Source organism: Flavobacterium helocola (assembly GCF_038289885.1).
GTDB lineage: Bacteria > Bacteroidota > Bacteroidia > Flavobacteriales > Flavobacteriaceae > Flavobacterium > Flavobacterium cheniae.
Genome location: NZ_JBBYHT010000002.1, coordinates 401308 through 442770 on the forward strand (window position 1 = coordinate 401308; position 41463 = coordinate 442770).

The 41463-nt window shown below is 32.1% G+C and carries 43 protein-coding genes and 1 tRNA gene (1 of these 44 only partly in view); 26 read left to right on the forward strand and 18 right to left on the reverse strand.

The features are described 5' to 3' along the window. The 9 genes from AAEO58_RS06915 to AAEO58_RS06955 form a co-directional block, all read left to right on the forward strand. On the forward strand, positions 1-82 hold the end of the coding sequence (locus tag AAEO58_RS06915) for a cupin domain-containing protein (protein ID WP_133607175.1). The gene continues 272 nt to the left of window position 1, outside the view; 82 of the gene's 354 nt are visible here — the last part of the coding sequence; its start codon lies beyond the left edge, outside the window; its stop codon occupies positions 80-82. Between the two features lie 43 nt (positions 83-125). After that, positions 126-698 carry a helix-turn-helix domain-containing protein gene (locus AAEO58_RS06920; RefSeq protein WP_341682785.1) on the forward strand — a complete coding sequence of 191 codons (573 nt, stop codon included), beginning with the start codon at positions 126-128 and terminating at the stop codon, positions 696-698. 117 nt (positions 699-815) lie between these two features. Further along, a complete protein-coding gene (locus AAEO58_RS06925; protein ID WP_341682786.1) occupies positions 816-1037 on the forward strand; it encodes a CsbD family protein in 222 nt (73 codons plus the stop codon). A 122-nt stretch (positions 1038-1159) separates the two neighbouring features. Next, positions 1160-2194 (forward strand): glycoside hydrolase family 130 protein, encoded by a 1035-nt coding sequence (locus tag AAEO58_RS06930; protein ID WP_341682787.1) that lies wholly within the window; start codon positions 1160-1162, stop codon positions 2192-2194. Next, positions 2184-4568 (forward strand): glycosyltransferase, encoded by a 2385-nt coding sequence (locus tag AAEO58_RS06935; RefSeq protein WP_341682788.1) that lies wholly within the window; start codon positions 2184-2186, stop codon positions 4566-4568. Before AAEO58_RS06930 ends, AAEO58_RS06935 begins: the two co-directional genes overlap by 11 nt. 131 nt (positions 4569-4699) lie before the next feature. Further along, positions 4700-5344: a porin family protein gene (locus tag AAEO58_RS06940; protein ID WP_341682789.1), complete on the forward strand. Its 645-nt coding sequence runs from the start codon at positions 4700-4702 to the stop codon at positions 5342-5344. Between the two features lie 19 nt (positions 5345-5363). Then, positions 5364-5678 carry a YtxH domain-containing protein gene (locus tag AAEO58_RS06945; RefSeq protein WP_341682790.1) on the forward strand — a complete coding sequence of 105 codons (315 nt, stop codon included), beginning with the start codon at positions 5364-5366 and terminating at the stop codon, positions 5676-5678. A gap of 158 nt (positions 5679-5836) precedes the next feature. After that, positions 5837-6292 carry a hypothetical protein gene (locus AAEO58_RS06950; protein ID WP_341682791.1) on the forward strand — a complete coding sequence of 152 codons (456 nt, stop codon included), beginning with the start codon at positions 5837-5839 and terminating at the stop codon, positions 6290-6292. A 5-nt stretch (positions 6293-6297) separates the two neighbouring features. After that, complete coding sequence (locus AAEO58_RS06955; protein ID WP_341682792.1) at positions 6298-6723, forward strand: hypothetical protein; 426 nt, start codon at positions 6298-6300, stop codon at positions 6721-6723. Positions 6724-6808: 85 nt separating this feature from the next. Here the strand turns inward: AAEO58_RS06955 and purL are convergent, their stop codons facing one another. From purL to AAEO58_RS06970, 3 genes are all read right to left on the reverse strand, one after another. Then, positions 6809-10474 carry a phosphoribosylformylglycinamidine synthase gene (gene purL, locus AAEO58_RS06960; RefSeq protein WP_423972055.1) on the reverse strand — a complete coding sequence of 1222 codons (3666 nt, stop codon included), beginning with the start codon at positions 10472-10474 and terminating at the stop codon, positions 6809-6811. Between the two features lie 130 nt (positions 10475-10604). Continuing rightward, positions 10605-11237: a DUF1579 domain-containing protein gene (locus tag AAEO58_RS06965; RefSeq protein ID WP_341682794.1), complete on the reverse strand. Its 633-nt coding sequence runs from the start codon at positions 11235-11237 to the stop codon at positions 10605-10607. A gap of 19 nt (positions 11238-11256) precedes the next feature. Then, positions 11257-12828, reverse strand: coding sequence for a hypothetical protein (locus AAEO58_RS06970; protein ID WP_341682795.1), 1572 nt, complete (start codon positions 12826-12828; stop codon positions 11257-11259). Between the two features lie 134 nt (positions 12829-12962). Here AAEO58_RS06970 and AAEO58_RS06975 point away from each other — a divergent pair, with 134 nt between their 5' ends. The 5 genes from AAEO58_RS06975 to AAEO58_RS06995 all read left to right on the forward strand — a co-directional run bounded on the left by AAEO58_RS06975 (position 12963) and on the right by AAEO58_RS06995 (position 16092). After that, positions 12963-13388 (forward strand): PaaI family thioesterase, encoded by a 426-nt coding sequence (locus tag AAEO58_RS06975; protein ID WP_133607151.1) that lies wholly within the window; start codon positions 12963-12965, stop codon positions 13386-13388. Then, entirely contained in the window at positions 13388-14416 is a 1029-nt protein-coding gene (locus tag AAEO58_RS06980; RefSeq protein WP_341682796.1) for a chorismate-binding protein, read from the forward strand. Before AAEO58_RS06975 ends, AAEO58_RS06980 begins: the two co-directional genes overlap by 1 nt. A 157-nt stretch (positions 14417-14573) precedes the next feature. Next, positions 14574-15290 (forward strand): bacillithiol biosynthesis deacetylase BshB1, encoded by a 717-nt coding sequence (gene bshB1 / locus AAEO58_RS06985; RefSeq protein ID WP_133607147.1) that lies wholly within the window; start codon positions 14574-14576, stop codon positions 15288-15290. A 74-nt stretch (positions 15291-15364) separates the two neighbouring features. Continuing rightward, positions 15365-15440 (forward strand) — tRNA-His (locus AAEO58_RS06990). Positions 15441-15552: 112 nt separating this feature from the next. Further along, a complete protein-coding gene (locus tag AAEO58_RS06995) occupies positions 15553-16092 on the forward strand; it encodes a hypothetical protein (RefSeq protein ID WP_341682797.1) in 540 nt (179 codons plus the stop codon). Positions 16093-16162: 70 nt separating this feature from the next. Here the strand turns inward: AAEO58_RS06995 and AAEO58_RS07000 are convergent, their stop codons facing one another. From AAEO58_RS07000 to AAEO58_RS07010, 3 genes are read right to left on the reverse strand one after another with little or no spacing between them, the layout of a single operon-like run. Further along, complete coding sequence (locus tag AAEO58_RS07000) at positions 16163-16729, reverse strand: YceI family protein (protein ID WP_341682798.1); 567 nt, start codon at positions 16727-16729, stop codon at positions 16163-16165. A gap of 32 nt (positions 16730-16761) precedes the next feature. Then, on the reverse strand, positions 16762-17394 hold the full coding sequence (locus AAEO58_RS07005) for an NAD(P)H-dependent oxidoreductase (RefSeq protein ID WP_341682799.1): 633 nt from the start codon (positions 17392-17394) through the stop codon (positions 16762-16764). Between the two features lie 16 nt (positions 17395-17410). Beyond that, positions 17411-17863 (reverse strand): MarR family winged helix-turn-helix transcriptional regulator, encoded by a 453-nt coding sequence (locus AAEO58_RS07010; RefSeq protein ID WP_133607139.1) that lies wholly within the window; start codon positions 17861-17863, stop codon positions 17411-17413. 127 nt (positions 17864-17990) lie between these two features. Between AAEO58_RS07010 and AAEO58_RS07015 the strand changes: the two genes are divergently transcribed. Next, complete coding sequence (locus tag AAEO58_RS07015) at positions 17991-18299, forward strand: rhodanese-like domain-containing protein (RefSeq protein ID WP_133607137.1); 309 nt, start codon at positions 17991-17993, stop codon at positions 18297-18299. Between the two features lie 45 nt (positions 18300-18344). On the opposite strand, the gene AAEO58_RS07020 is transcribed toward AAEO58_RS07015, so the two are convergent. Together AAEO58_RS07020 and AAEO58_RS07025 are read right to left on the reverse strand one after the other, a co-directional pair. Then, positions 18345-18629 carry a hypothetical protein gene (locus tag AAEO58_RS07020; RefSeq protein WP_341682800.1) on the reverse strand — a complete coding sequence of 95 codons (285 nt, stop codon included), beginning with the start codon at positions 18627-18629 and terminating at the stop codon, positions 18345-18347. A 189-nt stretch (positions 18630-18818) separates the two neighbouring features. After that, positions 18819-19496, reverse strand: a complete 678-nt coding sequence (locus AAEO58_RS07025) for a Crp/Fnr family transcriptional regulator (RefSeq protein WP_341682801.1) — start codon at positions 19494-19496, stop codon at positions 18819-18821. 109 nt (positions 19497-19605) lie between these two features. Here AAEO58_RS07025 and AAEO58_RS07030 point away from each other — a divergent pair, with 109 nt between their 5' ends. The 8 genes from AAEO58_RS07030 (at position 19606) to AAEO58_RS07065 (ending at position 28295) form a co-directional block, all read left to right on the forward strand. Beyond that, the gene (locus AAEO58_RS07030) at positions 19606-21981 is read left to right on the forward strand and encodes a heavy metal translocating P-type ATPase (RefSeq protein WP_341682802.1); all 2376 of its coding nucleotides are present in this window, start codon (positions 19606-19608) and stop codon (positions 21979-21981) included. Positions 21982-22063: 82 nt separating this feature from the next. Further along, complete coding sequence (ccoS, locus tag AAEO58_RS07035; protein ID WP_133607125.1) at positions 22064-22258, forward strand: cbb3-type cytochrome oxidase assembly protein CcoS; 195 nt, start codon at positions 22064-22066, stop codon at positions 22256-22258. Positions 22259-22262: 4 nt separating this feature from the next. Continuing rightward, positions 22263-24434 (forward strand): cytochrome-c oxidase, cbb3-type subunit I, encoded by a 2172-nt coding sequence (ccoN, locus tag AAEO58_RS07040; RefSeq protein WP_341682803.1) that lies wholly within the window; start codon positions 22263-22265, stop codon positions 24432-24434. A 5-nt stretch (positions 24435-24439) separates the two neighbouring features. Continuing rightward, positions 24440-24610 (forward strand): CcoQ/FixQ family Cbb3-type cytochrome c oxidase assembly chaperone, encoded by a 171-nt coding sequence (locus AAEO58_RS07045; protein ID WP_133607121.1) that lies wholly within the window; start codon positions 24440-24442, stop codon positions 24608-24610. 88 nt (positions 24611-24698) lie between these two features. Further along, positions 24699-25643, forward strand: a complete 945-nt coding sequence (locus AAEO58_RS07050; protein ID WP_341682804.1) for a cbb3-type cytochrome c oxidase N-terminal domain-containing protein — start codon at positions 24699-24701, stop codon at positions 25641-25643. Positions 25644-25708: 65 nt separating this feature from the next. Beyond that, a complete protein-coding gene (gene ccoG, locus AAEO58_RS07055) occupies positions 25709-27127 on the forward strand; it encodes a cytochrome c oxidase accessory protein CcoG (protein ID WP_341682805.1) in 1419 nt (472 codons plus the stop codon). Positions 27128-27147: 20 nt separating this feature from the next. Further along, positions 27148-27594, forward strand: coding sequence for a FixH family protein (locus tag AAEO58_RS07060; RefSeq protein ID WP_341682806.1), 447 nt, complete (start codon positions 27148-27150; stop codon positions 27592-27594). Beyond that, entirely contained in the window at positions 27594-28295 is a 702-nt protein-coding gene (locus AAEO58_RS07065; RefSeq protein WP_341682807.1) for a sulfite exporter TauE/SafE family protein, read from the forward strand. The genes AAEO58_RS07060 and AAEO58_RS07065 overlap by 1 nt, the downstream gene beginning before the upstream one ends. Before the next feature lie 118 nt (positions 28296-28413). On the opposite strand, the gene AAEO58_RS07070 is transcribed toward AAEO58_RS07065, so the two are convergent. From AAEO58_RS07070 to AAEO58_RS07080, 3 genes are all read right to left on the reverse strand, one after another. Continuing rightward, positions 28414-29523, reverse strand: coding sequence for an endonuclease (locus AAEO58_RS07070; protein WP_341682808.1), 1110 nt, complete (start codon positions 29521-29523; stop codon positions 28414-28416). Positions 29524-29526: 3 nt separating this feature from the next. Next, a complete protein-coding gene (locus tag AAEO58_RS07075) occupies positions 29527-30744 on the reverse strand; it encodes an RsmB/NOP family class I SAM-dependent RNA methyltransferase (RefSeq protein ID WP_341682809.1) in 1218 nt (405 codons plus the stop codon). 73 nt (positions 30745-30817) lie between these two features. Beyond that, positions 30818-31981, reverse strand: a complete 1164-nt coding sequence (locus AAEO58_RS07080) for a hypothetical protein (RefSeq protein WP_341682810.1) — start codon at positions 31979-31981, stop codon at positions 30818-30820. Positions 31982-32137: 156 nt separating this feature from the next. Here AAEO58_RS07080 and AAEO58_RS07085 point away from each other — a divergent pair, with 156 nt between their 5' ends. Then, entirely contained in the window at positions 32138-33160 is a 1023-nt protein-coding gene (locus tag AAEO58_RS07085; protein WP_341682811.1) for a WD40/YVTN/BNR-like repeat-containing protein, read from the forward strand. Positions 33161-33204: 44 nt separating this feature from the next. Here AAEO58_RS07085 and AAEO58_RS07090 read toward each other — a convergent pair whose 3' ends face one another. From AAEO58_RS07090 to AAEO58_RS07100, 3 genes are read right to left on the reverse strand one after another with little or no spacing between them, the layout of a single operon-like run. Further along, on the reverse strand, positions 33205-33654 hold the full coding sequence (locus AAEO58_RS07090) for a sensor of ECF-type sigma factor (protein WP_133607107.1): 450 nt from the start codon (positions 33652-33654) through the stop codon (positions 33205-33207). 12 nt (positions 33655-33666) lie between these two features. Further along, positions 33667-34089 carry a hypothetical protein gene (locus AAEO58_RS07095; protein ID WP_341682812.1) on the reverse strand — a complete coding sequence of 141 codons (423 nt, stop codon included), beginning with the start codon at positions 34087-34089 and terminating at the stop codon, positions 33667-33669. Positions 34090-34119: 30 nt separating this feature from the next. Continuing rightward, positions 34120-34662, reverse strand: a complete 543-nt coding sequence (locus AAEO58_RS07100; protein ID WP_133607103.1) for an RNA polymerase sigma factor — start codon at positions 34660-34662, stop codon at positions 34120-34122. Between the two features lie 122 nt (positions 34663-34784). On the opposite strand from AAEO58_RS07100, the gene pdxH reads away from it, so the two are divergent. Together pdxH and AAEO58_RS07110 are read left to right on the forward strand one after the other, a co-directional pair. Next, positions 34785-35429: a pyridoxamine 5'-phosphate oxidase gene (gene pdxH, locus AAEO58_RS07105; protein ID WP_341682813.1), complete on the forward strand. Its 645-nt coding sequence runs from the start codon at positions 34785-34787 to the stop codon at positions 35427-35429. Positions 35430-35667: 238 nt separating this feature from the next. Continuing rightward, positions 35668-36159 carry a CAP domain-containing protein gene (locus AAEO58_RS07110; protein ID WP_341682814.1) on the forward strand — a complete coding sequence of 164 codons (492 nt, stop codon included), beginning with the start codon at positions 35668-35670 and terminating at the stop codon, positions 36157-36159. Positions 36160-36258: 99 nt separating this feature from the next. On the opposite strand, the gene AAEO58_RS07115 is transcribed toward AAEO58_RS07110, so the two are convergent. From AAEO58_RS07115 to AAEO58_RS07130, 4 genes are all read right to left on the reverse strand, one after another. Further along, positions 36259-36867: a hypothetical protein gene (locus AAEO58_RS07115; RefSeq protein WP_341682815.1), complete on the reverse strand. Its 609-nt coding sequence runs from the start codon at positions 36865-36867 to the stop codon at positions 36259-36261. A gap of 143 nt (positions 36868-37010) precedes the next feature. Continuing rightward, positions 37011-38918: an OmpA family protein gene (locus tag AAEO58_RS07120; RefSeq protein ID WP_341682816.1), complete on the reverse strand. Its 1908-nt coding sequence runs from the start codon at positions 38916-38918 to the stop codon at positions 37011-37013. A gap of 11 nt (positions 38919-38929) precedes the next feature. After that, positions 38930-39835 carry a PorP/SprF family type IX secretion system membrane protein gene (locus AAEO58_RS07125; RefSeq protein WP_341682817.1) on the reverse strand — a complete coding sequence of 302 codons (906 nt, stop codon included), beginning with the start codon at positions 39833-39835 and terminating at the stop codon, positions 38930-38932. A gap of 28 nt (positions 39836-39863) precedes the next feature. Further along, the coding region (locus AAEO58_RS07130; protein WP_423972056.1) for a T9SS type B sorting domain-containing protein at positions 39864-41463 on the reverse strand (1600 nt) is incomplete at its 5' end.

Genomic DNA, 41463 nt, shown 5'->3' on the forward strand with positions numbered 1-41463 from the left:
TGCACATTCTACACACCATTTTAATGCTAATGAACAATTTAAAATGATTTCAACCGTAATTAAAAGTGGTTATGAAGATTAAATAAGCAGAGCAAAAACTAATTTGCTCTTAAAACTAAAACAAAATGATACTCTATATTAAATATATGGTTAGTCTTCGTTGCAAAATGATGGTCAAAGAAGAACTAAAGAAAATAGGGTTGCATCACGTTATCGTTGATTTGGGAGTAGTTGAAATCTTAGAAGATATAACTCCTGAACAATTTGATTTGTTGAAAACAAATTTGGCCATGTCGGGCCTTGAATTATTAGACGACAAAAAAGCTATTCTTATTGAAAAAATTAAAGATGTAATTATCGAAATGGTTCATTATACTGATGAATTTCCAAAAGTGAATTACTCCAATTACATTAGCGAAAAACTACATCAAGATTACACTTACCTGTCTAACATTTTTTCTGAGGTAAAAGGTATTACCATTCAGCAATACATTATCAATCATAAAATTGAACGCGTTAAAGAATTGCTTTTATATGATGAATTGAATTTATCTGAGATAGCTTATTTATTAAACTACAGTAGTGTTGCACATTTATCAGGTCAATTTAAAAAAGTAACAGGATTATCTCCTTCCTATTTTAAACAATTAAGAAAGAAAAGAAAATCCCAACTAAGAGAAAACTTAGAAGATGTTTAGTTTAAATACATGAAAATGTGTGATTTATGCAAGTTTTCTTTTTAATGCTGTAATACATTTTAGTTTCAAATGAATAACCTTTGTTTTATAAGATTATAACATTTAAATACAATTAAAATGGAATCAAAAGTAAACAAAGGAACAGAAGTTTTTAAAATTTCTGGCGATTGGAAAAGACAAGCAGATAAATTAAAAGAAAAGTTTCCAAGACTAACCGATTCTGATTTAAAATTCGAAAGTGGTAGAGAAGATGATTTACTAGAAAGAGTAGAAGCACGCTTGCATAAAAAACGAGAGGAAGTAATTGATATTATCAAAAAAGGGCAACCTACAACATAATAATTGACTTTTTTTTGTGGGCAACTTAGTAACTTAAAAATGCTAAGAATACACATAATAGCCAATAAAAGGCGTAGGTGAATTATCATCTACGCTTTTTTTTCATCTAACTACGATTCAAAATGATACAAATCAAAAAAGAAGGAATCCTTCTAAAAAAAACCGATCTCTCGTTTGAAAATGATAGTGTTTTAAATCCTGCCATTATGCAAGAAGGAAATACTGTTCATATGCTATATCGAGCAGTAAGAAGTGGTAACTATTCAACTATTGGATATGCCAAATTTGAAGGTCCAATAAAACTGATTCAACGAAATAATACACCACTAATTATACCTTTTTTGGATGAAGAATCAAAAGGTGTTGAAGATGCCAGAATTGTAAAAATTGATGGAGTTTATTACATAACCTATACCGCTTATAACGGAATTAATGCTTTAGGAGCTTTAGTAACTTCTACAGATTTGCTAACTTTTGAAAGACACGGGATTATTGTTCCAAAATTCACATTTGATGAATTTAAACGCTTGGCCGAATGTAATAATTTGGTGAATGCAAAATACTTTCGTCATGTGCGCCATTTTAAACATGATGAAGAAATATTTCTTTGGGATAAAGATGTAATGTTTTTTCCAAGAAAAATCAATGGAAAGTTAGCTTTTTTACATCGAATTCGTCCTGGAATTCAATTGGTTTTAATCAATAATTTAGAGGAATTAACTAAAGAATTTTGGAACGAATACTTTCTCCATTTTAACGAACATATTATTTTAGATCCAGTAGGAACCAATCACGAATCAGGTTTTATAGGTGGTGGTTGTCCTCCAATAGAAACCGAATTAGGTTGGCTACTTATTTATCATGGCGTTTTTGATACTTCAGAAGGCTATATTTATTCTGCCGCTGCTGCTTTATTAGACATCGATAATCCTACAAAAGTACTTGCAAGATTAGTTGATCCTTTATTTGTACCAGAACTCGATTATGAAAAAAATGGTGTGGTTTCCAATGTCGTGTTTCCCACAGGAACTGCATTATTTGAAGACACGCTTTATATCTATTATGGTGCCGCTGACAAATGTATTGCTTGCGCATCTATGAGTTTAAAAACATTATTAAAAGAACTTTTACAAAATCCAACACATCATGAGAGCTAATTTTTTTCCAATTTTTAATAATTCATTACTCGTTTATAATGAAGCCAAAAATAATTTGAATGAAAGTCATCTAATGAAATTCATTACGAATTCTAAGTATGAACTTATTCCAGTAGCAGAAAAACAACTTCTCGAAATCGTTTTTATAACTTCTTATCCACCAAGAGAATGCGGAATTGCAACCTATACACAAGATTTAAAAAAAGCTATTCAAGAAAAATTCGGTAATACCTTTTCACTGAAAGTTTGTGCTTTGGAAACAACAGGTGAAAATTACGATTATCCAGAAGAAGTTAAATACAAATTAAATTCTGATGCTGAAGCAAATTTTTCAGAGTTAGCATTAAAAATCAATGCGGATAAAAATATTGCAATGGTATTTTTACAACACGAATTTGGTCTTTTTGGAGGAGTTTATGGTAATTTTTTACTAAAATTCATGAAGCATTTAAAACGACCTATTACTACAACATTTCATACCGTTTTACCAAATCCAGATGATAAGTTAAAAGAAGTGGTTCGTAAAATTGCCGATTATTCTGATTCTTTAGTTGTGATGACTGATATTTCGAAAACGATTCTTATGACAAATTATGGTATTGCTGAACGAAAAATTTCAGTAATTTCTCATGGAACTCATTTAGTGGCTTCGTTTGATAATTTGCAACAAAAAACAAAAAATCAGTTTAGTGATAGAGTAGTGCTAACTACTTTTGGTTTATTGAATGAAGGAAAAAGTATCGAAACAGCCTTAGATGCATTGCCTCAAATTATAGAAAAATTTCCAAATGTAATTTATCTAATCATCGGAAAAACACATCCTGAAGTAGTAAAACGAGAAGGTGAAAAATACCGCAATTTTCTTTACGAAAAAGTGCAAGAATTACATTTAGAAAACAACGTTAGGTTTATTAATAAGTATTTGTCATTAGACGAATTAATGAATTATTTACAACGCACAAAAATATATCTCTTCACTTCAAAAGATCCAAATCAAGCGGTTAGTGGCACATTAGCGTATGCTATGGCTTGTGGTTGTCCAGTAATTGCAACGCCAATTCCGCATGCTAAAGAATTTTTAGACGGAGCTGGATTCAATTATGATTTTCAAAATGCCAATCAACTTGCCGAAAAAACCATTGAATTGCTTTATAATCCAAAATTATTGAGAGAAATGCGCTTGAATGCTTTACATAAAATAAGTCCAACATCTTGGCAAAATTCAGCCATAGCACATATCGAATTAGTAAAAAATAATAGTAATAAACATAAAATTGTTTTGCAGTATGAAATGCCGAAAATTTCATTAAACCATATCAAGAGAATGACGACTATAAATGGATTAATTCAGTTTTCGGCTATTTCAAAACCAAGTATTGAATCGGGTTATACCTTAGATGATAATGCAAGAGCACTAATTGCGGTGACTAAACATTATCAATTAACCAATTCTGAAGAAGATTTAGAATTAATAAAAACCTATTTAAAGTTCATTCTATTTTGCCAACAAGAAGATGGAAGCTTTTTAAATTATGTAGATAAAGAAGGCAATTTTACTGCAAATAATTCTAATGAAAATTTAGAAGACGCTAACGGTAGAGCTATTTGGGCATTGGGCGAATTTATTTCATTTAATGAAATATTAGATAAAAACATGGTTAGAAAAGCAAAATTTGCCATTGAAAAATCATTGAAAAATATTTTAAAATTTTATTCACCAAGAGCAATTTCTTTCGCCATAAAAGGATTGTATTTTTATAATTTGGAAAAAGAAAGCCCAAGGATTAATCATTTAATTACTTCGTTAGCGGATAATTTAGTTTCAAAATATCGTGGAATTTCAGATAAAAAATGGAAATGGTTTGAAGATTATCTTACCTATGCCAATAGTATTTTACCCGAAGCCATGTTATACGCAGGTTTGAGTACTGGAAGTGAATTGTATAAAAACATAGCTAAGACTTCATTCGACTTTTTACTTTCTCTTACTTTCAAAGATGACCAAATTAAAGTGATTTCAAATCAAGGTTGGTACCACAAAGGTAAAACGGTCAATCAATATGGAGAACAGCCTATCGATGTAGCGTATACGATTTTAGCATTGCAAACTTTTTATCAAGTGTATGAAGATGAATCCTATAAAAACAAAATGAAAATTGCTTTTGATTGGTTTTTAGGAAAAAATCATTTGCACCAAATTATCTACAATCCTAAAACAGGTGGTTGTTATGATGGCTTAGAACAACATCATGTGAATCTAAACCAAGGAGCAGAATCCACCATAAGTTATTTACTTTCAAGATTAGCCATGGAAAAAGTTACTAATTCAATTAAGGAGATGAAGTTTTATGAAGAAGTTTTTCAAAATGAGTGAATCATGTAACTTATAAATATAATGTGTAACACATTTTGCTTTATTGTATTGCACCTTTGTTGTATAGAAAGTAAGGAAATAAATCTTTACTAAAACTAGTAATAATACGCATATAACTTAAATTAAAAAAAATGAAAAAAGCAATCATAATGATCGCATTAGTTACGCTTTCGGTTACCAATTCTTTGGCTCAAGAGTCAACAACAACAACAGATAATCGAGATAAATTGTTTTTTGGAGTAAAAGCAGGAGCAAACTATTCCAATGTGTATGATTCTGAAGGCGAAGATTTTGTTGCAGATGGAAAACTTGGTTTAGCAGGTGGTGTTTTTGTATCTATTCCGTTAGGGAAATTTATTGGAGTTCAACCCGAAGTTTTATTTTCTCAAAAAGGATTTAAATCTTCAGGAACGTTTTTAGGAACAGATTATGAAACTACAAGAACAACAGATTACATTGATATTCCTTTGTTTTTAGCCATTAAACCAGTTGAATACGTTACGCTTTTATTCGGACCACAATATTCGTATTTGTTAAAACAAAAAGATGAATTTACAGGCGGTTCATTGAGTTCTACACAAGAAGAAGAATTTGAAAACGATGATATTCGTAAAAATACTTTTTCACTTATTGGTGGAGTTGATTTGAATATTAAAAATCTAGTATTTGGAGTTAGAGGTGGTTGGGATTTAAAAAATAACAACGGTGACGGAACTTCAACAACACCGCGTTACAAAAACATGTGGTATCAAGCTACAGTAGGTTACAGATTTTAATTTTTAAAATATAATACAAATGGAAAATTTAAATAATAAAGGAAAATTAGTTGTTGGTAGTTTGTTAGTTGGAGCGCTTATTGGAGCAACAGTTGGCGTATTGTTTGCACCTCATAAAGGGAAAAAGACAAGAAAAAATATTGCCAATAGTGTAAAAAATTCTGCTAGTAAGTTTAAACAAGAAATTAGCGAAGATGGTCAGTATTTAAAAGATAAAGCAATGAGTTTCGAACATCTTTTAGAAGATAAAATCAGTAAAGTGGGAACTTCTTTTAAAGACAAAGCAAACGAATTGCTTCACAGTGGTTCAGATCATCAAATGAATAAGAAATAATAGGAATGACCATGGTTTCGTTTTTAAATTACCATTAAGAACAGGTTTGCATGAGCGAGCCTAAGTAAAAAGGCGATAACATATATGACTACTAAAATGAAAATTTTACATAGATGAAAAAAGAAATCATGGTTTTACAAAACTAATAAACAAATAAAATGAAAACATTTATTATAAAAACGATTCTTACGACAAGTATAATCGGACTTTTTATGACGAGTTGCAATAATTCGCCAACAGCTAAAGAGGAAGATGTAAAAGAAGCTACTCAAGATTTAATTGATGCGGAAGCTGATTTAGATCAAGCAGAATACGATTCGATTAGCGATTTCAATACTTTTAAAGAGAGTATTCAATTAAAATTAGTTGAAAATCAGAACGTAATTGATGATTTAAAACTAAAAATCACTTCGAAAGGAAAAGTAGAAAGAGATATTGATGAAGTTGAAATCAATAAATTAGAAAAAAGAAATACCGATTTAAGACTTAAAATTGAAAATTATGAACAAGGTCCAGCACAAAAATGGGCGTTGTTTAAAGTGGATTTCAACAACGAGTTGGATGATTTAGGTAAATCTATTTCTGAAATGGCAGACAGAAACAAGAAAAAATAAAGAGTATGAAATCAAATTATACAACAATTAAAATAGTATTTTTTTTTGTATCCTTTTTTGTATTATCACAAACATTATCATCTTGCTCAAAAAAAATTGAATTTGAAAATTCAAATGTAGTCCCTGCAGCTAGAGGAGATGTGTCGGTCAAAAAAGATAAAAATGACAATTACAATATCAAGTTAGAGGTTTCGTACCTAGCAGAACCCGAACGCTTGCAACCACCTAAAAAACATTATGTGGTTTGGTTATCATCTAATGAGAATCAAATTCCGTTAAATATTGGTCAAATTGTAGGAACTTCAAGACTTCATGTAAAGTTTGAAAGTGTTTCTTCATCAAAACCAAAACGAATTTTCATCACAGCTGAAGACGACGCAAGTACACAATATCCAAGTAATTATGTTGTTTTAGAAACAGATAAGTTTTAGTTTTTGGGGTTAATTTTGGAAAACTGCCTTCGGGCAGTTTTTTTTGTATAAAAAAAGCTCTCAGTGTATGAGAGCTTTTCTGTTATTATTTTTTGTTTTCTATCCATTTTCTAGCATTTACAAAAGCTTCTAACCAAGGTGAAACTTCGTCTTTTTGGCCTCTTTCTGGATAATGTGCCCAGTTCCAAGGGAAAGTTGAACGCTCAATGTGTGGCATCATTACCAAATGTCTTCCTGTAACATCGCACATCATAGCCGTATTGAAATCAGAACCATTTGGATTCGCCGGATAACTTTCGTACCCATATTTAGCTACAATGTTATATTTCACTTCTGAATAAGGTAACTTGAATTTTCCTTCTCCATGTGAAATCCAAACTCCTAAAGTTGTTCCTTCTAAAGTAGATAACATCACTGAATTATTCTTTTGAACCGTTACCGAAGTAAAACCACTTTCATGTTTGTTCGAAGTGTTGTGATGCATTTTTCCATGAACTTCGTGCTCTGGATTTATCAATTCTAATTCCATCAATAATTGACAACCATTACAAATTCCAACCGAAAGTGTGTCTTCGCGTTTGTAGAAGTTTTTCAAAGCCGTATTTGCTTTTTCGTTGTATAAAAACGCTCCAGCCCAACCTTTAGCCGAACCTAAAACATCGGAATTAGAGAATCCTCCAACAGCTCCAATGAATTGAATATCTTCTAAAGTTTCTCTTCCCGAAATTAAATCGGTCATGTGAACGTCTTTTACATCAAAACCTGCTAAGAACATAGCGTTTGCCATTTCGCGTTCTGAATTACTTCCTTTTTCACGAATGATTGCTGCTTTTGGTCTTGGTTTTGACCCATCAATTACAGGTAATTTACCATCAAAATGCGATGGGAAAGTAAATTGTAATTTTTGATTTTTATAATTGTCAAAACGTTCCTGTGCCATTCCGTTTTTAGATTGTTTTGAATCTAAAAGGAAAGAAGTTTTAAACCAAGTATCTCTTAAAGTTGAAATGCTAAATGTTAAACTATCTTCACCATTAATAACGGTAAACGCATCACCATCGATAGCCGAACCAATTTTGAAAATCTCAATATTATGTTGGGCAAAAGTTGCTTCCACTTCAGTATTTGCTTGGAAAACAACTCCGATATTTTCATTAAATAAGGCTTTAACCGTATCTTTTTCTCCTAAAGAAGTCAAGTCGATTAGCGCACCTAATTTATCATCTGCAAAACACATTTCTAATAGCGTAGTGATTAAACCACCGCTTCCAATATCGTGTCCTGCTTTAATTTTTCTGTCTTTGATTAAATCTTGTAAAACGTTGAACGCTTTTTTGAAGAATTCTGAGTTTTGAATCGTTGGAACGTCATTTCCAATTTTATTCAATACCTGAGCAAATGAACTTCCACCTAATTTAAACGAATCTTGCGATAAGTTGATGTAGTAAATATTACCGCCATTTCTTTGTAAAACAGGTTCAACTACTTTTGTAATGTTCGAACAATTTCCAGCAGCTGAAATAATAACCGTTCCAGGCGCAATTACTTCATCATTTGGATATTTTTGTTTCATCGAAAGCGAATCTTTTCCTGTCGGAATATTGATTCCTAATTCTATAGCAAAATCCGAACAACCTTTTACAGCTTCATATAAACGAGCGTCTTCTCCTTCATTTTTACAAGCCCACATCCAGTTGGCAGATAAAGAAACCGATTTCATTCCTTCTTTTAAAGGAGCCCAAACTAAATTTGATAACGCTTCACCAATAGCTGTGCGTGAACCAGAAACTGGATTTACCAAAGCCGCAATAGGTGAGTGCCCTATAGAAGTTGCAATTCCTTCTTTTCCTTTGAAATCCAATGCCATTACACCAACATTATTTAAAGGCAATTGTAATGGACCCACACATTGTTGTTTGGCAACGCGACCACCAACACAACGGTCTACTTTATTGGTTAACCAATCTTTACAAGCCACCGCTTCCAATTGTAAAACCTGACTTAAGTAGCTTCCTATATTTTCTTTTGAATATTCTAAATCTGAGTAATTTGTTGCAACGGTTTTATCCGTCATAATGGTTTTTGGCGAACTTCCGAAGAAATCTTCCAAAGCATAATCCATTGGTTTTAAACCAGTCGATTTTGATTCGAATGTAAATCTATGGTCATTAGTTACATCTCCCACTTGATACATTGGAGAACGCTCTCTGTCTGCAATTCTTTGTAAGGTTTCAATGTCTTTTTCACCAATTACCAATCCCATTCTTTCTTGCGATTCGTTTCCGATGATTTCTTTTGCAGAAAGAGTAGGGTCACCAACAGGTAATTTATCTAAATCGATTAATCCTCCGGTTTCTTCTACTAATTCAGAAAGACAATTCAAATGTCCACCCGCACCATGATCATGAATAGAAACAATTGGATTGTTATCACTTTCTACCAAACCACGAATGGCGTTGGCAGCACGTTTTTGCATTTCTGGATTCGAACGTTGGATGGCATTTAATTCAATTCCTGAACCAAAAGCACCTGTATCTGCTGACGAAACCGCAGCACCGCCCATTCCAATTCTATAATTTTCACCTCCTAAAATAACGATTTTGTCGCCTTCTTGTGGTTTCTTTTTTATCGCTTGATCTAATTTTCCGTAACCAATTCCACCTGCTTGCATGATTACTTTATCGTAACCAATTTTACGATTGTTTTCTTCGTGCTCGAAAGTTAAAATTGAACCTGTAATTAAAGGTTGCCCAAATTTATTTCCAAAATCTGAAGCTCCGTTTGAGGCTTTAATTAAAATATCCATTGGTGTTTGGTACAACCAAGGTCTTTCGTTCATTCCATTTTCCCATGGACGCTCTTCTGCTAAACGAGAATAAGAAGTCATGTAAACTGCTGTTCCTGCTAATGGCAACGAACCTTGTCCTCCTGCTAAACGGTCACGAATTTCTCCTCCAGAACCAGTTGCAGCTCCGTTGAATGGCTCCACTGTTGTTGGGAAATTGTGAGTTTCTGCTTTTAAGGAAAGTACTGAATCAAATTCCTTCTCTTGATAGAAATCAGGTTTGTCAGCGCTTTTTGGAGCAAATTGAGTTACTTTCGGACCTTTTACAAAAGCTACGTTATCTTTATAAGCCGAAACTATATCGTTTGGATTGGTTTCCGATGTTTTCTTAATTAATTTGAATAAAGAAGTTGGCTTTTCTTCGCCATCAATCACAAACGTTCCATTGAAAATTTTATGACGACAGTGTTCTGAATTGGCTTGTGAGAAAGCAAAAATTTCAGAATCGGTTAACTTTCTTCCTAATTTAGTTGAAAGATTATCTAGATATTCCACTTCTTCTGGACTCAAAGCCAAACCTTCCGATTTGTTGTAAGCGTCAATATCTTCAATATCCAAAATTGGTTCTGGTTGGATATTAATTGTATAAATCTCTTGATTTAATTCCGAATACTTTTGCGAAAGCATTGGATCAAAATCATTAAAATCGGCAGCTACTTTTTCAAATTCCTCGATACGAATGATGCCAGAAATTCCCATGTTTTGAGTAATTTCTACCGCATTCGTACTCCAAGGCGTAACCATTGCGGCACGTGGTCCAACAAAAAAATCCGACAATACGGATTTTTCTATTTTATGTGCGTTGCCAAAAAGCCAATTTAATTTGTTGATGTCTTCTGATGAAATCTCGTTTTGCGTTTGAACCGCAAAAACCGTGTTGGATTGGTTTCCGAAGAAATGAATCATTGTATGTAGTTGTTTGTGTTGTTGAAGTTGCAAATTTATTCTAAAAAGTTAGAAGTTCAAAGTTTTAAGAGTGTATAAAAATAAAAAAAGCTGTTCTTTTTTGAACAGCTTTAATTTTATTTGTTGAAAACTACATTTTACGTTTCGAAACTACTTGCATCGACTTGAATTCTTTGCCGTCTTCAGCAACATCAAACATTTCCATTTTTTGGTTGTTATCGTCAATAAAGGTGATAACTTCTTTTACTTTTTTAGCTTTTTTGGTTACTGGATCAACCATTTCGCCGTGAAAAGTTGATGTTTTTGTTGATTCGTCATATTTTCCACGGGTAACCATCATTCCAGTTCCCATATTGTCAATCCAAGTTGATACAAATTCTTCCGTTGCATTATCAAAAGCAACCGTTCCTTTTCCTTCAAATGGCATTCCAAACATATCGCCAGAATAAGTTCCTTCTTGGTATTTACCGCCCATAATCATTTTGTAAGTTACAGTCGCAGTAGATTTCATTTCTTGTGGATTATCGGGTGACCAGAATGTTAATTCGGCATCCCAAGTTCCACTATCTTTAGCCAACATTTCATGCGCCTTTGATGGTGTAGCATAATCCGCCCAAGCTTTTGCAACTGTGGCAGAATCGGGTTTTGTTTCTGTTGTAACTTCTTCTTTGGTTGTTGTTTCGGCTGGTTGTTTCGCCTCTTCTTTTTTACAAGAAACGAATGTTAAACCAATAATTAAAAGAGATAAAGAGAGATTTTTCATAATTGTATAATTTAATTGGTTAGTCAAATGTAGTCCAATTGTAAGCTCCTATATCGGATGGATTAGTTCTTGGATTATTCAAAATATCATTAAAACTAGAGTAGGTGTTGTCAGCACTTCCTCTTGCTGCAGAATCTTCTCCAATAATTAATTCATTGTTTCTAGCATCTTTAAAATCCGGATTATTAACAGTTGAATTGGTAGCAATTAAGCAAGTATCAAACAAAGCAACGTTAGAAAAATCATAGAGCGGATTATTCGTAAATTGATTACTAAAATCAGCAAATTTGATTAAACAATGATCAAAATTGTAATTAAATATTGTGCCTCTTTTTTTCAAAGATAAACTCAAGTTTGATGAACCATAGATAATACAATTTTTAAAATTTGCTTTAACTAAAGGTTCGATTAGATCTCCAGTTTCAGTTTGAATATAGTCGTCTAACAAAACGGTTGTTTGTGTAGGACTTGGCCAATAATTTGCAAATGTACAATGTGTAAATTCATAACTTCCACCAAAACTTCCTGCAAAAGATGCTTGCCCACAATTATTGATGACTACATTTCGACCTTCAATATTTCCGGTACGAGCTAAAATTCCAACGTTTGCACAATTATAAATTTGAGTATTTTCAATGTCTAAAGTCGGAGTAGAAGTTTCATCGTTTCCGGTAACTAACATTCCAACAGTTGCATTTTTAATAGTTAAATTTTTAATTTGATTATTTGTGCTTCCTTGTGAAAACCAAATAGTTCCCCATTGACCTGGAACTTCTGCAAAATCGGGTTCTAAACGATCACCTTCAAAAATGACTTCGTTTTCTAAGGCTGCTGTTGTTGAATTTGTTCCATTCACATGAATCGAAGCATTATTAGCAACAATTAATCCTGATTCTGCATGGAAGTGAATTCTTGCTCCAGCATCTACAACAAGTGTTTTGTTTGAAGGAACAGCTGCATAACCATAAATTACATAAGGTTTGGTATTGGTCCAATGTAATTCGTTTCCATTGATTGGATTCGTTTCTTCCAAAAAGCGACCACGAATCGTAATAGGATTTCCGTCACCATCAACTCCTAAGTTTAGTTCATCATAAGTATAGGATTCATCTGGATTTTGAACTCTTCCAGGATAAATAAAATAAGCATCTTGAATTAGAGTAACCAATTCCACTTTTTGGTGATTTGGATTTGATTCTTCACCAAATAAAATTTTATCGGTATATAAAAAATCGGTAGGATTTGCATCGGCAACTTCTGCTGTAACAGAAACAAAAATGTACATACTATCTTTTGCTAAGATTTCTACATTTTCAAATACTTGACCTGCTATTCCATCTACCATTAAACGGTATTTTGATGCTGTTCCTTCTTTTAATCTAAGTGATGGAATTGAAATATTTTTATCACTTCGATTGTATACTTTTAATGTATAAGTACTTGAACCAATGTCAGTAAAAACAGTATCTAAATAAACCGTGTCTTTAGAAAATTCCAAACCACCAGTTCTTGATTCAAATTCAAAATCGTTTCGGCATGAAGTTAATGAAACGGCAAATCCTATCAGTAATAAAAGTAATAAACGACGCATGTAGAGTTAATTTTGGTAAATGTAATTATTAATTTTAAATCTATAAAAACTAAATGTGCTTAAATTACTTACTAAAACGTTAAATCAGTTGAATTATTCTCTTCGGAATGCTTAATTTTACCAAAAATAAAGTTATGATGTTTGATAGAGAAAAAATGTTGCAATTGTGTAACGATTGGAGCAAAAATACTTTAATGAATACCTTAGATATTGTCTACACCGATGCAGGTGAAGATTTCCTAACCGCTACAATGCCTGTTAATCCAAGAGTACATCAACCTATGGGATTATTGCATGGTGGAGCTACAGTTGCTTTAGCAGAAAGTGTTGGAAGTGCCGCTTCATTAATGTTTGTAAATCCAGAAAAGCAAGAAGTTCGAGGTATAGAAATTTCGGCAAACCATTTGAAAAGTAAGCGCGAAGGGATGGTTACGGCAACAGCAAAAATCATTCATAAAGGGGCAAGTATTCATTTATGGGAAATTAGAATTGTGGATGAAGAAGGAAAATTGATTTCACTTTGTAAATTGACCAATATGGTACTTTCAAGAAGACAATAATGCAAGTTTTCGAAGAAATACAAGCTTTTTTATCACAACAAAAACCATTTGTGTGTTATGTAAAACCAAATGAAACGGTTTGGAATTTACTCGTGCAACAAACAGATGAAATTATTGAATTTTCAAATCAAGCCGGATTTGTTTTTATGCCTTTTCATGAAGGAAAACAAGTAGTAATTCCGTTTGAAGGCAATTCGTTTTCGCAAGGAAATCTTGAAAAATTAGAGCAAAAATCATCTGAAAATTTTATTTCAGAAACGAATCAAAAAGAAACTTTTGAAAATTTAGTTGCCAAAGGAGTTTCGGCTATTAAGCAAGGCGAATTCGATAAAGTAGTTTTGTCTCGTAAAATCATTTTGAAGGAACAAATCTCAATTGTAGAAACGTTTCAAAACTTGATTTCATCTTATCCAACGGCTTTTCGTTATTTGTTTTTTCATCCAAATATTGGTTTATGGATGGGAGCAACGCCGGAGCAATTGGTAAAAATCAATCAAAATCACTTTGAAACAGTGGCTTTGGCAGGAACGCAATTGTATTCAGAAAATGTAATTTGGGCAACCAAAGAAATAGAAGAACAGCAATTTGTGACCGATTACATTGTTGCTAAAGTAAAAGATAAAGTAACTCAACTTATGGTTACTGATGCTAAAACAATTAAAGCTGGAAATTTAGCACATTTAAAATCGTTTATTTCAGGAGTATTAACTACTGATTTTCAGGCGAATGATTTAATAAAAACGTTACATCCTACGCCAGCAGTTTGTGGTTTACCCAAAGAAAATGCGATTGATTTTATTATAAAAAATGAAGGTTACAAACGAAAATATTATGCTGGATTTTTAGGCGAATACAATAAAGACAATCAAACCGATTTATTTGTAAATTTACGCTGTTTAGAAGTGGAAAATGATGTTGTGAACATTTACGTAGGTTGCGGTATTACAAAAGACAGTAATCCTGAAAAAGAATTCATTGAAACCGAGAATAAATCGATGACGATGCGGAATGTTTTAGTTTCAAAATGAAATTGAAACACATAGGCACATAGAAAATTTAAAAGGCATTGTATTTTAAATAGTTCGCATAGTATTTCTATGTAAACTATGTTAAGTAAAACGACTAAAAAATAGACACAAAGAAAATCTATGATTCTATGTGTTTAAAAATATAAAAAGTTTAAAAATGAAATTAGACATATTAGCTTTTGGAGCGCATCCAGACGATGTAGAATTAGGTTGTAGTGGCACGATTGCCAAAGAAGTTAGCCTTGGAAAGAAAGTCGGGATTATCGATTTAACTCGTGGCGAACTTGGTACGCGTGGTTCTGTGGCTATTCGTAATGAGGAATCAGCTAAGGCTTCTGAAATTTTAGGGGTAACGGTACGTAGAAATTTGGATATGCGCGATGGTTTTTTTGTAAATGATGAAGCACATCAAATAAAAGTAATTGAAATGATTCGCAAATACCAACCTGAAATCGTGTTATGCAATGCGATTACTGACAGACACATCGACCATGGAAAAGGAAGTAAATTAGTTAGTGATGCTTGTTTTTTATCAGGTTTGCGACAAATTAAAACGGAATTGAATGGAGAAGCGCAAGAAGCGTGGCGACCAAAAGTGGTGTATCATTACATTCAATGGCAAAACATCGAACCTGATTTTGTGGTAGATATTTCGGAATTTATCGGTAAAAAAATGGAATCGGTGTTGGCTTATGGTTCGCAATTTTATGATCCAAATTCAAAAGAACCGGTTTCACCAATTACTTCAAAAAACTTTTTAGATAGTGTAAAATATCGTGCTCAAGACCTTGGAAGACTCGTTGGAGTAGAATATGCAGAAGGTTTTACAACCGAAAGATATTTGGCAGTCAATAGCTTAGGCGATTTGAAATAAAATAGTCGTAAAAAAGTAAAAAAAATCTTTGCAAGATAGAAGTAAACCCCTATATTTGCACTCGCAAAACAAATGGTGATTGTAGCTCAGTTGGTTAGAGCGTCGGATTGTGGTTCCGAAGGTCGCGGGTTCGAGACCCGTCTTTCACCCTTAACATTGGAAAGCCCTGAAGTAATTCAGGGCTTTTTTTATTTTCTTTTTACGGTTTACAGTATTTTTATTTAAAACGATTTATTATTTTTGAAGGAATATAAATGCTAAAATGAAAATTTCAAAATATAGAATATTTGCTTATTCAGTCTTTATTGCAATCTTATGTACAGATATATTTTTATTGAGACCCTATATAAGGGAAATATATTTTGATAATGATATTCGTAATTTTAAAGATAGTTCGTTGAAATTTTCACTTCTAATACCTTTTGTTGTTATTGTCTTTTTTCTTGTTTATGGATTCAGAAAAAAGATTATTAATAAGGTTTATGTATTTTCTATTCTACTTATGGCTGCGTTATTTGGATTTTTATTCAAAAGTATAACAGATAATTTTCTTTTGTTTTTAAATTCAAAATTCAATTTAGAAAGCCAAATAAAAACTTACCATGTTGTGAGTGATAATACCAACAAAATATTTCATATTTATGAAAATAGAGAAGAGTTTATAACTTCTCCCGATCAATTGGATAAAATTGATTCATTAAGAATTGTAAAAAAACATCCTTCTCTTTATGAATTAAAAAATGGAGATACTTTAAAAGTAGTATATAAAACAGGTATGTTTAATGTGAAATTCCTTGACTAGACATAAACACAAAAAAGCCCTGAATTTCTTCAAGGCTTTTTGTTTTTCATAGCAAAGTTTCCCAGTTCAATTAGAATACTAATTTTACTTTTAATTCGAATTCGTCACTGATTGTTTTGTCTCCTAAGTTATCAAAGAAGCTTCCAGATCCGTATTGGATTCCGTATTTTGTTCTATCGATTTTTAAAGAAGTTTCAGCTGTATTTTTTCCTACAGTTAAGTCAAATTTAATAGATTCAGTTTTTCCTTTGATAGTTAAATCAGCAGTTACAGCGTAAACACCGTTTCCTTTTTCACCAAGAGATTTGATAACTAAAGTTGCTGTTGGGAATTTTTCAACACCAAAGAAATCATCTGATTTTAAGTGACCATCTAAGTTTGTTTTTCCTTTTCCTGATAAATCAGTTGTATTAATTGTAGTCATGTCAACTGTAAAGTTTCCACCTACTAATTTTTTTCCTTTGAAAATTAAAGCACCTTCTTTTAAAGTGATTGTACCTTCGTGAGCACCTGTTACTTTTTTACCAACCCAGTTGATAGTACTTTTTAAAGCATCTACTTTACTTGATTTTTGTGCTGTAGCTGTAAAAGTTACTAATGCTACAAGAACTAAAGCGATTGATTTGAAATTTTTCATGTTTAAAATTGTTTTAATGTTAATGGTTATAATTAAATAGTGGTAAATAATTCTTGTTTTGGTTTTCTCACTTTTGCATAGTGTTGTGTTGCATCTTCTTCATGACGATATCCAACAGCTGCTACTAATGAAGCGTTTAATCCTAATGCATTGAAACCTAAAATTTCATTGTATTTTTCTGGTTCAAAACCTTCCATTGGTGTAACATCAATTTTTAATTCAGCAGCTGCATTCATTAAGTTAGCTAATGCTAAATACGTTTGTTTTGATGTCCAAACTGCTTTTTGGTCTACTGGTAAAGGAACAATTTTAGATTTCATAAAGTCTGAATATCCTTTTAAATCGTCAACTGATAATCCTCTTGTAGTTGCAATGTTTTGAACATATTCATCAATGTGATTTTCTTGTACATCTACAATGTTAGCAAATACTAATAAGTGAGAAGCGTCAACAATTTGCGATTGTCCCCAAGAAACCGGTTGTAACTTGGCTCTAACTTCTGGATTTTCGATGATGAATACTCTGTATAACTGTAATCCGTAAGAAGAAGTACTTAATTGAATGGCTTCTTTTAAGGTTTCTAAATCAGCAGCTGATATTTTTTTAGCAGCGTCAAATTTTTTGGTGGCGTAACGCCATTTTTGGTTTTCTATAAAGTGACTCATAGTAAATGTTGGGTTTTTAATTTCTAAATTTTTCTAGCAATTCGTTTAACAATTCTAATTCTTCAACCGTCAAATTTTTAGAAAAAGAGCGCTCATGAGCTTCTACTGATGGATCCAATTGTAGTAAAAGTTGCAACCCTTTCTCGGTAATGGTAATTTCCATTTTACGGCGATTGATGGGGCAAATTTCTCTAAGCACTAACTCTTTTAATAACAATTTGTCTACTAAACGTGTGGTGTTACTGGTTTTCGCAATCATGCGTTCTTGTATCATACACATGTTAGCAGGCTTTCCTTTCTGACCACGTAAAATGCGTAACACATTAAATTGTTCTGGGGAAAGGTCAAATGGCTTTAATATCTCATTAAACTTTTCCGAAATGACATTTTGAGTATACATCACGTTAAGTAATGTTTTCTTTTCCATTGCCATTGGAGTATTGGGTTTTATGATTTCTTCTATTCTCATTTGATGTTGTAAAATTTGTATGTACAAATGTAGTAAATATTTTATTTGTATGTACAAATGTTTTATAAATTTTTGTTAAAGTTTTAAAATTGTATTTTTTGATAGTACTTTTGAAAAAAAAATAAAGATGACAAACTTAGATCAAAATACTTGGTGGAGCCAGTTTTTGCAAGATGCAAATGGTGTAATAGTAGATGTTCGTACCGAAGATGAATTTAACGATGGTTTTATTCCAGGTGCGATTAATATTGATATATATAAAGGACAAGGTTTTATCTATAGAGTAGAGGAGTTGGATAAATCGAAAAATTACTATGTGTATTGCGCGGCTGGTGTTCGTAGTGCCAACGCTTGCAACGCCATGGAACAATTAGGTTTTGAGAATACCTTTAATTTAGTAGGTGGTTTTTCTAATTGGGAAGGACCAACAGAATAAAAAGAAATCCGCTGAAGAGCGGATTTTTTTGTGGAAACAATTATATTAATATTCTTCGTTAAATTCAGTAATCATTAATTCTGGTTTTGTTTTTGAATATTTTAAGTTAATGCTATCACCTTCTTGGATATTATCACTTTCATTAAATCCATCACTGTCTTCATAAATTCTCCCATTAACTTTATATTTTACTCTAATATGTAGACCTTTATGAACTGATTTTTTTGTAACTATTCCACGAGTAGTTTGATAATCACTTTTTATAAATTCAATAATTTCTAATTCCTGATTTCTTAAACTAGTTGCAATAAAATATATAACACTAGACATTCCAATTATAACTAGAAAAACACATATTTTCTCTTTGAGAGTTTTTTTGGGAGGTTTAATATTTTTGGTCATTTTTGTTAATTAAAAAAAAGAGTTTTGAAGTCTTTAATTTTTTATTATATAGTTTTGTAAAAATAAAAAAATCTTACAATTTCACCCAACAAAAAATCCGCTTTTCAGCGGATTCTCTTATGTTAATCGTTTTAATTTATTTTTATCTAACAGCGTAATCTTCTTACCCGTTAACTCAATATAACCTGATTTATTTAATTCAGATAACAATCGAATACAACTTTCGGTTGCGGTGCCAATCATTCCTGCTAATTCTTCTCTGGATAGTTGAATGTGTAATGAGCCATCTTCGTTTTTGCCAAAGGTTTCCTCTAAGTAAATCAAAGTTTCACCTAAACGTTGGCGAACGGTTTTTTGCGCCATATTCACCATGTGATCATCGGCTCCTTTTAAATCGTCGCAAATGGTACGCATCACATTCATCGAAAACTGATTATTTTGATTAAAAAACTGCATGACTTCACTTCTTGGAATAAAACAAACTTCCATGTCTTCAAGCGCCACGGCACTTAAATTCGCAGGTTCGTCGCTAATCATAGAGCGTTGTCCTAACAATTCGCCTGGTTTTACTAGTTTTACAATTTGGTCTTTTCCGTTATCACTTAACTTAGATAATTTACAAATTCCGTCTTTTATACAATAAATACCATTGGTTACTTCACCTTCTTCAAAAATAGGTTCACCTTTTTTTATGGTATAAGATGTTTTGCAATCGGCCATGCGCAGCAATTCTTCTTTATTTAAGGCTTTTAATGAACTAAATTGCCTCACAATACATTGTTCGCATTTACTCATTTTAAGGAATGTTTAGAGTTTGATACAAATATAAACAAAGTATGACAATTATCATATTTTGTTTTGCTACGAAGTAAGAAATTTGTGCTTAGGTAAAATGAGCAAATATATGGACACAGAAAATTGTTTCCATTGTGGTAATGAAATCATAAAAAAAGACGAGATTGTATTTGACGAAAAGAAGTTTTGTTGCAATGGTTGTAAAACCGTGTACGAAATTTTCAGTCAGAACGATTTAACGTGTTATTACGATTTTCAGGCAGCACCCGGCGCCACTCCACAAGACATTCAGGGCAAATATGACTTTTTAGACAATGAAGAAATTGTTTCAAAACTATTGGAATTCCAAGAGCGTACAACACATATTGTTTCACTCTACATTCCTCATATACACTGTAGTTCGTGTATTTGGATTCTGGAAAATCTACAAAGACTTCAACCAGGAATAAACGCTTCTCAAGTTAACTTTGGCGAAAAGAAAGTCCGAGTTACGTTTAATCCAGAACAAACTTCTTTAAAAGATATCGTTTACTTATTGAGTTCAATTGGTTATGAACCCTACATCAGTTTAGAAAATTTTGATGAAGGCAAGAAAAAAATCGATCGAAGTTTAATCTATAAAATAGGAGTAGCATTTTTCTGTTTTGGAAATATCATGCTGCTTTCGTTTCCCGAATACTTTGAAGTAGAAGAATATTGGATTGATCAATATCGCGGATTTTTCCGTTGGTTGATTTTCGGATTATCGCTTCCTACGTTTATTTATTCGGCTTCTGGTTATTATGTTTCTGCTTGGAAAAGCATGAAATCAGGCTTATTGAATATTGATATTCCAATTGCTTTAGGAATTGTAGTCATGTTCGTAAGAAGTACAGTAGATATTATTTTCGACTACGGTCAAGGTTTTTTCGATAGTATGGCGGGATTGATATTCTTCATGTTATTAGGAAAGTTATTCCAAAAGAAAACATACGATTTCCTTTCTTTCGAGCGCGATTATAAATCGTATTTTCCAATTGCCATCACGAAAATATTGCCAAACGGAGAAGAAGAATCAGTTCAAGTCTATGATATTGAAAAAGGTGATAGATTATTGATTCGAAATCAAGAGTTAATTCCGGTAGATGGAATTTTAATTTCCGATAAAGCTTCAATAGATTACAGTTTCGTAACGGGTGAAGCCGTTCCGATTGAGAAAAAATCAGGCGATAAAGTCTTCGCAGGAGGAAAACAAATGGGAAAAGTTATTGAAATGGAAGTTTTATTTTCAGTTTCAAACAGTTACTTGACGCAATTATGGAGCAACGATGTCTTCCAAAAACGAGTAGAACAACAGCACAAAAACATTACGGATAGAATTAGTCGTTATTTTACGCCGGCTTTACTGGCTTTGTCAGTTGTTTCCTTTATTTGTTGGGTTTTTATAGATGTTCAAACCGCTTTTAATGTTTTCACTGCGATTTTGATTGTGGCTTGTCCATGTGCGTTGGCATTAACGGCTCCGTTTACATTGGGAAATGTGTTGCGAATATTGGGTAATCGAAAATTATACTTGAAAAACGCTTTGGTTGTAGAACAATTAGCCAAAGTAGATACGATTGTTTTCGATAAAACAGGAACGATTACAACCAATAAAAAAACAGCCATTACTTACGAAGGAACCGAATTAAATGCCTCCGAATTAAAATTATTGAAGAATGTTTTACGTGGTTCGAATCATCCTTTGAGTAGAAGATTGTACGAGTTTATTCCGAATCATGAAAAATTAGAAACTTCAAGTTTTGAAGAAATCATCGGAAAAGGAATTTTTGCGGAAATCAATGGCAATACAGTGAAATTAGGTTCCTCACAATTCCTAAAAACCATGACTGAAAACACGCACAAGAAAACGAAAGTGCATGTTGAAATCAATGGAGTTTATAAAGGAAGTTACGTGTTCAATAACCAATACAGAAAAGGATTAGAACAATTGTTTGATGATTTAGCGAAGCATTACAATTTGGTTGTTTTATCTGGTGATAATGATGGTGAGCGTAGCATATTAGAAAAAATGTTGCCAGCTAAAACAACATTAGTTTTCAATCAAAAACCAGAGCAAAAACTACAATACATCGAACAATTACAAAATGAAGGTAAAAACGTAATGATGGTCGGTGATGGCTTAAACGATGCTGGAGCTTTAGCGCAAAGTAATTTGGGATTATCCATTTCAGAAAACGTTAATGTGTTCTCGCCAGCTTGCGATGGAATTTTAGACGCATCACAATTTGATAAGATTGCTTTTTATATGCGCTATTCTAAAAACGCTATGAAGACCATTTATATGAGTTTTGGTTTGTCTTTACTATATAATGTAGTAGGATTAAGTTATGCGATTACAGGAAAATTAGATCCAATTGTAGCCGCTATCATTATGCCATTGAGCACCATAACTATTGTAAGTTTTGTTACAATTATGACAAATTGGTACGCTAGTAAGAAGTAATATTTAAGAAAATTTTAATACATGATAAAAGTCATGTTTTATAAAAAGGAGTACAAGTAACTTTGTTAACACAATTTAAGGTATGAGTGTCATTTATTTATTAATCACGATTAGTATAGTAGTTGCTATAGCTTTTTTGATTGCTTTTATAAAAGCAGTTAAAAGTGGCCAATATGATGATGACTACACACCATCAGTCAGAATGTTATTTGACGATGAAATTGTAAAAGAGAATCCTAACAAAATAATACAAACAGAAAAACAAAAATCAATCTAATTTTATGGAGAAGCAACAATTTTATTACGACAACAAAATTGTAAGGAATTTCATCTACGCTAGTATCGTTTTCGGAGTAGTGGGGATGTTAGTAGGGCTTATTTTAGCTTTCCTATTTTTGTTTCCAAACTTAACAAGCGGCGTTTCGTTTTTAAGTTTTGGACGCTTAAGACCTTTACACACCAATGCGGTCATTTTTGCCTTCGTTGGTAACGCAATGTTTGCAGGAGTTTATTACTCAATGCAGCGTTTGTTAAAGGCAAGAATGTTTAGCGACCTTTTAAGTAAAATACACTTTTGGGGATGGCAGTTAATTATTGTTGCTGCAGCAATTTCTTTACCATTAGGTTTCACTACATCAAAAGAGTATGCCGAATTAGAATGGCCAATTGATATTGCAATTGCTCTTATTTGGGTAGTTTTTGGTATCAACATGATTGGAACCATTATTAAAAGAAGAGAACGTCATATTTATGTAGCTATTTGGTTTTACATCGCAACGTTTGTAACGGTTGCAGTACTACATATTTTTAACAGTTTAGAATTACCAGTTTCAGCAATGAAATCGTATTCGGTTTATGCTGGTGTTCAAGATGCTTTAGTACAATGGTGGTATGGTCACAATGCGGTAGCATTTTTCTTAACTACGCCTTTCTTAGGTATGATGTATTACTTTGTACCTAAAGTAGCAAATCGTCCAGTATACTCTTATAGATTATCAATTATTCACTTTTGGTCGTTAATCTTCATTTATATTTGGGCTGGACCTCACCACTTATTATACACTGCTTTACCAGATTGGGCTCAAAACTTAGGAGTTGTTTTCTCTGTAATGTTGATTGCTCCATCTTGGGGAGGTATGATTAATGGATTATTAACCTTAAGAGGTGTTTGGGATAAAGTACGTACAGATGCAGTATTGAAATTCTTTGTAGTAGCTATTACAGGTTATGGTATGGCAACTTTTGAAGGTCCAATGTTATCATTAAAAAACGTTAACGCTATTGCTCACTTTACGGATTGGATTATTGCTCACGTACACGTTGGAGCTTTAGCTTGGAATGGTTTCTTATCATTTGGTATGATCTATTGGTTAATCCCAAGAATGACAAAAACGAAATTATTCTCTGAGAAATTAGCGAATTTCCATTTCTGGATTGGTACTTTAGGTATTATTTTATATTCGCTTCCAATGTATGTTGCTGGTTTTTTACAAGCTTCTATGTGGAAACAATTTAAACCAGACGGTGGTGCTTTACAATACGGAAACTTTCTTGAAACAGTTACCGAATTAATGCCAATGTATTGGATGCGTGCTATTGGAGGAACATTATATCTTACAGGAGTTATCGTATTAGTGTACAACATTATTAGAACAGTTAGACAAGGTTCTCCAGTAGAAAACGAATTAGTAGAAGCACCAGCTTTAGCTGTAATTTCTCCAAACCGTTTAAAAGGTGAAAAATTACACTCTTGGTTAGAAAGAAAACCAGTTCAATTTATGTTATTGACTACAGTTGCTATTTTAATTGGAGGTTTAATCCAAATTTTACCAACGATTTTAGTAAAATCAAATATTCCAACAATAGCAGCAGTTAAACCATATACACCACTTGAATTAGAAGGTAGAGATTTATATATCCGTGAAGGTTGTGTGGGATGTCACTCTCAAATGGTTCGTCCGTTCCGTTCAGAAGTGGAACGTTATGGAGATTATTCTAAAGCAGGAGAATTCGTTTACGACCATCCATTCTTATGGGGTTCTAAACGTACTGGACCAGATTTAGCTCGTGAAGGTGTTAAAGGAAAACCATTCAATGGAGGTAGAGATGATGTATGGCATTTTAACCACATGTACGATCCTCAAGGTTTAAATGAGAAATCAATTATGCCAAGATACCAATGGTTAATTAAAGATGAATTAGACAAATCGTCAACTCAAGATAAAATGAGAGCTATGGTTACGTTAGGCGTTCCTTATACAGAAGCCGAAATTAACAATGCACTTAAACACATGGATGAACAAGCTACTAAAATTGAAACTAATTTATTAGCAAATCCTGATATTAAGAAATCATTTGGAGCTCAAACAGCATCTCCATTAAAAGATAGAGAGATTGTAGCGCTTATTGCTTATTTACAAAGATTAGGAACAGACACTCAAGTTAAAAAATAATAATTATGCTAAAGTTCATTAAACATAATTTAGAAACCATAACGGGAGTAGAAATTTATCCAATCATTTCATTGACCATTTTCTTTACAGCGTTTGTATTGTTCACAGTTTGGGCATTTACTTACAGCAAAGAAAAAATCAAAGAAATTAGCGAAATGCCATTAAACGACGAATAGTCATAATTATAATTTACTGAAGCTGATACAACCATAAAGCTTTATTTTATGGTTGTTCAGGTTCTCATAACATCAAAATTTTCTACATATGAAAAAATTAATTCCATCATACGTAAGAGTTCCACTACTGTTTGCAGTCGTTTTTGCAGCATTGGAATATTTTATCGATTCAGGAGACAAGCCAGCATTTATAAAGTTTCCTATGGTAGCTTTGTTTTTAGGAGTATTCCTGTTTTTATTGATAGCTATCGAAATCGTAATCGATGCTGTTGATAAAGTTACCTATCATTTATTAACAGACGAACAAAAGCAACAATTAGCAAATGCTCAATCAGTTTCTTTTACAGAAAGTAAATGGTATCAAAACATAGTAAGTAAATTGACTCGTTCTAAAGAAATGGAAAGAGAAGAAGATATTATGTTAGACCACGATTACGATGGTATCAAAGAGTTAGACAATGTGTTACCACCATGGTGGGTATATTTATTCTATGGTACAATTATTTTTGCATTGGTTTATATGGTTCGTTTCCACGTGATGAACGAATACGATCAAGAACAAGAATTTAAAAACGAAATTGCATTAGCCGAATTAGAGAAATCTAAATTACCAAAAAGCGCTGCAGATGAAGTAAGTTATGAAACAGTAGTTGCTGTAACTGATGCTACAAGTTTAGCTAAAGGAAAAGAAATTTTCACAAATGCTTGTGCAGCCTGCCATAAAGCAGATGGTGGAGGTTTAGTAGGACCAAACTTAACAGATGAACATTGGATTAACGGTGGAGGAATTAAAAACATCTTCAAGTTAATCTCTGAAGGTAGTAAAAACAACCCTTCAATGGTAGCTTGGAAAGGAAACCTATCTTCTACAGATATTCAAAGTGTATCAAGTTATATTTTAACATTACAAGGAACTAAACCAGCTGGTGCAAAAGCAGCTGAGGGAGAAGTTTGGAAAGAAACTGCAGAAGCTAAACCAGCAGCGGAAGCTGTTGTAGATTCAACAAAAGTTGCAGAACCTGCAAAAAAATAATAAGCTAGTAAAAAAAGGTTTTGGGAAGTTCTCAAAACCTTTTTTAAACTAAAAATAAAAGTATCATGTCAAATTTACCAGACGAAAGTTTTAGAGATACCATATCTACCATTAATGCCGAAGGTAAAAGAAATTTTATCCATCCTAAAAAACCTTCTGGACCATTTTATGAAAAAAGAAAACTATTAAGTTATTTTCTTTTGGTGTTTTTAATTGCTTCACCATTCATAAAAGTTAATGGGAATCAATTTTTAATGTTCAATGTCTTAGAAAGACGTTTTAGTATTTTCGGATTTGCATTTTGGCCTCAAGATTTTCATTTGTTTGTAATTTCAATGATTGTTGGAGTAGTAGGGTTAACCTTATTTACCGTGGCTTTCGGACGTATTTTTTGTGGTTGGTTTTGTCCGCAAACTATTTTTATGGAAATGGTTTTCAGACGTATCGAATATTGGATTGATGGCGATAGAGGTGCACAAATACGATTAGCAAAACAAAAGTGGGATGCTGAAAAAATAAGAAAAAGAGTTACGAAATGGATTATCTTTTTTATTTTTTCATTCTTCATTGCCAATGTTTTCTTAGCGTATTTAATTAGCAGCGACGAGTTAATCAAAATGGTTACAGAAGGTCCAGCAAATAATTTAAGTACACTTATTGCTTTATTAATTTTCACAGGAGTTTTCTATTTTGTATTCGCTTGGTTTAGAGAGCAAGTTTGTATTATTGCTTGTCCTTATGGAAGAATGCAAGGTGTTTTATTGGATAATAAATCCATAAATGTTGCCTACGATCACGTTAGGGGAGAAAGTACAAACGGAAGAAAAAAATGGAGAAACGGAGAAGATAGAACCGCAGCAGGTTATGGTGATTGTATTGATTGTAACCAATGTGTAGTAGTTTGTCCAACAGGAATCGATATCAGAAACGGAACGCAATTAGAGTGTATCAATTGTACCGCTTGTATTGATGAATGTGACATTATTATGGATAAAGTAGGATTACCAAAAGGTTTAATCCGTTATGCAAGTGAGGATGAAATTGTGAAGAAAGAGAAGTTTAAATTAACGACTCGAATGAAAGGTTATATTGGAGTTCTAACTTTGTTAATTGGAGTTTTAATTGGAATGTTGTTCTTGCGAAATGATGTAGAAGCTAATTTCTTACCTATGTCGGGACAATTGTTTCAACATAATGGAGAAAATATTAGAAATTTCTATACTTATAAAGTAGTAAATAAAACTGAAGAAGTATTTGACAATGTTACTGTTAAAATTGTCAATTATAAAGGTGAAATAAAATTAGTAGGAAGTCCAGTAATTAAAGTACCAAAACAAGGTTTAGCAAGTGGAACATTATACATTGATATTCCAGAAAACTTACTAAAAGACGAAAAAGTACATCTAAAATTAGAATTATATAATGGGGATAAATTGATTGAAGAAACATCAACTAATTTCCAAGGACCGAGAAATTTTAATTAAAATAATATAAAATTGCTATTATGAAATTTAATTGGGGAACAGGAATCGTTATTGCTTTTGCACTTTTTATGACATTTATTTTGTCGTATGTGTACAAAGTACAATCCAATGATAAATACGATCACGAACTAGTAGTAGAAGATTATTACAAAAAAGAAGCATTAGTTCAAGGAGATATTGAAAAACAAGAAAATGCAAATGCATTAACAAATAAAGTTACTATCGAAAATACTGCGGAAGGCGTTAAAATTCAGTTTCCGGCAGATTTCGATTATTCAAAAATAAATGGAAAAGTGTCCTTTTATAGACCGTCAAGTCAGAAATTAGATTTTGAAATTCCGATTTCATTATCTAGTCCACATTTGCTCATACCTAAAAGTAATTTGGCTGGCGGTCTTTGGGACATTTCTATAGAATGGAATTACGATGGTGTATCATATTTAAACAAAGAATCATTTAAATTGTAATGTTATATTCGGCTTTCATATTTGGGTTAATTAGTAGTTTTCACTGCATAGGAATGTGCGGTCCAATAGCTATGATGTTACCCGTTGATAGAAATAATGAAGCCAAAAAAATAACACAAATTATCACTTATCATATTGGAAAATTAACCGCTTACGGAATTTTAGGTTTGGTTTTCGGATTTTTAGGAAGAAGCTTTTATTTAGCAGGAATGCAACAGCAATTATCTATTATCGTTGGGATTTTGATGATTTTGGTAGCCGTAATTCCTGAAAAAGTATTTGCAAAATATAATTTTTCAAAACCCGTTTATAAAGTTATTACAAAAGTAAAATCGAGTTTAGGCCAACAATTTAAAAACAAAAGCTATAAATCGTTATTTACTATTGGATTATTAAATGGTTTTTTACCTTGTGGAATGGTCTATGTAGCGCTGTTTGGTGCAATTGCTATGCAAAATGTAACTTTAGGAATAGGGTATATGCTACTTTTCGGATTAGGAACAATTCCTATGATGGTAGCTGTAGTTTATGCTTCTGGATTGATTTCATTTTCATTCAGAGGAACCATTCAAAAAGCAATACCGTTAGTAGCGGTTATTATTGGAATGTTATTTATAATAAGAGGTTTAGGGTTAGATATCCCATATTTATCGCCAAGTAATATGAGTTTATTTGTGCAACCCGAAGCCAATTGTCATTAAATATTTTTTGTTAATAGGGGAAAAGAGTGTTAAGGTTTATACTTTAACACTCTTTTTATTGTATAAAAAAAGTCCCATCAACTGATGAGACTTTTCTATTTATTATATATTTTGAATCTTAGTTAACAATAACTTTCTTAGTTGCAACCGCATTTTCAGAAGCCATTTGTACTAAATAAAATCCACTTGATAAATTATTTACTTTATAAGAATTATCAACTCGCGTAGGGTTTTTAATTTCTTGAATAATTTGTCCGTTGATGTTGTATAAAACAATCGATTTTAATTCCGTTTCAGATGAGATTGTAACTTCGTTGTTGACAGCTGGATTTGGATAAATAAATGCATTTTCTAATGAAACAAAATCTTCAGTTGACAAAATAACAGTTGGCCATCTATTTTCTGCAACTGGTCCTCCCCAAATTAACGTTGCCAAATAAGGATTATCAATAAAAGGATTTCTATTTCCTTGTGCATAAGCATTTGAAGTATTTCCAAGATATGTATTTCTATTATCTTCATATTGAGAAACAGGATCTTCTGCATTCCATTCTAAAAATAATTGCACCATATTACTATCATTTGTAGCAGTTGCTATTCCAGTTTGTGCTACACCTGTTGGCAAACATTGTGATCCGTATCTTAAATACATATACATCATCATTCGAGCAACATCACCTTTCCACTCATCACCTGGATACCATAAAATTCCACTTTCAAAAGAATTTCCAGAACCATCAAAAAAACGGTCATTATCTCTGTCAGCATTTCTTTTTTTATCACTTGCCCTTAAATTATGTACATCTGCTCCGGGACCAGTTGTTCCCAATGGAGGAACACCTAGAGCTCTTGGATATGTATGTTCTTTATTCCATAAACAAGGATCAGCTGTACCAGCATCTTCCAAAGATTTATCTCTTCTCCTATGGTCCTTATCATCAGTTGAAGAAGCAGGACATAAATTGTTGCTAAACCCATATAATAATAACAAATTTGTATTGGTAAGATCAGATGGATCTAAATCTACAGTTTCAATTGCAAGTTCAGCTTGAGCATATGTTAAAATTGTAGTATGCGTGGTTTGAATTTTTGTTTCCAAAGCACTTTTCAAACTCATTCCAGTCAATGTCCAATTAAAACCATTGTAATATGGAGTTGCTGGTGCTCCAGCCTGAGCAAAAACTAAAGTTGCAAATGCTAAAAATAATAAGGTAAAGTTCTTTTTCATAAACTATTTGTTTTTTCTTTCTAATAATGCCATGTAAAATCCGTCAAACCCACTTTCGTGCGCTAACACTTTTTGGTCTTTAACAAAAGTAAACTCTTTTCCAATTTCGGTGCTTAAGAAATGCTTAATTTGTTCTTGATTTTCTGATGGTAACACCGAACATGTAGCATACACTAACTTTCCGCCTGGTTTTACAATTTTTGAATAATTTTCTAATACTTCTGCCTGAATTTTTTTGATGTTCTCAATAAATTCGGGTTGTAATTTCCATTTACTATCAGGGTTTCTTTTTAAAACTCCCAATCCACTACACGGTGCATCGATTAAAACTCTATCTGCTTTTTCGTGTAATTTTTTTATTGTTTTAGTACTTTCAATTACTCTTGGTTCAATATTGAAAGCGCCATTTCTTTTAGCACGAATTTTCAATTGCTTCAATTTACTTTCGTATAAATCCATAGCAATTAATTGTCCTTTATTTTCCATTAAAGAAGCCAAATGCAAGGTTTTTCCACCAGCACCAGCACAAGTATCTACAACTCGCATTCCTGGTTTTACATCCAAGAAATAAGCGACTAATTGAGAAGAAGCATCTTGCACTTCAAACAATCCGTCTTTAAAAGCGTCTGTTAAAAATACGTTTGCTCTTTCTGTCAAAATTAAAGCATCTGGATAATCTTTATGAAACTCGGTTTCAATATTCAAATCCATTAAGATAGCTCTTAATTTTTCTTTAGTAGTTTTTAAACGATTTACTCTTAAGATTACTTTTGCTTGCTCGTTTTGTGCGGCAAGTTCTTTGGTCCAAATTTCTTCGCCTAATTCCTTAACACCCAATTCATCCATCCAATCTGGAATAGATTCTTTGAATTTTCTGGTTTTAGTTAATTCGTCAAATTTTCCTTTAATTCTTCTAACAGGTGTTTCTTCAAAATATTTCCAATCGGGTAGGGTATAACCTCTTAATACAGCCCAAACAGCAAATATTCTCCAAATATTATCTCTGTCAAAAGGTTCTTTAACCTCTGCTATTTCTACGTATAAACGTTTCCATCTTACAATTTCATAAATTGTTTCGGCTACGAATTTTCTATCATGACTTCCCCAACGCTTGTCTTTTTTCAAAGCTCTAGCAACAACTTTATCGGCATATTCACCTTCATTAAAAATCGCCATAAGCGAATCTATCGTAGTGAATACTAAATTTCTGTGTAATCTCATTATTTATTTTAAATCAGCCTGCAAAGATACGAATAAAAATAAAAAAAGCTGTCAAATTTGACAGCTTTAATATTTATCCTCTTCCACCAGCTCTTGAACCTGACTCTCTAGAGTTTGAATCGCCTCGAGGAGCGCTACTTCTAGATTGAGAGTTTCCTCTTGAAGAACTTCCTCTTGTTTCAGAATTTCCTCTGTTTCCTGAACTTGAAATAGTACCTCTTTCTCTTGGTGTATTGCTTCTATTTTCTGAATATTCTCTGCCACCATTTGAACTTGTACCTTGATTTCTATCTCTGTTTTCAGTAGTAACTCTTGGCGAATTCCCTCTGTTTTCAGTTGTTACTCGTGTGCCAGAATTTCCTCTTGTTCCGTTATTTCTTGGAGTACTTGTTTCTGTTCTAGTTCTTGGCGTAGTTCCGTTAAATTCTCTTGTTTCACGATTTCCTCTTGGTGAGTTTGAAGTCATTTCACTTCTATTTCGTGGCGTGTTGATATTTCTTCTTGAATCTAATTCATGTCGGTTTGAATATCCTGAATTTCTATGTGCGAATGAACGATTTGGATGCATTCTTTCGTAACCATTTCCTCTTCTTCCATAATAATTGTTATAAACCGAAGCACATCTTCTGTGTGAAACATAATGATAACTGTGACCAAAATTGATATGAACATGAATGTGATTTCTGTATCTAAAAATTGGGAACGGATTCCAGTAGCTATAATAACTAGGATAATAACCCCAATACCAAGATGAATAATACGGACGATAGTTTCCTACCCAAAATGTATTATAAATTATAGGAGTGTGTACATAAACTGGTTCGTAGATATAATTTGTTCCATACATGTAAACATCACCAACAACCTGAACTTGAACTCGGTTATTACTATCGCGTTCAACTTCAATAGTAGCTACATCTTGAAAAACATCTTTTTCTAAAACCGCTTGCACTACTACTAAATGTACATTGCCTTCAACTGTTTCAATAACTCTTAAATAATCGACATAGTTATCGTTATTCAAATCTAAGTTTGAAATTTGTGTTTTAGGATCATTTAAACGTCTTTCAAAGTCTTCTAAATTAGAAGCGTCTCCAAAAACAGTTGCAACCGCTCTTAAATCTAAGTTGTCGCTGATATCCGAATTTTTTGCTGTAACCGTAGTTTTTTCTTGAGCAAAAAGTGAACCTATCGTCAATGAAGCCAGTAAGCTCAGATGTATCAATTTAGTTTTCATAATATTTTCGTTTAAGGGTTCTTATTTTTACTTTTCATAATTCAATTACTGTGCCAAAGTTTTTCGTAACGATTTAAGGTATTGATAATTAGTGATTTATAAAATATATTTTTGCTTTAAAACATTTCCATTATATTTGAAAATAAAACCCATCAAATGAAGAAAATTTATTTATTTCTAATTTTTACGAGTATTTCAGCAATAGCTCAAAGCGGAAAATTTAAATCGGAAGTTATTCTCGAAACTAAATTGAGTTGCAGAGCCATTTTTGTTGACGATGAAAAAGTGTGGATGGGAATGGATAAAGGGCGTTACGGATTTTATGATAAGAAAAAAGACACTACAATTCTAAAGGATGTCCAATCAGTTGCTAGAAATACTGAATTTAGAAGCATTGCAGGAACCAAAGAAGCCATTTTTATTTTAGCAGTAGGTAATCCGGCGATGTTGATTCGTATTGATAAGAAAACCTTGGAAGAAACAGTTGTGTACAAAGAAGAACACGAAAAAGTGTTTTACGACAGTATGCAATTTGTTGATGAATTAAACGGATTTGCCATGGGTGATCCAATTGAAAACTGTTTAGCATTTATAAAAACTAATGATGGAGGTAAAACATGGCAAAAAGTAAATTGTGATGTTTTACCAAAAGTTTCAGAAGGTGAAGCCGCTTTTGCAACCAGTAATACTAATTTAACTATAAAAGGGAAATCGATTTTTATGGTTTCGGGTGGAAAGAAATCTCGTGTTTTTGTTTCTAAGGATTTTGGTGCAACTTGGAAAGTGTATGAAACGCCAATTGTTCAAGGTGAGGAAATGACCGGAATTTTTACTGCTGACTTTTACAATGAAAAAATCGGAATAATTGCAGGAGGAAATTACATGAAGCAAGACCAAAATTGGGCAAACAAAGCCATTACTAAAAATGGTGGAAAAACTTGGAAATTAATCTCTGAAAATGAAGCTTTTGGATACGCTTCGTGTGTACAATTTGTTCCAAATAGCAAAGGAAAGCAACTAATTTCTGTTGGTGGAACAGGAATGTTTTATTCGACTGATTTTGGTAAAAGTTGGACAAAATTTTCTGATGATAAAGATTTTTATACTTTCAGATTTGAATCAGAAAAAGTGTTTTATGCTACAGGAAGAAATAAATTAGTTCGATTTCAAATGGAATAAAAAAAGCGTTCAACTGTTGCTGAACGCTTTTTAAAAATTTATAACTATCCTCTTCTTTTTTCGCGCATTTGTTTTAATAATTCTCTATTAAAATCTTCTTCGGCTTTTTTAAGTTTGATGATTTTCTTAGCACTAATTACACCTTGTAAATCTTTGATGAATTTCTTCTTTAAATTGAATAAATCTTCTTCAATTTTTTCCATTTGTATTAATGAATTAGAAGCATCTTTTTCACTTAATTTTTCAACATTTCCAGGTTTGAATCGGTCTAAAATACTTTTCATTTTTTCATGACGTAATTCTCCTTGCTTATCGTCAAATGCATTATAAATAGGCCAAAATTTTTGAGCTTCATCTGTAGTCAACTCTAATTGCTCAGTAATGTAAGCTACTTTTAGTGCTTTAACTTTTTCTCTTTTTTCTTTAAAACCTTGAGAGAAAGATAATGAAGCAACTAAAAGAAATATAATTGGAAATAAGATTTTCGTTTTCATAATGGGTAAATTTTATTCGTTAATATAATAATCTAAGTTTTCCGATTCGGAAAGATAATCTTCAACAGCATCAGGGTTTGATTCGTTTAGAGATAAATTTTTCTCTAATGCTATAATATCGTCATCGGTTAAGTGTTTTGATAATTCTGTTATACCAACATTTTGCTGTTGTGCTAAATAATTTTCAATAGTTGAAGCGTCTAAATTACTTTCACTTGCCATATTGAAATAAACAGGAATTGCAATCGCAAGTAAAAATACGGCAGCAATAGCACTTATCCAAACTTGTTTTCTGTAGAATAAGGAAACCACTTTCGTTTCTTTTTCTACTGGAATTTGTGCCATTATTTTAGCTTCGAATTGCTCAAAGTAATTTTCTGGAACTTTAAATCCCGATTTTATTTCGTTTTTATTTTCTAAGTCAAAAGGTTTCATATTTATTAGACAAAAATTTTGTGTAAAGGTTTAATTGGTATGTAAAAATTCTTCTATTTTCTTTGCGGCTATGTGGTAACTTGCTTTTAAAGCACCAACCGAAGTATTTAAAATTTCGGACATTTCTTCGTATTTGATTTCTTCAAAATACCTCATTTTAAATACCATTTGTTGCTTATCAGGTAATTTTGCAATTGCTTTTTGTAATTTTAATTGGATGTCATCTCCATCAAAAAAAACATCACTTTCTAATTTATTAATGGCTTTTTGTTGCGCTTCTTCGTTTGATATGCCTTGTTTTTTTGCTCTTTGTTGCATGAAAGTTATAGCTTCGTTAGTAGCAATTCGGTACATCCAAGAATACAATTTACTATCGCCTTTAAAATTTTTAAGATTACCAAATACTTTTATAAATGTGTTTTGTAACACATCATCGGCATCATCATGATTCAAAACCATGTTTCTAATATGATAATACAACGGTTTTTGATACAATTGCAAGAGCTTTCGAAACGCTTCATTCTGCGTTTTCGGGTTTAATAATTCGGATATGAAAGCTTTTTCGTCTTGCAAAATGCGATATTTGTTTATAAGACTAAAGATATTCAAAAAGGTTTAATTTTAATTTTTGTTTTAGTAAAAAAACAAGTTTCCCTTTGTAACTTTGCTTTGTAGAAACTACGATAGTTAATAATATGAAAGATTTAAGCAATTATAGAAAATCATACGAAAAGAGCGAATTACTGGAAAACCAAATTCCGGAAGATCCAATTAACTTATTTCATAAATGGTTTTATGAAGCAGAAGATTTAAACGCTGTAGATGAAGTAAATGCCATGACCATTACAACAATTGGTTTAGACGGATTTCCGAAAGCGCGTGTGGTGTTGCTTAAAAAATTCAATGAAGAAGGTTTTATTTTTTATACCAATTATAATTCGGAAAAAGGAAAAGCAATTTTAAATAATCCGAATGTGTGTTTATCTTTCTTTTGGCCAACAGTGGAACGTCAGATTATTATAAAAGGAATTGCTGAAAAAACAGCTGAGAATGTTTCCGATAATTATTTTGCATCGCGTCCTGATGGAAGTAAACTAGGTGCGATTGTTTCGCCACAAAGTGAAGTAATTCCGAATCGTGAGTTTTTAGAAGAAAATTTAAAACAATTAGAAAAAGAGTGGGAGGGAAAAGAAATTTTGCGTCCGGCACATTGGGGAGGCTTTTTAGTTCGACCAGTAGAAGTGGAGTTTTGGCAAGGAAGACCTAATCGTTTACATGATAGAATTCGCTATCAATTAACTGACAATTATGAGTGGAAAATAGAAAGATTATCTCCTTGATAATCAATATTTTGATTTTTTATACAAAATCCTGAGTTTTACAACTTGGGATTTTTTTATTTCTGTAAGTAAAGTTGTAAGTAATTGATATCCAAATGTTTAAAACGTTAAATTTTTATGCATTTCATCGATTTTTTTTGCATGTTGCCGATGATTTTGTACATTTGTCCTGTTAATCAATCACTTAATCGGTTTTTTAGTAATTATTAACACAACAACAACTAAAAACTCTCTACTCATGAAAAATTTAATGATTACTCTTTTTACCCTAACAATTGGTTTATCATCTTTAACTTCTTGTTCGTCTGACAGCGAAAGTGCAAACGAACCAATCGAAACTGCTAAAAGCTATACTCATAGCGCAATTGAATTAGAATTATTAGACGAAGTTAACGCTTACCGAGTTTCAGTAGGTTTAAATCCGTTACAAATTATAGAACACATTTCATACAAATCATCAGAGCACAATGCTTACATGTTGGCTAACCAAACAGTAACGCATGAAGGTTTTGATCAAAGAAAATCAAATTTACAAGAAGTATTAGGAGCTTACCGAGTAGGAGAGAATGTAGCTTTTGCTTATTCTACTGCACAAGCAACAGTTACAGCCTGGGCAAACAGCACAGGACACAAAGCGAATTTAGAAGGTGATTATACACATTTTGGAGCCGCAATTAAAATGGACGATCAAGGTAGAAAATACTACACGAATATGTTCATCAAAAAATAAAATTTCATGTTTGTTTATAGAAAAAGCAGCTATTTTGAAAGGAATAGCTGCTTTTTTGTGTGTTTAAATTAAAGTATAATTGTTGCAAGCTATAGTTAACTAACTGTTTTCTTTACTTAAGATGTAATTTTTAGGAATAGAAATATTATATTTAGTTTTGCTTATAATGATTTCAATAAATTTATCAATTTCTTGCTTATTGTACTCTTTTGTTTGTACTGTAATATCACTTTTTGTTTTAAAACTAAGTTCTAGATTTTTAGAAAATCTATCAAATGTAATCTCTGTCAATTCAGACAAATCTCTTTCTTTTTTCCAAGGCAAGTTCAAAATCAAATTATTATCATTTATAAAAATAGTATATGGTTGCTTTTTTCTGTAGACATAAACTATTATTATATCAATTAATGGATACAACCACATAATGAGAATAATAAAAAACAAGCTTTTCAGTTTATTGTCATAGAGCATTAAACTAGTCCAAAAAAGTGCATTAATAAAACTTCCAAATTTTAATTTTCTACTACAATTACGAATTTTAAAGTCAGATATAAAATTTTTATTTAAAACAGAAAACTCCCAAAAAATTATTAAAGTAAAAATTAAAATAACTAAAAAAATATTTAATGATATAGGGAAATTTAATTCCATTATTTGTCCAGTGGAAAGAATTAAAATTAAAAGCACCAAAATAATTGTGTTTCTCATATGACTCTAATTGTGAGAATAGCTGTTAACAAATATATATTTTCATATATATATTCAAATATATAAAACTTTTATTACATAAAAAAGCAGCTATTACAAGAACAACTGCTTTTATTAAAAATGATATAGATATGTGTGTAGGGTTACATTTTTAGTACGATAAATTCGCTTCGTCTATTTTTTTGATGTTCTGCTTCGCTACATGGAACGTCGTCTGAACAATTGTTTACCAATTGTGTTTCTCCATATCCTTTAGCTGTTAATCGGTTTCGGTTGATACCATTTTTAACCAAAAACTCTAAAGTAGATTTTGCTCTTCTGTCGGATAATTGTTCGTTGTATTTGTGTGTTTGTCTACTATCGGTATGTGAACGAATATCAATTGTCATATTTGGATATTGGTTCATAACCGCTAAGATTTTTTCTAAATCTTCTGCAGCATCTGGGCGAATATTCCATTTATCTAAATCGAAATAAATAATGCTCACACCAAGTACTTTGCCTAAATCGGTTCCTACTTCAATAGGGAAGATATTTCGTTTTAATTCAATGTCTAATTTAGATTCACCAGTTTTGTTTACAGGACCAAATGATTTTTCTGTGGTTTCATATTCTTGTTTTGAGACTCTTATATAATACTTTTTATCACATTCAATTTTAAAGGAATAGGAGCCATTTTCTGAAGCAGTAGTTTCACTAATTTGATTCATTTTATCATCAAATAATATCGCTTTAGCATTTGGTAGCATTTCTTTTGTATCTACATCTGTAATTAAACCTGATAATGTATGTGTACAAACGGTGAACGTGTAGATATCATCAAAACCGCTTCCGCCATCTCTGTTGGATGAGAAAAATCCTAAACCATCTTTGTTGGTGACATAGCCAAAATCATCCATTGGACTATTTAATGGTTTTCCAACATTTACAGGTTTTTCAAAAGAATTGTTAGCTGATTTTGCTTCAAAAATATCTAAACCACCAAGACCCGGATGACCATCTGATGCGAAAAACAAATTGTTATCAGCATCAATAAATGGGAATGTTTCTCTTCCTTCTGTATTGATAGTTGGACCTAAATTTTCAGGTGAACCAAATTTACCATTAGAATCGATAGATACTTTGTACAAATCAGAAAATCCAAAACTTCCTGGCATATCCGAAGCAAAATACATGGTTTTTTCATCTGGACTCAACGTTGGATGTGCTGTTTTGTAATTATCGTTTGAAAAAGGAACTTCTTTAATATTTGTCCATTCGCCATTGACTAATTCGGCTTTGTAAATTTTTTCCATGATCACTTTGTCATCACTTTTACGCTTTTTACCGTCGTTGTAATTGTTTCGGGTAAAATACATGGTTTTTCCATCTTTTGTAAAAACAGGTGAGGACTCGTTATATTTGGTATTCACGGTTTTAGAAAAGTTTTCTACGCTTCCTAATTTTCCATTATTATCAATTGAAGCAACGAATAAATCAGTAAAGTTTTGTTTGGTCCAATCGTGAATTTTCGAATACTGATTGCCTTCGCTTCTTGAAGAAGTAAATACAATTTGTTTTCCAAAAAATGTTGGTCCATAGTCAAAGAACTCTGAATTTACATCGGTTTTATCCATAGTGTATTTTCCAGAAACGGCATCAATATCAGTTAAGTAGTCTTTATTTTGTTGATATAACTTTGCTCTAGAATCATCTGTTTTCTTGGCAAATAATTCCATGTACTGATTTGATTTTTCGTAATTTCCTTCTGCTTTTAAGGCTTGCGCATATCTAAAATAATATTCAGAATCGATTTCTTGATTTAACGCAAAAAGTTCGCCATACCATTTAGAAGCCTTATCTAATTCGCCATTGAAGTAATAAGCATTTCCTAATTTTTCGAATATTTCTACCGATTTATATCCTTTTTCGGCCACTTTTTCATAAATTTCGATTGCGTCTACATAGGAATATTTATCGTATTTTTTGTCCGCTTTGTTTAGCTTAGACCCTTGTGCAAAAGCACCAATTGTGATACTTAAGACGAATACTAATGTATATAATTTTTTCATAATCGGAAAATTTAAAAGAATCGAGGTGCTGAAACTCTACTTCTGTTGAAAACCTCATATCGTAGGAATATCTCGTGAGAACCTGAATTGTAATTAGCAAGTTTAGTAGTTTCTAAATCATAACCATATCCAATAAACCAAGAATCTGAAATTTGAAATCCAGCTAAAGCACTTACGGAAGCATCCCATCTGTAAGCAGCACCTAAAGTTAGTTTATCGAAGAATAGAAAGTTAGCAGTAACGTCAGCTTGTAACGGAGCTCCTTCAACAATTTTACTTAAAACAGCAGGTTTAAAATCGATGTTTGGACTAATTGTAAATACATGACCTGCAATAAAATAAAAGTGCATTTTTTCTTTCGTAATTTCAACATTGTTATCATTGTATCGATATGATTCGAAAAAATTAGGTATCGATAATCCAAAGTAGGTTTTATCTGAAAATAGATATAATCCAGCTCCAACATTTGGTGAAAATTCAGTATCTACATTTTGAAATTGTGGGTCAGCTGGATCAAAAATTCTTAATTTATTCACGTCTAATTGAAATAAATTAGCGGTTCCTTTTAAACCTAATGACAATTTATAATTTTCAGATACTTGAATAAAATAAGCTAAATCGGCTGAAATTTCATTTTCAGATACTGGACCAATTTTATCGTTAACAAAATTTAATCCTATACCAAAGTTTGAATCTCCAACTGGCATATTTATAGAAAAATTGTTAGTTACTGGTGCACCTTCTAATCCAACCCATTGATTTCTGTGAAGTAAAAAAGCCGTTATAGTTTCCCTAGAACCCGCATAAGCAGGGTTAACTAGAGGTGTATTGTACATATATTGAGTATATTGAGAATCCTGTTGAGAATACATACTTTGTAAAATGAATGCACAAATTATAGTTAGAATCGTTTTCATCTTGTTCGTATTTAAGTTACTTTAGTAATTAACGGTTTAGGTATAAATATCCTGATCGGTCATGATTTTTATTTTCTTCATCTGTATATTTCAGAATATAAAAATAGGTTCCATCTGGTAAAAGTTCATTTTTATTAACAGTATTTCTACCTTCAGATATTCCTTTGAACGATTTAAGATTATTATCATACCCTGTTTCGTCATAAACTAAAATTCCCCATCTGTTATAAATTTCTACTGTATTATTTGGATAACATTCAAGTCCGTCAATGAAAAAGAAATCATTCGAGCTATCATCATTTGGTGAAACGGCATTGTAAACTGTAATATCACAAGCTGGTAACACCACACAATCGTCATTTATGTTTAAGTAAATTTCATAAATCATTGGACAAGCATTATCTTCTAATTCCACTATGTATCTTAAGGTGTAATAACCTAAAGTTACATTTGAAGGATTAAAAATACTGCCTGTTAATCCACCAGAACTAGTAACTTCTATCCATGTTCCAGTTGTAGGAATTGAATCGTCTAATATAGTAAATAAATCTATTGGATTTTCTTCAATACAAATTGCGAAAGGAATTGCATCAAAAGGTTCTTCAACACTTACGTTAATTGTTTGAGTAAAGCTAGCTTCGTTTCCACAATTATCTGAAGCAACCCATTCACGTACAATTACATAAGCGTAAATTGAAATGATAGTAGAAGTTTCGTTATAAACTACATCTTGAATTCCTGAACAATTATCAGTAAAAACTAATTGTGGAATTTCTGGAATTTCAGAACATAAAGCACTTATTTGAGCATCTAAAGGTGTAATTAAAATAGGAGGAGTATTGTCAAAAACAGTTATAGTTTGGGTATAATTTGAGCTGTTATTACAACTATCAGTTATGGTCCAAGTTCTGCTGATGATATATTCTCCTTCACATTCCGATACTTCTCTGTCGATTGTATCTAAAACAGTTATAGTTACTTCACCACAATTATCTGAACCCGACATATTTGCAGGATTTGGAATTGCGTCACAAGAAACAGAAATGTTTTGAGGTAATTCACTTGTAAAGATTGGAGCTGTATTGTCTTCAACTCTAATTGTTTGAATTAAATTAGTTGCTAAACCACTACAATCTGTTAATGTGTAAGTTCTTGTTATAATTAAAGGATTGCCATTACAACCGCTTCCTTCATTATTTGTTTCTGAAACAGATATTGTAACTGTTCCTCCGCAATTATCGGCTACATTAGTTACTAAATTAATGTCTGCAAGAGGTATTTCTGAAGTACATTGTAAATCTAAAATATCAGATGGTGCAATTCCTGTTGGAGGACTTGTATCGTCAATAGTGAAAGTATGTACCCAATTATGTGTGTTTCCTTCACAATCCGTGAAAGTATAGGTATAGGTTACATTTCCTTCACAAGTTGGAGATGCAGAAATAGCAGGAACCGAAGCTACTAACACATTATCACAATTATCTGTTACCACAGGAACAAAAGGTGCTACAATATCCGCAGCACACGCTACAGTTGAAGCAGTGTTTTCTGGCATTGTGAAATCGCTATGTTCAATAGTGAAAGTATGTACCCAATTGTGCGTATTTCCTTCACAATCCGTGAAAGTA

What these genes read in the sequence shown, in the direction of transcription:
- AAEO58_RS07060 (WP_341682806.1), top strand. Translation starts at nt 27,148, where the DNA reads ATGAAATTTAATTGGGGAACAGGAATCGTTATTGCTTTTGCACTTTTT.
- AAEO58_RS07015 (WP_133607137.1), top strand. Translation starts at nt 17,991, where the DNA reads ATGACAAACTTAGATCAAAATACTTGGTGGAGCCAGTTTTTGCAAGAT.
- ccoS (WP_133607125.1), top strand. Translation starts at nt 22,064, where the DNA reads ATGAGTGTCATTTATTTATTAATCACGATTAGTATAGTAGTTGCTATA.
- AAEO58_RS07095 (WP_341682812.1), bottom strand. Translation starts at nt 34,089, where the DNA reads ATGAAACCTTTTGACTTAGAAAATAAAAACGAAATAAAATCGGGATTT.
- AAEO58_RS06970 (WP_341682795.1), bottom strand. Translation starts at nt 12,828, where the DNA reads ATGCGTCGTTTATTACTTTTATTACTGATAGGATTTGCCGTTTCATTA.
- AAEO58_RS07030 (WP_341682802.1), top strand. Translation starts at nt 19,606, where the DNA reads ATGGACACAGAAAATTGTTTCCATTGTGGTAATGAAATCATAAAAAAA.
- AAEO58_RS06935 (WP_341682788.1), top strand. Translation starts at nt 2,184, where the DNA reads ATGAGAGCTAATTTTTTTCCAATTTTTAATAATTCATTACTCGTTTAT.
- AAEO58_RS06930 (WP_341682787.1), top strand. Translation starts at nt 1,160, where the DNA reads ATGATACAAATCAAAAAAGAAGGAATCCTTCTAAAAAAAACCGATCTC.
- AAEO58_RS07120 (WP_341682816.1), bottom strand. Translation starts at nt 38,918, where the DNA reads ATGAAAAAATTATATACATTAGTATTCGTCTTAAGTATCACAATTGGT.
- AAEO58_RS06980 (WP_341682796.1), top strand. Translation starts at nt 13,388, where the DNA reads ATGCAAGTTTTCGAAGAAATACAAGCTTTTTTATCACAACAAAAACCA.
- AAEO58_RS07050 (WP_341682804.1), top strand. Translation starts at nt 24,699, where the DNA reads ATGAAAAAATTAATTCCATCATACGTAAGAGTTCCACTACTGTTTGCA.
- AAEO58_RS07000 (WP_341682798.1), bottom strand. Translation starts at nt 16,729, where the DNA reads ATGAAAAATTTCAAATCAATCGCTTTAGTTCTTGTAGCATTAGTAACT.
- AAEO58_RS06955 (WP_341682792.1), top strand. Translation starts at nt 6,298, where the DNA reads ATGAAATCAAATTATACAACAATTAAAATAGTATTTTTTTTTGTATCC.
- AAEO58_RS07080 (WP_341682810.1), bottom strand. Translation starts at nt 31,981, where the DNA reads ATGAAAACTAAATTGATACATCTGAGCTTACTGGCTTCATTGACGATA.
- AAEO58_RS06995 (WP_341682797.1), top strand. Translation starts at nt 15,553, where the DNA reads ATGAAAATTTCAAAATATAGAATATTTGCTTATTCAGTCTTTATTGCA.
- AAEO58_RS07090 (WP_133607107.1), bottom strand. Translation starts at nt 33,654, where the DNA reads ATGAAAACGAAAATCTTATTTCCAATTATATTTCTTTTAGTTGCTTCA.
- AAEO58_RS07020 (WP_341682800.1), bottom strand. Translation starts at nt 18,629, where the DNA reads ATGTCTAGTGTTATATATTTTATTGCAACTAGTTTAAGAAATCAGGAA.
- AAEO58_RS07005 (WP_341682799.1), bottom strand. Translation starts at nt 17,394, where the DNA reads ATGAGTCACTTTATAGAAAACCAAAAATGGCGTTACGCCACCAAAAAA.
- AAEO58_RS06975 (WP_133607151.1), top strand. Translation starts at nt 12,963, where the DNA reads ATGATGTTTGATAGAGAAAAAATGTTGCAATTGTGTAACGATTGGAGC.
- AAEO58_RS07070 (WP_341682808.1), bottom strand. Translation starts at nt 29,523, where the DNA reads ATGAAAAAGAACTTTACCTTATTATTTTTAGCATTTGCAACTTTAGTT.
- AAEO58_RS06920 (WP_341682785.1), top strand. Translation starts at nt 126, where the DNA reads ATGATACTCTATATTAAATATATGGTTAGTCTTCGTTGCAAAATGATG.
- pdxH (WP_341682813.1), top strand. Translation starts at nt 34,785, where the DNA reads ATGAAAGATTTAAGCAATTATAGAAAATCATACGAAAAGAGCGAATTA.
- AAEO58_RS06945 (WP_341682790.1), top strand. Translation starts at nt 5,364, where the DNA reads ATGGAAAATTTAAATAATAAAGGAAAATTAGTTGTTGGTAGTTTGTTA.
- ccoN (WP_341682803.1), top strand. Translation starts at nt 22,263, where the DNA reads ATGGAGAAGCAACAATTTTATTACGACAACAAAATTGTAAGGAATTTC.
- AAEO58_RS06940 (WP_341682789.1), top strand. Translation starts at nt 4,700, where the DNA reads ATGAAAAAAGCAATCATAATGATCGCATTAGTTACGCTTTCGGTTACC.
- AAEO58_RS06950 (WP_341682791.1), top strand. Translation starts at nt 5,837, where the DNA reads ATGAAAACATTTATTATAAAAACGATTCTTACGACAAGTATAATCGGA.
- purL (WP_423972055.1), bottom strand. Translation starts at nt 10,474, where the DNA reads ATGATTCATTTCTTCGGAAACCAATCCAACACGGTTTTTGCGGTTCAA.
- AAEO58_RS07075 (WP_341682809.1), bottom strand. Translation starts at nt 30,744, where the DNA reads ATGAGATTACACAGAAATTTAGTATTCACTACGATAGATTCGCTTATG.
- AAEO58_RS07110 (WP_341682814.1), top strand. Translation starts at nt 35,668, where the DNA reads ATGAAAAATTTAATGATTACTCTTTTTACCCTAACAATTGGTTTATCA.
- AAEO58_RS07115 (WP_341682815.1), bottom strand. Translation starts at nt 36,867, where the DNA reads ATGAGAAACACAATTATTTTGGTGCTTTTAATTTTAATTCTTTCCACT.
- AAEO58_RS07125 (WP_341682817.1), bottom strand. Translation starts at nt 39,835, where the DNA reads ATGAAAACGATTCTAACTATAATTTGTGCATTCATTTTACAAAGTATG.
- bshB1 (WP_133607147.1), top strand. Translation starts at nt 14,574, where the DNA reads ATGAAATTAGACATATTAGCTTTTGGAGCGCATCCAGACGATGTAGAA.
- AAEO58_RS06925 (WP_341682786.1), top strand. Translation starts at nt 816, where the DNA reads ATGGAATCAAAAGTAAACAAAGGAACAGAAGTTTTTAAAATTTCTGGC.
- AAEO58_RS07085 (WP_341682811.1), top strand. Translation starts at nt 32,138, where the DNA reads ATGAAGAAAATTTATTTATTTCTAATTTTTACGAGTATTTCAGCAATA.
- AAEO58_RS07025 (WP_341682801.1), bottom strand. Translation starts at nt 19,496, where the DNA reads ATGAGTAAATGCGAACAATGTATTGTGAGGCAATTTAGTTCATTAAAA.
- ccoG (WP_341682805.1), top strand. Translation starts at nt 25,709, where the DNA reads ATGTCAAATTTACCAGACGAAAGTTTTAGAGATACCATATCTACCATT.
- AAEO58_RS07045 (WP_133607121.1), top strand. Translation starts at nt 24,440, where the DNA reads ATGCTAAAGTTCATTAAACATAATTTAGAAACCATAACGGGAGTAGAA.
- AAEO58_RS07010 (WP_133607139.1), bottom strand. Translation starts at nt 17,863, where the DNA reads ATGAGAATAGAAGAAATCATAAAACCCAATACTCCAATGGCAATGGAA.
- AAEO58_RS07065 (WP_341682807.1), top strand. Translation starts at nt 27,594, where the DNA reads ATGTTATATTCGGCTTTCATATTTGGGTTAATTAGTAGTTTTCACTGC.
- AAEO58_RS06965 (WP_341682794.1), bottom strand. Translation starts at nt 11,237, where the DNA reads ATGAAAAATCTCTCTTTATCTCTTTTAATTATTGGTTTAACATTCGTT.